This window comes from Kribbella sp. NPDC003557, from assembly GCF_040610805.1.
Taxonomy (GTDB): Bacteria; Actinomycetota; Actinomycetes; order Propionibacteriales; family Kribbellaceae; genus Kribbella.
In genome coordinates, this window is record NZ_JBEXMY010000018.1 from 1 (window position 1) to 48,528 (window position 48,528).

At 68.9% G+C, this 48,528-nt stretch carries 41 protein-coding genes; 15 read left to right on the forward strand and 26 right to left on the reverse strand.

The window, feature by feature from the left end; all coding sequences use genetic code 11:
• Positions 1-503 (forward strand): hypothetical protein (locus ABZW60_RS41110; RefSeq protein ID WP_355486105.1); only part of this gene is annotated, 503 nt, incomplete at its 5' end.
• 941 nt (positions 504-1,444) lie between these two features.
• Positions 1,445-2,350, forward strand: coding sequence for a phosphorothioated DNA-binding restriction endonuclease (locus ABZW60_RS41115; RefSeq protein ID WP_355486106.1), 906 nt, complete (start codon positions 1,445-1,447; stop codon positions 2,348-2,350).
• A 125-nt stretch (positions 2,351-2,475) separates the two neighbouring features.
• On the opposite strand, the gene ABZW60_RS41120 is transcribed toward ABZW60_RS41115, so the two are convergent.
• Complete coding sequence (locus ABZW60_RS41120) at positions 2,476-3,750, reverse strand: adenylate/guanylate cyclase domain-containing protein (protein WP_355486107.1); 1,275 nt, start codon at positions 3,748-3,750, stop codon at positions 2,476-2,478.
• A 98-nt stretch (positions 3,751-3,848) separates the two neighbouring features.
• Here ABZW60_RS41120 and ABZW60_RS41125 point away from each other — a divergent pair, with 98 nt between their 5' ends.
• Positions 3,849-4,385, forward strand: coding sequence for a DUF664 domain-containing protein (locus tag ABZW60_RS41125; protein ID WP_355486108.1), 537 nt, complete (start codon positions 3,849-3,851; stop codon positions 4,383-4,385).
• A gap of 45 nt (positions 4,386-4,430) precedes the next feature.
• Here ABZW60_RS41125 and dnaG read toward each other — a convergent pair whose 3' ends face one another.
• The gene (gene dnaG, locus ABZW60_RS41130; protein ID WP_355486109.1) at positions 4,431-6,320 is read right to left on the reverse strand and encodes a DNA primase; all 1,890 of its coding nucleotides are present in this window, start codon (positions 6,318-6,320) and stop codon (positions 4,431-4,433) included.
• A 56-nt stretch (positions 6,321-6,376) separates the two neighbouring features.
• Complete coding sequence (locus tag ABZW60_RS41135; RefSeq protein ID WP_355486110.1) at positions 6,377-7,486, reverse strand: alpha/beta fold hydrolase; 1,110 nt, start codon at positions 7,484-7,486, stop codon at positions 6,377-6,379.
• Between the two features lie 115 nt (positions 7,487-7,601).
• Between ABZW60_RS41135 and ABZW60_RS41140 the strand changes: the two genes are divergently transcribed.
• Positions 7,602-8,444 carry a biopolymer transporter Tol gene (locus ABZW60_RS41140; protein WP_355486111.1) on the forward strand — a complete coding sequence of 281 codons (843 nt, stop codon included), beginning with the start codon at positions 7,602-7,604 and terminating at the stop codon, positions 8,442-8,444.
• Here the strand turns inward: ABZW60_RS41140 and ABZW60_RS41145 are convergent.
• Positions 8,441-9,682, reverse strand: coding sequence for an FAD/NAD(P)-binding oxidoreductase (locus ABZW60_RS41145; protein WP_355486112.1), 1,242 nt, complete (start codon positions 9,680-9,682; stop codon positions 8,441-8,443). The genes ABZW60_RS41140 and ABZW60_RS41145 overlap by 4 nt on opposite strands.
• A 98-nt stretch (positions 9,683-9,780) precedes the next feature.
• Between ABZW60_RS41145 and ABZW60_RS41150 the strand changes: the two genes are divergently transcribed.
• Positions 9,781-11,652: a sialidase family protein gene (locus tag ABZW60_RS41150; RefSeq protein WP_355486113.1), complete on the forward strand. Its 1,872-nt coding sequence runs from the start codon at positions 9,781-9,783 to the stop codon at positions 11,650-11,652.
• Here the strand turns inward: ABZW60_RS41150 and ABZW60_RS41155 are convergent.
• The 3 genes from ABZW60_RS41155 to ABZW60_RS41165 all read right to left on the reverse strand — a co-directional run bounded on the left by ABZW60_RS41155 (position 11,614) and on the right by ABZW60_RS41165 (position 13,991).
• On the reverse strand, positions 11,614-12,843 hold the full coding sequence (locus ABZW60_RS41155) for a deoxyguanosinetriphosphate triphosphohydrolase (protein ID WP_355486114.1): 1,230 nt from the start codon (positions 12,841-12,843) through the stop codon (positions 11,614-11,616). The two genes, ABZW60_RS41150 and ABZW60_RS41155, sit on opposite strands and share 39 nt — an antisense overlap.
• A gap of 47 nt (positions 12,844-12,890) precedes the next feature.
• A complete protein-coding gene (locus tag ABZW60_RS41160; protein ID WP_355486115.1) occupies positions 12,891-13,313 on the reverse strand; it encodes a nuclear transport factor 2 family protein in 423 nt (140 codons plus the stop codon).
• Between the two features lie 75 nt (positions 13,314-13,388).
• Positions 13,389-13,991, reverse strand: coding sequence for a dihydrofolate reductase family protein (locus tag ABZW60_RS41165; RefSeq protein ID WP_355486116.1), 603 nt, complete (start codon positions 13,989-13,991; stop codon positions 13,389-13,391).
• A gap of 73 nt (positions 13,992-14,064) precedes the next feature.
• Between ABZW60_RS41165 and ABZW60_RS41170 the strand changes: the two genes are divergently transcribed.
• Together ABZW60_RS41170 and ABZW60_RS41175 are read left to right on the forward strand one after the other, a co-directional pair.
• Entirely contained in the window at positions 14,065-14,604 is a 540-nt protein-coding gene (locus tag ABZW60_RS41170) for a helix-turn-helix domain-containing protein (protein WP_355486117.1), read from the forward strand.
• Positions 14,601-15,854 carry an MFS transporter gene (locus ABZW60_RS41175; protein WP_355486118.1) on the forward strand — a complete coding sequence of 418 codons (1,254 nt, stop codon included), beginning with the start codon at positions 14,601-14,603 and terminating at the stop codon, positions 15,852-15,854. Before ABZW60_RS41170 ends, ABZW60_RS41175 begins: the two co-directional genes overlap by 4 nt.
• Here the strand turns inward: ABZW60_RS41175 and ABZW60_RS41180 are convergent.
• The gene (locus ABZW60_RS41180) at positions 15,794-16,420 is read right to left on the reverse strand and encodes a TetR/AcrR family transcriptional regulator (RefSeq protein WP_355486119.1); all 627 of its coding nucleotides are present in this window, start codon (positions 16,418-16,420) and stop codon (positions 15,794-15,796) included. The genes ABZW60_RS41175 and ABZW60_RS41180 overlap by 61 nt on opposite strands.
• A 122-nt stretch (positions 16,421-16,542) precedes the next feature.
• On the opposite strand from ABZW60_RS41180, the gene ABZW60_RS41185 reads away from it, so the two are divergent.
• The gene (locus tag ABZW60_RS41185) at positions 16,543-17,400 is read left to right on the forward strand and encodes an alpha/beta hydrolase (protein WP_355486145.1); all 858 of its coding nucleotides are present in this window, start codon (positions 16,543-16,545) and stop codon (positions 17,398-17,400) included.
• On the opposite strand, the gene ABZW60_RS41190 is transcribed toward ABZW60_RS41185, so the two are convergent.
• Positions 17,365-18,891, reverse strand: coding sequence for a UDP-N-acetylglucosamine 1-carboxyvinyltransferase (locus ABZW60_RS41190; protein ID WP_355486120.1), 1,527 nt, complete (start codon positions 18,889-18,891; stop codon positions 17,365-17,367). The genes ABZW60_RS41185 and ABZW60_RS41190 overlap by 36 nt on opposite strands.
• A gap of 163 nt (positions 18,892-19,054) precedes the next feature.
• Here ABZW60_RS41190 and ABZW60_RS41195 point away from each other — a divergent pair, with 163 nt between their 5' ends.
• Both ABZW60_RS41195 and ABZW60_RS41200 read left to right on the forward strand, forming a co-directional pair.
• Positions 19,055-20,275 carry a hypothetical protein gene (locus tag ABZW60_RS41195; RefSeq protein ID WP_355486121.1) on the forward strand — a complete coding sequence of 407 codons (1,221 nt, stop codon included), beginning with the start codon at positions 19,055-19,057 and terminating at the stop codon, positions 20,273-20,275.
• Positions 20,276-20,353: 78 nt separating this feature from the next.
• A complete protein-coding gene (locus ABZW60_RS41200; RefSeq protein ID WP_355486122.1) occupies positions 20,354-21,601 on the forward strand; it encodes an acyl-CoA thioesterase/bile acid-CoA:amino acid N-acyltransferase family protein in 1,248 nt (415 codons plus the stop codon).
• Here the strand turns inward: ABZW60_RS41200 and ABZW60_RS41205 are convergent.
• From ABZW60_RS41205 to ABZW60_RS41230, 6 genes are all read right to left on the reverse strand, one after another.
• Positions 21,598-21,876 carry a muconolactone Delta-isomerase family protein gene (locus tag ABZW60_RS41205; protein ID WP_355486123.1) on the reverse strand — a complete coding sequence of 93 codons (279 nt, stop codon included), beginning with the start codon at positions 21,874-21,876 and terminating at the stop codon, positions 21,598-21,600. The genes ABZW60_RS41200 and ABZW60_RS41205 overlap by 4 nt on opposite strands.
• A gap of 148 nt (positions 21,877-22,024) precedes the next feature.
• Positions 22,025-22,795, reverse strand: coding sequence for a class I SAM-dependent methyltransferase (locus ABZW60_RS41210; RefSeq protein ID WP_355486124.1), 771 nt, complete (start codon positions 22,793-22,795; stop codon positions 22,025-22,027).
• A 25-nt stretch (positions 22,796-22,820) separates the two neighbouring features.
• The gene (gene ppdK, locus ABZW60_RS41215; protein ID WP_355486125.1) at positions 22,821-25,475 is read right to left on the reverse strand and encodes a pyruvate, phosphate dikinase; all 2,655 of its coding nucleotides are present in this window, start codon (positions 25,473-25,475) and stop codon (positions 22,821-22,823) included.
• Positions 25,476-25,789: 314 nt separating this feature from the next.
• Positions 25,790-27,748, reverse strand: a complete 1,959-nt coding sequence (locus ABZW60_RS41220; protein WP_355486126.1) for a VWA domain-containing protein — start codon at positions 27,746-27,748, stop codon at positions 25,790-25,792.
• 1 nt (position 27,749) lies between these two features.
• Positions 27,750-29,147, reverse strand: a complete 1,398-nt coding sequence (locus ABZW60_RS41225) for a sigma 54-interacting transcriptional regulator (RefSeq protein WP_355486127.1) — start codon at positions 29,145-29,147, stop codon at positions 27,750-27,752.
• A gap of 44 nt (positions 29,148-29,191) precedes the next feature.
• The gene (locus tag ABZW60_RS41230) at positions 29,192-30,469 is read right to left on the reverse strand and encodes a serine hydrolase domain-containing protein (protein WP_355486128.1); all 1,278 of its coding nucleotides are present in this window, start codon (positions 30,467-30,469) and stop codon (positions 29,192-29,194) included.
• Positions 30,470-30,507: 38 nt separating this feature from the next.
• Between ABZW60_RS41230 and mug the strand changes: the two genes are divergently transcribed.
• Entirely contained in the window at positions 30,508-31,008 is a 501-nt protein-coding gene (gene mug / locus ABZW60_RS41235) for a G/U mismatch-specific DNA glycosylase (RefSeq protein WP_355486129.1), read from the forward strand.
• On the opposite strand, the gene ABZW60_RS41240 is transcribed toward mug, so the two are convergent.
• On the reverse strand, positions 31,001-31,930 hold the full coding sequence (locus tag ABZW60_RS41240; protein WP_355486130.1) for an alpha/beta hydrolase: 930 nt from the start codon (positions 31,928-31,930) through the stop codon (positions 31,001-31,003). The two genes, mug and ABZW60_RS41240, sit on opposite strands and share 8 nt — an antisense overlap.
• Positions 31,931-32,040: 110 nt before the next feature.
• On the opposite strand from ABZW60_RS41240, the gene ABZW60_RS41245 reads away from it, so the two are divergent.
• Positions 32,041-32,613 (forward strand): TetR/AcrR family transcriptional regulator, encoded by a 573-nt coding sequence (locus ABZW60_RS41245; protein WP_355486131.1) that lies wholly within the window; start codon positions 32,041-32,043, stop codon positions 32,611-32,613.
• A 26-nt stretch (positions 32,614-32,639) separates the two neighbouring features.
• A complete protein-coding gene (locus ABZW60_RS41250) occupies positions 32,640-35,942 on the forward strand; it encodes a hypothetical protein (protein ID WP_355486132.1) in 3,303 nt (1,100 codons plus the stop codon).
• Positions 35,943-36,018: 76 nt separating this feature from the next.
• Here ABZW60_RS41250 and ligD read toward each other — a convergent pair whose 3' ends face one another.
• From ligD to ABZW60_RS41295, 9 genes are all read right to left on the reverse strand, one after another.
• Positions 36,019-36,999 (reverse strand): non-homologous end-joining DNA ligase, encoded by a 981-nt coding sequence (gene ligD / locus ABZW60_RS41255; RefSeq protein WP_355486133.1) that lies wholly within the window; start codon positions 36,997-36,999, stop codon positions 36,019-36,021.
• Between the two features lie 96 nt (positions 37,000-37,095).
• A complete protein-coding gene (locus ABZW60_RS41260; RefSeq protein ID WP_355486134.1) occupies positions 37,096-38,334 on the reverse strand; it encodes a hypothetical protein in 1,239 nt (412 codons plus the stop codon).
• Positions 38,331-39,212 carry an acetylxylan esterase gene (locus ABZW60_RS41265; RefSeq protein ID WP_355486135.1) on the reverse strand — a complete coding sequence of 294 codons (882 nt, stop codon included), beginning with the start codon at positions 39,210-39,212 and terminating at the stop codon, positions 38,331-38,333. Before ABZW60_RS41265 ends, ABZW60_RS41260 begins: the two co-directional genes overlap by 4 nt.
• Positions 39,213-39,216: 4 nt before the next feature.
• The gene (locus tag ABZW60_RS41270) at positions 39,217-40,143 is read right to left on the reverse strand and encodes an acetylxylan esterase (protein WP_355486136.1); all 927 of its coding nucleotides are present in this window, start codon (positions 40,141-40,143) and stop codon (positions 39,217-39,219) included.
• Positions 40,140-41,243, reverse strand: a complete 1,104-nt coding sequence (locus tag ABZW60_RS41275) for an ABC transporter ATP-binding protein (protein ID WP_355486137.1) — start codon at positions 41,241-41,243, stop codon at positions 40,140-40,142. The genes ABZW60_RS41270 and ABZW60_RS41275 overlap by 4 nt, the downstream gene beginning before the upstream one ends.
• Before the next feature lie 4 nt (positions 41,244-41,247).
• Complete coding sequence (locus ABZW60_RS41280; RefSeq protein WP_355486138.1) at positions 41,248-42,141, reverse strand: carbohydrate ABC transporter permease; 894 nt, start codon at positions 42,139-42,141, stop codon at positions 41,248-41,250.
• On the reverse strand, positions 42,138-43,043 hold the full coding sequence (locus ABZW60_RS41285) for a sugar ABC transporter permease (protein WP_355486139.1): 906 nt from the start codon (positions 43,041-43,043) through the stop codon (positions 42,138-42,140). The genes ABZW60_RS41280 and ABZW60_RS41285 overlap by 4 nt, the downstream gene beginning before the upstream one ends.
• A gap of 2 nt (positions 43,044-43,045) precedes the next feature.
• Positions 43,046-44,374, reverse strand: a complete 1,329-nt coding sequence (locus tag ABZW60_RS41290) for an extracellular solute-binding protein (protein WP_355486140.1) — start codon at positions 44,372-44,374, stop codon at positions 43,046-43,048.
• Complete coding sequence (locus ABZW60_RS41295) at positions 44,341-45,672, reverse strand: hypothetical protein (RefSeq protein ID WP_355486141.1); 1,332 nt, start codon at positions 45,670-45,672, stop codon at positions 44,341-44,343. Before ABZW60_RS41295 ends, ABZW60_RS41290 begins: the two co-directional genes overlap by 34 nt.
• A gap of 141 nt (positions 45,673-45,813) precedes the next feature.
• Between ABZW60_RS41295 and ABZW60_RS41300 the strand changes: the two genes are divergently transcribed.
• Positions 45,814-46,701 carry an NAD(P)-dependent oxidoreductase gene (locus ABZW60_RS41300; RefSeq protein ID WP_355486142.1) on the forward strand — a complete coding sequence of 296 codons (888 nt, stop codon included), beginning with the start codon at positions 45,814-45,816 and terminating at the stop codon, positions 46,699-46,701.
• Between the two features lie 103 nt (positions 46,702-46,804).
• Positions 46,805-47,311, forward strand: coding sequence for an ATP-binding protein (locus ABZW60_RS41305; protein ID WP_355486143.1), 507 nt, complete (start codon positions 46,805-46,807; stop codon positions 47,309-47,311).
• On the opposite strand, the gene ABZW60_RS41310 is transcribed toward ABZW60_RS41305, so the two are convergent.
• Positions 47,287-47,868, reverse strand: coding sequence for a dihydrofolate reductase family protein (locus tag ABZW60_RS41310; protein ID WP_355486144.1), 582 nt, complete (start codon positions 47,866-47,868; stop codon positions 47,287-47,289). The genes ABZW60_RS41305 and ABZW60_RS41310 overlap by 25 nt on opposite strands.
• Positions 47,869-48,528 lie beyond the last annotated feature (660 nt).

Consider the following 48,528-nt stretch of genomic DNA (forward strand, 5'->3'; position numbering starts at 1 on the left):
TGAGAGATTCCTCGAAGAATCACGCGGTGACCGCACCCACGTCCACACCCGGGCCGGCCACCACCACGTCGTACACCACTCTGCTGGACGCAACTACCATCGAACGGATGATCTGCATGAGAGGGCTTCTCGCTCAGGTCGTTGCGACAAGGCAACTCCAGCCAGAGCCTGTTGCCACCGATGCATTGGTGCACCTTCTTGGATACTCACGGGGTGCGCGCGCCGCGCTGGGCAATCTCCTAAGTGAGCTATGCCCTGGCGCATCCATTGGCCCGTTAACCTATACGGGGCAAATGGTCGCCGAAGCCGACCCCGGCCGGCCAGACATTGTCGGTGAAGACGCCAGTAGCATCAGGATCGTTATCGAGGCCAAATTCGATGCGGAACTGACCGCAGCGCAACTCGGTCAGAGCTATCTCGACCGGCTCCCGGTCAATCAGCCTGGGCGCTCGTGTTCCTGGCACCGGGAGACCGACTGCCTGCGTTGTGGCCACGCCTGCTAGCTGGACCCGCGCAACTGTCGCACCACGAGATGCTCCAGGCGGCGAGTGAGAACGCCGCTGCCCTCAGACACCAACTCACAGATGGTCGGGTGCTCGCAGCAGTGTCATGGACGCGGCTCTTGGCTGCGGTCCGGCTTGCCATCGAAAACGACTCAGAGACTGATGCGCTTAGTGATCTCGCACAAATCGAAGGCTTGGTGGAGTGGCGTACCAGGACGGGGTGGACGCCACTGCTTCCAGGGGACCTGCCCGAAAGGGCCGGGCGCCAACTTACGGTTCTGCGCGACATCCTGCTGCGGTCGGCGGCATCGGCATCTGGCAACAAGGTCAGGAACGGCTCGGGAGACTTCGGCCCGGGGCGCTGGGTCCAGAGCGCCGGTGGTCGAACATTCTGGACAGGACTCTGGCTCAGGGGATGGAGCAGCTTTGGCATATCTCCGCTATGGGCGACGGTAGAGGCCACAGATTCTCTTGGCATCAACGGACTCGAGATTGCGCTCGGCCAACTCAAGGCACCAAACGGACCGGGTCTCTATCGATCCGACGCAAGGACTTATGCGGTTCCTCTGATCGTGCCGATGGGATCCGAACACGAGGAAACAGCAGCGGCTCTTGAGACGCAATTATGCCGCCTGTCCGGCCTGCTCGATGCGATGAATACTTCGACGGCGGTCTCGCCTGTCGACCATGAGGGGAACCGACCAGCGGACCTCTGACTGACGGCAGTCCTAATCCGCGTGAGACCACATTCGAGCCGCGCAACCACACGCGGCGGAATGAAGGGCGGCGCGATGCCATGGACTCAGTCGTCGCTCGGCGTCGGCGCGTGACAGGTCGGCCCACCATGGACGCGTGGGCCGGCGCGACTCATGACGCCAGTTTGCCTCATAAACCCTCTCACGCAAGGGCGTGCTGCTGCTGCGGTCTGGCAGGGTTGGGCTATGGCGAATGAGAGCCCAGTCGACGTTGTGCTGGAGCGTCTGTCAACGCTCCGTCAGGCTCGTAACGACGGCAGGCGCATGCCGCACAAACCTCTGCTCGTACTGCTAGCCCTGGCCCGTTTCGCCGAATTTGGCAGTAGCGCATTACCTTGGTCCGCTGCCCAGGAGGAACTCGGCGGACTGATCGCGGAGTTCGGTCCTCCAACGAGAACGGGTCGACGCCAGTCTGCCGCGTACCCGTTTACGCGACTGCGGTCGGATGGAATATGGAACCTTGATCGGGACGTGCCGATGGACAAGGTCGGGCCGCTTGATGCGGCACCGGTAACCGGCCGCCTGGACACTTCTATTGAGGATGCCCTGCGTGTGGCTGGCGTGATAGAGGCCGCCGCGAGAGCACTGGTCGAAAGTCAATTCCCTACGACAGTCGCGTCTGACGTTGTCGCCGCGGTTGGGCTGGATCCCGACGTGATCCTGGGCTCAGCGCTTGGCGTCTACGCGAATTCGCGGCCTCGGCGAAGTAGAGCGTGGCCGTCCCTGATTCTTGCAGCCTGGGACTACCAATGTGCCTTCTGCGGCTACGACGGACGGCTCGGCTCGTCATGTGTAGGCCTCGAGGCAGCGCACGTGCGTTGGTTCAATCTCGGTGGGCCAGATGCGGTGGATAACGGCCTATCGCTCTGCTCGCTCCACCACAAGTTGTTCGACCGGGGAGCTCTTGGCCTGGATTCAAACCAGCGGGTGATGGTGTCGGCCCAGTTCTCGGCTCGGGTTGAGGCTGCCCGGCGGGTCTACGATCTTCATGGTCACGAGCTCCGTCCTCGAAGGGGCACGCTCCTGCCTGCCGAGGCGTATACCGATTGGCATCGACACCAAGTTTTCAAGGGAGAGCCGCTAACAGACTGAGCAAGCTAGCAACTGCAGCCGTCGCGGAGTCCACATGCCGCACTCCGGGCAGGTGACCAGCCGAGCGCAAGCCAGATCGAGGAAGCTGGCAAGACGGATTTCGGCAGATGCACTACCAGGTGATGTCAGTGGTCCAGGAAGAAGGTCTGCATGGGGCCTTTGCCTTTGACGTCGATGGTGCCTCGGGGGTGAGTGGTGAAGTCAGGGCTCAGGGTGGCGGCTGCTCGGGCGGTTAGTTGGATGGTGCCTGGTTGGCCGTGGGATTCCATGCGGCTGGCGGTGTTGACGGTGTCGCCCCAGAGGTCGTAGATGAACTTGCGGCGGCCGATGACGCCGGCGACTACAGGGCCTGAGTCGATGCCGATGCGGATCGCCAGCCATTCTTGGCCTGGGAGGGTGGAGAGGCGGGCTACCTCGTCGCGGAGGGCGAGTGCCGTACGGGCGACGGCTGCCAGGTGGTCGGGCCGTGGGTTCGGTAGGCCGCCGACCAGCATGTACGCGTCGCCGATGGTTTTGATCTTCTCGACACCCTCGGCGTCGGCGATGCGGTCGAACGCGGAGAAGACCTGGTCCAGCAGGGTTACCACGTCGGCCGCTGCCATCACCGCTGAGTGGGTGGTGAAGTCGACCAGGTCGGCGAAGAGGACGCTGACCGAGTCGTAGTGTTCGGCGATGACTCCTGGCCCCGTTTTGAGGCGGTCGGCGATCGGCTGCGGGAGGACGTTCAGCAGGAGGTGTTCGGAGCGTTCGCGTTCGGCTTCGAGGGCTCGGTGGGCGCGTTCGCGCTGCTCGACGAAGTAGCCGAGCATGACGTACGCGCTCACCATCGTTCCCGCGACGTTCATCACCAGGAACGTGACGACGAAGCCGGACGGCAGTTCCGACGGCGACTCCGCGAGCCTGGAGTCGACGAGGCCGAGCACGAACAGTTCGAGCAGGAACGCGATCAGCCACGGTACGGAGCGCCGGATGCCGAGCAACGCCAGCGCGGCCAGCGGCGTGAACACCGCCCAGAGGATCATCGCGCTCGAGGCGACGAAACCGCCGAGTGAGACCTGCAGCAGCGCCGGCAGGATCAGGAACGCCAGCAGTTGCGTGGTGCGGAAGATCGCGAACCGTCGCGTGCGTGCCAGGACCGCCAGGCCGACGATCGTGACCAGCTGGTAGAAGGCGGGGATCGCGGCCGAGACCGGGTCGCCGTACGCGAGGTAGGTCGTCACCCAGATCGTGGAGATCACCGTGATCAGCAGCGACGAGAAGATGAGCGTGCCTTGGCGGAGGCGCTCGTCGTGGGTGTCCTCCGGTCGCGCGCCGAGGTCGGCCAGTCGCTCCAGCCAGCGGACACGGGACCGCCCGGCGCCACGCCCGCGGACGCCGGCCTGGAGCCAGGAACCGGTCACGTCAGCAGCGTAGGCTCGCAACCCGCCGCCGACATCCTCCAGAGCTGCGTTCAATCGGCTGATCAGGGCAGGCTTGGGGACTTGACGAGGGAGTGGATATGGAGTGGAGGGATTTGCCGTACGAGGCTTCTCCGCGGGGTGGGGAGGTGGAGATGTTGCAGTTCGCGCTGGATCGGGTGCGGCAGCAGTTCGCCTGGAAGACCGGCGGGTTGGGGGCTGAGGCGTTGCGGCGGACGCATCCGCCGTCGGCGATGACGTTGGCCGGGTTGATCAAGCACATGGCGTTCGTCGAGGACGGGTTCACGGCGCGGGCGTCGGCGCAGCCGCTCGCCGCGCCGTGGGATACGAGGAGTTGGGTCGAGAACGATCGGTGGGGGTGGGAGTCGGCGGTCGCTGATGCTCCGGAGGAGTTGTACGCGCTCTGGTACGGCGCGGCTGCGCGTTCTCGTACGGCTTGGCAGGCGCTGAGCGCGGACGGCGGGCTGGATGTGGTGATCGAGGACCCGGATCCGATGTGGTCGGCCAATCGGCGGATGATCGCGTTCGATCTGCTTGAGGAGTACTTGAAGCACACCGGACACGCGGACGTGCTGCGCGAAGCGGTCGATGGGGTGACGGGGAACGATCCTGACTGACCTCGAGCGATCTCTGCGCGATTCGTACAGAGTCCGGAAGGACGACTAGATCGCGCCGGAGATGGCTCGGTTGCGGAGTTCGGCCTTGTAGGCCTCGAGGGCGATGAGTTCGCCGAACATGCGGTTGTACTCGTCGGCGCGCTCGATCGGGTTCGTTCGCTGGAGTTTCGACTTCAGATCCTGGATGCGGCGCGCGCAGGTCAGCTCCTGCAGCCGCGCCAGCAGCGCGAGTGCGTACGGCTCGTCGGGCTCGCGACCCAGCCGCAGCGGGTCGACGGCGAGCGCGCCGACGACCGCGGCCGCGGGATCGTTGCCGACGGCGTCGCGAACGCCGACCACCCAGGCTTCGCCGGGCGGTGCGGTGGACGGGCCGCCGATCTTCGCCATCGCGGCCCGGACCGCCGCCAGCCACGGGTGCGTGAAGTCGTGGTCGTCGAGCTCGTCGAACGCGACCCCGACCAGCGCCGGATGCTGCATCGCGACCTTCAGCACGTCCCACTCGATCACGAACCGCTGGTCGCGCGGCGACGGCACGTCGTTCCTGACGACCTGCTGCGCGACGGCCTGCTGGTTGCCCGCCGGCTGGCCCTGTGCCCCGGCCCGGGAGGCCGCGCGATACACCTCCGCGCGGACCTGCTCCTCGTCCATGCCGAGTCGCCCGGCCAGCTCCAGCGAGAAGGACGTCACCTTCGACTTGTCGCGGATGCGGGCGACCAGCGGTGCGGCTTCGCGCAACGCGTCGATCCGGCTGTCGGCCCGGTCGAGGTCGTAGCGGGACAAGATGTTGGTGAGGACGAAGCGGTACAGCGGCACCCGGCGGCCGATCAGCTCGCGCACCGCGGCGTCGCCCTTCTCGAGGCGGAGGTCGCACGGGTCGAGACCGTCCGGCTCCACCGCGACGTACGTCTGGGCGGCGAACGCCTGGTCGCCCTCGAAGGCCTTGAGCGCGGCGCGCTGGCCGGCCGCGTCACCGTCGAAGGTGAAGATCACCTCGCCGCGGAACTGGTCGTGGTCCAGCAGCAGCTGCCGCAGCACCCGCGCGTGGTCGTCGCCGAACGACGTACCGCAGGTGGCGACCGCGGTCTGCACGCCCGCGAGGTGACACGCCATCACGTCGGTGTAGCCCTCGACGACGACGGCCTGGCGGCCCTTCGCGATCTCGCGGCGGGCCAGGTCCACGCCGTACAGGACCTTGGACTTCTTGTAGATCGGCGTCTCGGGGGTGTTCAGGTACTTCGCTTCGATCCGGTCGTCGTCGAACAACCGGCGCGCGCCGAACCCGATCACGTCGGACGACGCGTCCCGGATCGGCCACATCAGCCGGCCGCGGAACCGGTCGTACAGCCCGCGCTGCCCGTCGGCGGCCAGGCCGGACGCGACCAACTCGGCGTTCGTGAAACCGCGACCGCGCAGGTGGCTGACCAGCGCCTCGCCGCCGCGCGGCGAGAACCCGACCCCGAACTGCACCGCGGCGTCCTTGTCGAAGCCGCGCTTGTCCAGGAACTGCCGTCCGAGCGCGGCCTCGGGCGCGCCGAACAGCTGGTCGACGTAGAACTCGGCCGCGACCTTGTGCGCCTCGACGAGCCGCGGCCGCTGATTCCCCGGGCCGCGCTGCACCGGCGCGCCCGAGTCCTCGTACCGCAGCTGGATGCCGACCTTGGCGGCCAGCGTCTCGACCGCCTCGGAGAAGGTGATCTGGTCGACCTTCTGGATGAAGTCGATGACGTCGCCGCCCTCTTGGCAGCCGAAGCAGTAGAAGAAGCCACGCGACGGCGTGACGTTGAACGACGGCGACTTCTCGTCATGGAACGGGCAGAGGCCCTTCAGGTTGCCCCCGCCGGCGTTCTTCAAGGTCACGTACGAGCCGACGACGTCGTCGATCCGGGCCCGCTCGCGCACCAGCGCGATGTCCTCTTCCTTGATCCGGCCTGCCACCCCGTGAGTCTACGATCATCGGCAACCGAACTTGCCCGCGGGACGACGAACCGGGTCTAACCGAGCAGACCGGAGTCGAAGAAGGCGATCACCCGCTGCTCCCACTGCCCCGGCTCGACCCGGAGTCCTTGGGTGTGACCGGCGTCCGGTACGACCCACAGCTGGACGGAACGAGGCGAGCCGGACTGGATGTACCGGTCCGCATTTTCCTCGTCCGGCAGCGCACCCGCGGCGATGAGCAGTACCGGGCGCGGCGCGACCGCCGCGGCAGCGTTGCGCAACGAGGTCGGCTTGTGCGCCGGCGTGAGCAGGTCGGCGACGCCGTAGGTCAGCCTGTCGATGCCTTCCTGCAGCGCGCCCCTCCAGCCGTACTCGTCAGAGAGCCACTCGCGATCCGCAGGCGCGCGGCTGGTGGCGCCCTCCGCGACGACCGCGTGGATCCGCGGGTCTTGGGCGGCCGCGCCGAGCGCTTCCTCGCCGCCCATCGACAGGCCGAGCGCGCCGATGCCGGCGTGGACGTCCGGCCGGCTCTGCAGATACGACACGGCCGCGCTGACGTCCTCATCGCCGTACCAGCCGAAGTCCATCGCCCGGCCCGCGCTCCGCCCGTGTCCCCGGGCGTCGAAGACCAGTACGCCGTACCCGTGCCGTGCCAGGACGACGGCTTGATCGAGAGCGTCCGTCCGTGTCGATCCGGCGCCGTGGAGCACGACGACCGCGGCTCCGTTGGTCGAAGGGAGGTACCAGCCCGACAGCCTCACGCCGTCGCTGGTCTCGAACGCGGCGTCGGAGTAGGTCAATCCCCACCGGGCCGGCGCGCTCGATCCGATCGCTGTGCGGGGCACCTGTGTCGCCGCCACGGCCTGGCCGAGCGACAAGGCCGCGACGAGCACGAACACCACCAAAACCGGTACGACGAGGAGCCGCCACCAGCCACGCACCCGTCGTACGACAACGACCGCGGCGAACCCGGTCAACGTCAGGCCGGTCACCAGGGCCACCAACCCGAGGGCAGCACCACCGGCGGAGCCGGCCTTCAGATGCGGGAGCCCGAGCCCGATCCCGACGGACAGCGTGACCGCGCCGGCCACGAACGCGAGCACGGCGGACAGCGCGCCCTCGGGACGGGCGTCGACCGGCCGCGGCATCGACGTCTTCGTTGCCACCAGCATCCACCTCTCCGGATTCACCGTACGCAGCGGGCCGACGGCGGAGCAGGGCCAGAGGTCCCGCGGCGGACAGCCGTCCGGAACCGGCGTTCGGTGCCATAAGTTGGTGGTCATGCCACGCACACTGCGACCAGGTCAGCGCGCCGAGCTCTACGTCGTCGACGTCACCTCGGGCGAACACCGACTCGTCTTCAGCTCGGACACCGTGCTCTTCGAGGCCCCCAACTGGACGCCCGACGGGCAGCTCATCGTCAACGGCGACGGCGGGCTCTTCCGGGTCGGGGACGAGCTGGAGGAGATCGAACTCGGCGGTGTTCCTCCGATCAACAACGACCACGTGGTGAGTCCGGACGGGCGGACCGTGTACGTGTCCGCGAACGACGGGCACATCTACGCGGTGCCGATCGAAGGCGGAGCGGGCCGCCGCGTGACGAACGATCGCGGGCCGGGGTTCCACCACTACCTGCACGGGGTCTCGCCGGACGGTGCGACACTCGCGTACATCGGGCTCGAGTGGGTCGGCGAGCGGCGGATCACCAACGTGTGGACGATCCCGAGCGCCGGCGGGGCCGACGTCCAGGTGACCGACGACGAGTTCGCCGACGACGGGTCGGAGTACGGCCCGGACGGCGAGTGGATCTACTTCAACTCCGAGCGCGCCGGCCAGGCCCAGCTGTTCCGGATCCGGGACGGTCACGTCGAGCAACTGACCGACGACGAGCGGGTCAACTGGTTCCCGCACCCGGCGCCGGACGGGTCGGCGATCGCGTACGTGAGCTTCCCGCCCGGTACCGAAGGCCATCCCGCCGACGTCGACGACGTGCGCCTGCGTCTCCTCACCCAGGACGGCGAGGTCCGCGAGCTGACGAGCCTGTTCGGCGGCCAGGGCACGATGAACGTGCCGAGCTGGTCGCCGGACAGCGCGTCGTTCGCCTACGTCACCTACCCGCTCTAGACCTCGGCGAGGTCGACCGAGGTGTCGGCCAGGCGGGCCGGGTCGACCTGCTTGCCCGAGCGGATCAGGCTCTGCACCGCATCGATGGCGCCCCACGTGTTGACGTGCATGCCGGCCAGCACGTGGTGGTCGTCGGAGAGCCAGAACGCGACATAGGCGCCGGACTTCGGGTCACCACGCAGGACGACCTGGTACGACGTGCCGCGCGGGACGTCCCCGGCGTACTCCATCCCGAGGTCGAACTGGTCGGTGAAGAAGAACGGGATCGCGTCGTGCGCCACGTCCTCCCCGAGCATCGCCCTGGCGGCCGACGCGCCGGTGTCCTTCGCGTTCTGCCAGTGCTCGACGCGGACGAACCGGCCGAACAGCGGGTGGTCCCAGCGGACCACGTCGCCGGCCGCGTACACGTCGGCGACCGAGGTCTGCAGGTCCGCGCCGGTGACGATGCCCGACCCGTTGTCGCGGGTCGCGACCTCGATGCCGGCCTCCTCGGCGAGCTCGGTGTTCGGCTGGACGCCGACCCCGACCACCACCAGGTCCGCCGGAATCACCTCACCGCCGCTCACCCGGACCCCGGTGACCTTGTCGGTCCCCTCGAAGCCGTCCACGCCCGTCCCGAACCGGAACTGCACGCCGTGCTGCCGGTGGAACTCGGCGAACAGCTCACCGACCTCCTCGCCGAGCACGGACGCCAGCGCGGTGGACTGCGGCTCGACGACCGTGACCTCGCAGCCGCGTTCGCGGGCGGCCGATGCCGCCTCCAGGCCGATCCACCCCGCACCGACCACGACGACGCGCGGCTTCGCGGCGTACGCGTCGGTCAGCGTCTGCGCCTCCTCGGCCGTCCGCAGGTAGTGCACCCCGGGCAGGTCGGCGCCCGGTACGTCGAGCTTGCGCACGCGGCTACCCGTCGCGATCAGCAGCTTCGTGTACGGCACCTGTGAACCGTCGTCGAGCGTGACCGTGTGCGCGGCCGGGTCGATCGCGGTGACCGTGGTGCCGAGCCGCAGGTCGATGGAGTTGTCGTCGTACCACTGCTGGTCGTGCAGTTGTGCCGACGAGGTCTCGTCCTTGCCGAGCAGGACGCCCTTCGACAACGGAGGTCGCTCGTAGGGCAGCGACTGCTCGCTGCCGATCAGCACGACGGCGCCGCTCCAGCCGTCCTTCCGAAGGGTCTCGGCGGCGGTCGCCCCCGCAAGACTTGCACCGACGATCACGATCTGCTCTGCATCAGCCATGCAACGAACCTTAGTCCTCGCCGACCCCTTGCCGCGGGCGACGCGAGTCGCTACTTTTGCGCGGACATAATACGTCCTATGTCCTCTCCGGGAGAGCCATGCGCGTACGCACACCAGGCCGTCTCGCGGCCGCCGCCCTACTGGTGTTCACCAACCTCACCAGCGTCACCGCCCCGACCGCTCACGCCGGCGAAGCCGCTCCCTTCGTCGAGGACGGCGTGCTGTTCCAGCAGAAGACCGAGGGCTACTCGTGCTTCCGGATCCCGGCCGTCGTGCACGCGACGAACGGCGACGTGCTCGCGTTCGCCGAGGGCCGCGTCGCGGACTGCGGCGACGACGGCGACATCGACATCGTGCTGCGCCGGTCGACCGACGGCGGCAGGACGTGGGGACCGGTGCAGGTGGTGTCCGACGGCAACGGCGGCACGCACGGCAACCCGGTGCCGATTGTTGACAATCAGACTGGCCGGATTGTCCTCGTGACGACACACAACGGCCCGGAGCCCTGTACGAACGGCTGCGACCGCGATCCGTACGTCCAGACCAGCGACGACTTCGGCGCGACCTGGACCGCGCCTCGCGAGCTGACCGACGCGAAGCGGCCGAGCTGGAACTTCTGGTACGCCACCGGCCCCATGCACGGCATCCAGCTCGAGCACGGCCCGCACGCCGGCCGGCTGATCGTCGGCGCGAGCTTCGAGACGTACGACGGCGTAGGCCCGCATGTCTACGGCACACACCTGCTGTACTCCGATGACGCCGGCGAGACGTGGCACATCGGGGCGACGACGTCCCGCGACGACGGGACGGTGATCGCGCAGGAGGTCACCGTGGTCGAGCGCGAGAACGGGCAGATCTACGCCCTGGCGCGGGAACGTGGCACCGATCCCGGGAACCGCGCGTACGCGGTCAGCAGCGACGGCGGGGCCAGCTTCGACGCGCCGTTCCGGACGATCCCGAAGCTGGTGATGCCCGACGTCCAAGGGTCGTTGCTGCGGTTCGGCACGCACCGGATCCTGTTCTCGGCGCCGGCGCATCCGGCCGCGCGTGAGGTGATGACGGTGCGGTCGTCGTACGACGAGGCGCGGTCGTTCGGGACGTGGGAGCAGGGGAAGGTCTTCTACTGGGGGCCGTCGGCGTACTCCGACATGGTTCGGCTGGACGGGGATCAGGCCGGGCTGCTGTACGAGGCCGGGGTCGCGAATCCGTACGAGTCGATCCGGTGGGCGCGGTTCAACGAGGCATATCTGTCGACGCCGAACGGGACACCGCCGGGCATTCCTGGTCCGCCCGCGCCGGGGCCGTTGACGCCTGATGTGGGGCCGGCACGCAACCCGGCGTACGTGCGGGGAGGGGCGACTGTTGCCGCAGGCAAGTTCGGGAACGGGCTCGCGCTGGACGGTGTCGACGACTATGTGGAGGTGCCGTTCGACCGGTCGATCGATCTGGGGGCGGACGATTTCACGCTGATGACCTGGATCAAGTACGGGGCGACGACCGGGTCACACGCGATTCTGTGGGCGTATCGGACCGGGTCGGGCAGTACGCCGCAGGTGTGGTTGCGGGCGGAGCCGGAGAGTAAGCGGATCCGGGCGTTGCTGTCGGTCGATCGGTTCAACGTGACGGTGCAGTCGGCGGCGGCGTACAACGACGACCAGTGGCATCACGTCGTGCTGCAACGGGCCGGTGGGAAGCTCCGGCTGGTGATCGACGGCGCCGAGGTCGGCTCGGCGACCGCGCCGGCCGGATCTGTCACGGCGGGCAAGGAGTTCGGCGTACAGGGCATCCACCTGGGCCAACGTGTCGACGGCGCCAACCGCTTCCACGGCGCCCTGGACGAGGTCCGCATCTACCGCCGGGCACTGACCAACGCGGAACTGGAACAGATCCGCCAGACCAACAAACCAGTCATCAACAGACTGGGCCTCGACCTACCTCTCGACGAGGTTGGTGTGCCAGGTCTGGGCTGAGGGGTCGGTCAGGGAGGCGACCTGGTCTATTACTGCGCGGAGGCGGGTTTTGTCGTCGGGGGCTTGGGTGAAGTCGGCTTTGAAAGGGGCGTCGAGGTGTTGGGGGGCCGTCTTCCACAGTGCCTCGACGAGTTCGGTGAGGAGTTCGCGTTGGGTGGCTCGGCGGGCCTGGCGTTCGGGTGAGTTGAGGACGTGGAACATGCCGACGCCCTTCAGCAGCCCGATCTCGGTACGGATGCCGTCCGGGACCACCAGATCGGCCTCGTAGCGGATCAGCCGGGAGCGGCCGAAGACCGCATGCGTCGCCTGCTCGGCCGCGGTGGCGAACCGGCCGATGAGCTGGCTGGTGAGGTCCTTCAACCCGCCCAGCGCCCGCCGGCTGTCGTCGAACGCCGCGCCCGGCCAGTAGTGCAGCGCCTTCAGCCGCGCCCACCCCTCGTCCAGCTCCGCATCGGTTGCCTCCGGCAAATACATCTGCCGGACCGTCTCCCAGTACGGCGCCGGCTCGGCGTCGACCGTGGCGAGATCGATGTGGTGCGCGACGATCCCGTCCTCGACGTCGTGCACGGAATACGCCACGTCGTCGGCGAAGTCCATCACCTGCGCCTCCAGGCAACGCCGCTCCCCCACACCCGGACGCAACCAGGTGAACACCGCGAGATCGTCGTCGTACACCCCGAACTTTCGCTCGCCGGCCCGCCGCGGCCACGGATACTTCGTCGCGGCGTCGAGGGTCGCCCGGCTCAGGTTGAGCCCGACGCTGCGCCCTTCGGCGTCGAACGTCTTCGACTCCAGCCGGGTCAGCAGCCGCAGCGTCTGCGCGTTGCCCTCGAAGCCGCCGATGTCCGCGGCGACCTGATCCAGCGCCCGCTCACCGTTGTGCCCGAACGGCGGATGGCCCAGGTCGTGCGACAGGCAGGCAGCGTCCACGATGTCCGGATCGCAGCCGAGCGTCGCCGCCAACTCCCGGCCGATCTGCGCGACCTCGAGGCTGTGCGTCAACCGGTTCCGGACGAAGTCGTCGCTGCCTGCCGTCACGACCTGCGTCTTGGCCGCCAGCCGGCGGAGCGCCGCACTGTGCAGCACGCGCGCGCGATCACGAGCGAAGGCCGTCCGCCCCGGCCGCTTGACCGGCTCGGCGACCCACCGCTCGGCATCGTGCTCGTCGTACCCCTCATGCTGCTTCCTCATCACCGCTCACAGTAGCGGCGCCCACCGACAATTCGGGCCGGGCTCTGTCAGCCCCAGCCGCCCTGGACCATCGTCTGGAACTTCCACTCACCGGCGACCTTCACGAGCAGATCGCCGTACCGGATCGGCTGCACCTTGCCCTGGTACGTCATCGTGCCGTCGCTGATCACGAACACCAGGTCCGCGGACAGGAAATGCGGCGTCCGCGTGGTCTCGAGCTTCACGTCGGCGGCGCCGCTCATCACCTGCGCCATCTGCGCGACGTACCCCGCCCGGTCGAGTTGCTCGGCCCGTCCGTTGCCCTGCCCGTCGTCCGACACCTCGTTCAGCGGGAACAGCGCGACGTCGGCCATCCCCTCGTAGTCCTGCTCCGCGGCCAAGGCGTCGTACCGCTCGAACCACGCGAGCACGCTCGCCACGTCCGCCTGGCTCGGCACGAATCCACCTGTCGTCGGCACGTTCTCGGTCAATCCCGCTCCTCACTCGCTGCAACTTCGTACAGTGTACCCAGTTTAACGGCGCGACCCGGCGCGAAGTTCCCGAGGTCAGCGAGAAACGCAGTACCGGGTCCAGAGCACGCCGTCGCGGAACACCTCGGTGCCGGCGTGCCGCAGGTCGAGGCGGCCGGTGTCGTACCACCGGTCGCCGCCGATCAGCACCGGGTGGACGAGCAGGGCGAGCTCGTCGACCAGGTCGAGCGCGAGACACGCCCGGAGCAGCGCGCCGGAGGAGTCGACCCGGATGGTCCGCACGCCTCGCCGGCCGAGGATGTCGAGCGCCTCGGCGAGGTCGACCTGGTCATAGCCGGTGATCACCTCACGCGTCGTCGCGTCCGGCGGGCGCTCGGGCGTCTGATCGGCGTACAGCGCGAGGACGCCGGACCAGTACCCGAGCTCGCGCAACGACTCCCAGCTCCGGATCCGCGCCCGCTCGTCCACCACCGCGAGCAGCGGACCCTCCGCCCGCGGACCGCGCCGCGGCGCCGCGAGCACGGCATGCTCCTGGGCGAGGATCGTCTCGGCGTCGATCAGCGTCACTTCCTCCTGCCACAGCGTCGCCAGCGCATAGAACCGCGCGAGGTCGACGTCGAATCCCGACGTCACCCCGTCCAGCGAGACCGCCAGCTGAGCCACCACATGAGGCCGCATACCGCCCAACCTAGGGACGGCCACCGACAGATTCCTGTTGCAGAGACTTCTCTGCAGAGATTACTCTGCAACTATGCGACGGATCGATGCCCGGAGTCTGCGCGGACTCGCCCACCCACTGCGGATGCGCATCCTGGAGGCCATCGAGCTCGACGGGCCGGCCACGTCGAGCACGCTGGCGACCCGGCTCGGCGAGAACACCGGGACGATCAGCTGGCACCTGCGGCTGCTCGCCGAGCACGGCTATCTCGAGGAAGACCCCGACCGCGGCACCAAGCGCGAGCGCTGGTGGCGGATCCCCGGCCGCACTGCCCTCGACCCGTCCGAGTTCCTCGACGACCCGGAGACGCGGCGTGCACTCGACGTGTACCTGCGGGATCTGGTCGAGCGCTACTACGACCGCGTCAGGACGTACGTCGACGAGGACTGGCCGGCCGAATGGCAGCAGGCGGCCGGGCTGTCGGACTGGCGCGACCTTCGCCTGACGCCCGAGCAGCTGCACAACCTCAACGAGGAGATCGCCTCGGTCATCGAGCGCTACGCCGACGGCGAGCCGGGCGAAGGATCGGAACGCGTGATCGTCCAGCTGCAGTCGTTCCCGCGGCGCTCATGAGTCTGCTCCGGACGCACCGCGACTTCCGGCTGTTCTGGGTCGGCGAAACGATCAACCGCTTCGGCAGCGCAACATCCTCGGTCGCGCTGCCGCTGGTCGCGATTTCTAGGCTCGACGCAACGACCTTCGAGGTCGGTCTGCTGACTGCGGCGTCCTGGGCGCCGTGGCTGCTGATCGGTCTGCCCACCGGCGCCTGGGTCGATCGGGTGCGGCGGCGCCCGGTCATGCTCGTGTCCTCGGCGGTCTCGGGCCTCCTGCTCGCCGCGGTACCGCTGGCAGGTGGATTGTTGACAATCCAGTTGTTGTTGATCGTCGCCGCACTCGTCGGCGCGGCCGGGGTCGTGTTCCAGACGGCGTACACCGCTTATCTCCCGACGCTGCTGGACCCCGCGGATCATGCCGAGGGCAACGCGAAGCTGCACGGCAGCGCGTCGGCCGCGCAGATCGCGGGACTCGGGTGTGGCGGGCTGCTCGTCCAGTTCGCCGGCGCGGCGAACGCTCTGCTCGTCGACGCGGCGAGCTTCCTGGTCGCCCTCGCCTGTCTCGCGGCGATCCAGTTCCGTGAACGCCGTACGGACGTCCCTCGGCGGGCCGGCGCGATCCGGGAGGGCGTCAGACTTGTCGCGCACGACGTCTGGCTGCGGACGCTGACCATCTTCGGCGCGGTCTCGAACCTCGCGTTGATGGGGTACCAGGCGATCGTCGTCGTCTTCCTGGTCCGCGAGGCCGGGCTGACGGCGGCGACGGTCGGCACGCTGGTCGCGGCCGCCTCCAGCGGTGGCGTCGCCGGTGCGTTCGTCGGACGCCAGACCATACGGTTCGGTACGGCGCGGGCTCTGCTGCTCTGCGAGCTCGGGCTGCCGACGCTTGCGTTGCTCATCCCCCTGGGCGGGACGAGCCCGTGGTTCTATCTGGTCGGCGCGTTCGGCGTGAGCCTGGGCGTGGTCGGCGGCAACGTCGTGAAGGCCACCTTCCTACAGTCGTACTGCCCGCCGGAGCTGTTCGGCCGGCTCACCGCGACGACCGCGTTCGTCAACTACGGCACGATCCCGCTCGGCGCGCTGCTCGGCGGAACGCTCGGCCAGTACCTCGGCCTGACGACGGCGCTCTGGATCACGACGGCCGGCGTACCGCTGGCCGGTCTCGTCCTGCTCGCGTCACCGATCCGTCGGCGCCGCGATCTGCCGACTCACCAGGGCACCGGCGTACCGGGGACGACGGCCGACTCCAGCCGGATCCGGACTGCCTGACGCGCACGGTCGTACCCGTTCTCGTCGTTGTGCAGGATCGAGGCGAGGTTCGCGGCCTCGTAGTACGCGTTCAGGTCGAACGCGAGCTGCACCGGGTCGTCCGCGAGCTCACCGCGCTCCACCGCCTCAGCGACAGCGGTCTCGATCAGGTCCATCCACTCCTGATGCACGGCGGCAAGGTACTCGTGCACGGCACCGTCTCGCGCGGAGAACTCGTGCGACACCTTCTGGAAGAAGCAGCCGCCCGGGAACACCCGGCTGCGCGAGTAGTCCAGCCAATGCCGGCTCAGCGCCCAGACCCGCCCGAGACCGGGCTCGATCTCGTACGCCGGGACGACGACGCTGTCCGCGTAGATCCGGCGCGCGGCCCGGACGGTCGCCAGTTGCAGCTCCTCCTTGGAGCCGAAGTGCGCGAACAGACCGCTCTTGCTGATCCCGAGCTCGGTCGCGAGCCGTCCGATCGACAGCCCCTCCAGCCCGTCCACCGATGCGATGTCGACCGCACGACGCAGCACGGCACGGCGGGTCTGGTCACCCCGCGCCAACCGTCCGTCGACTTTCTCCACGAGTCCCGATCCTAAGTGCATTGACTGCTACGCTGTTGGAAACTAATAATACGACCGTTCGTATAGTTTCCGGGAGGGTCTTCATGCAGAAGCTGGTCAGCGTCGGATTGCAGACAATCGGAGTGTTGTCACCACGACTTGGTGGGCAGCTCGCCTTCAAGCTCTGGCGTCGCCCGCTCGCCCGCGGCCGGGTCCGCCCGGACGAGCAGCTGATCCACGATGCCGCGCGTGTGGAGATTGTCGACAATGTGAAGACGTATGCGTGGGGCGACGGGCAGCGCCCGGTGCTTCTCGTCCACGGCTGGCGCTCCCGCGCCTCGCGGTACGCCGCGTTCGTCACGCGCCTGCTCGAGCTCGGCTACAGCCCGGTGTCGTACGACGCTCCCGCGCACGGCGACTCGGACGGCGACGTGGTGTCGATCCTCGGCCACCAGCGGATCATCCGCGCGCTGGAGGAACGCCACGGTCCGTTCGAGGGCGTGATCGCGCATTCCCTCGGCGTACCGTTCGCGCTCTACGCCGTCCGGGAGGGTGTCGCGGCGAAGCGGCTGGTGATGATCAGCGGCGTCGCGGACTTCGGCTACCTGGCGGACGCGTTCTGCCGCGAGCTCGGACTGGGCCCGAAGGTGAACCGCGAGCTGCGGCGGTCGATCGAGCGCGGCTACTTCGATGGCGACGACGACATCTGGACCCGGTTCTCGGTCACGACCGGGAAGGCCGAGCTCCTGGTGATCCACAACGACGAGGATGACGTCGTGGACCCGGCGCAGGCCCGGCTGCTGCTGCGCAACTACGGCGAGCGCGCGCACTTCCTGCCGACGACCGGCCTCGGCCACCGCAAGATCCTCGCGGACCCCGCGGTGATCGCCGAGGCGGTCGCCTTCCTGCAGGACGCCGACGCCCCGCAGGACCGCGCCCCGCAGGACCGCGCCCTGCAGGCCCGCTCAGATGTCCCGGAAGGTCTCGATCTGAGCGCCTAGCGAGTTCAGCCGGGTGGCGAGGTCCTCGTAGCCACGGTTGATCACGTACACGCTGCGCAGCACCGACGTCCCCTTCGCGGCCATCATCGCGATCAGCGTGACGACGGCCGGCCGGAGCGCCGGCGGGCACATGATCTCGGCGCCGGAGAAGTGCGTCGGCCCCTCGACCATCACCCGGTGCGGGTCGAGCAGCTTGACCCGGCCGCCGAGCTTGTTCAGGTCCGTCAGGTAGATCGCGCGGTTCTCGTACACCCAGTCGTGGATCAGCGTCTGCCCGGTGGCGGTCGCCGCGATCACCGCGAAGAACGGCAGGTTGTCGATGTTCAGGCCCGGGAACGGCATCGGGTGGATCTTGTCGATCGGCGCGTGCAGCTTCGACGGCCGGGTGGTCAGGTCGACGAGCCGGGTGCGGCCGTTCTCGGCCAGGTACTCGGCGCTGCGCTGGTAGTCGAGCCCCATCTCCTCCAGCAGCGCGAGCTCGATCTCGAGGAACTCCACCGGCGCCCGCCGGATGGTGATCTCGGACTTCGTGACGATCGCGGCGGTGAGCAGGCTCATCGCCTCGATCGGGTCCTCCGACGGCGCGTAGTCGACGTCCACGTCGATGTCGGGCTTGCCGTGCACGGTCAGCGTGGTGGTGCCGATCCCGTCGATCTTCACGCCGAGCAGATCGAGGTAGAAGCACAGGTCCTGGACCATGTAGTTCGGGCTGGCGTTGCGGATCACGGTGACGCCGTCGTGCCGGGCGGCGGCCATCACCGCGTTCTCGGTCACGGTGTCGCCGCGCTCGGTCAGCACGATCGGCTTGCCCGGCGCGATCGCCCGGTTCACCAGCGCGTGGTACTGCCCGCCGGTCGCCTTCACCTCGAGGCCGAACGGGCGCAGCGCGGTCAGGTGCGGCTCGACGGTGCGGGTGCCGAGGTCGCAGCCCCCGGCGTACGGCAACTCGAACGCGTCCTCGCGGTGCAGCAGCGGGCCGAGGAACATGATGATCGACCGGGTCCGGCGGGCCGCGTCGGCGTCCATCGACCCGAGGTCGAGGTGCGCCGGCGGCACGATCTCCAGGTCGCCGGCGTCGTTCAGCCAGGTGGTCCGCACGCCGATCGAGTTCAGCACCTCGAGCAGCCGGTTGACCTCTTCGATGCGGGCGACCTTGCGCAGCGTCGTCCGCCCCTTGTTCAGCAGCGAGGCACAGAGCAGCGCGACACCGGCGTTCTTGCTCGACTTGACGTCGATCGCGCCGGACAGCCGCCGGCCACCGGCGACGCGGAGGTGGACCGGACCGCCGCCGAGAGAGACAATTTCGGAGTCGAGTGCTTCGCCGATCCGGGCGAGCATCTCGAGGGTGAGGTTCTGATGACCCTTCTCGATCCTGTTCACCGCACTCTGGCTGGTGTTCAGCACTTCCGCGAGCTGCGTCTGCGTCCAGCCGCGATGCTTGCGGGCGTCCCGGATGAGATTTCCGATCCGGCTCAGGTAGTCATCGGTCATGCCCCGGACCATATCTCACATGTGAGATATCACTGCATCGACCCGCCGGTGCCAGCGTAGCGAACGTCACTCGAGGACCGGACAGGACCCATATGACCTGGTGAAACGCCCGCAGCCTACAGTTACCCCCAACTCCCGCCGCCACCCGGAGAGGACCCACCAGATGCCCGACGACACCTCCGCCGCGGTGGTCAACGAGTTCGAGGCGGAGTCCTGGCCGCTGGAGGCAGCCGCGGACAGCCTGCACCAGGTCATCGACGGGTTCCACAACGGCGACACCCGGCCGCTGGTGATCGGCGACGGCGACCAGCCGGTGCTGGTGGTGCTCGCGATCGCCGACCTGGCCGACTTCCGGGCCCGGATCGCGGAGCTGCTCGGCAACCCGGTCGACGCCGGCTGGCTGCGCTACTACCTGCGCTCGAACTTCGACATGAGCTCGGAGCGTCTCGTCGAGCTGCTCGGCGTCGACGCGGATCACGGCCTGTCGTCGCTGGCCAGCCAGGTGAACGTCGAGCAGGCGGCGACGCTGATGCCCGACCACCTGCGCCGTACCGAAGCCGGCGCGAACCCGCTGATGCTGATCGGCGACGGGACGATGGCGACCGCGGCGCTGCTGTCCTTCCAGGCGTTCCAGGTGCTGCTGGCGATGGACGGCGACAACAAGACCGAGGACGACTCCTGCGCGCACGACGACGAGGAGAAGCCGACGACACCGCTGGAGGTGCTCGCCGAGCGGATCGGTCCGGTGTCGACCCAGCTCGTCGCGCAGATCAACGCCGGCCGCGAGCCGGGCATCCCGCGGTACGAGCTGCATTTCGAGGACGAGCTGATCGTGCACCTGCGCGACCTGGAGGCACGCGCGCAGAAGACGCCGGGCGGCGGGGCGTACGACGAGCTGAACACCCTGCTGCACCAGTTCGACCAGATGCGCAGCGGGCTGGTCGAGGCGGAGGCGACGGAGGAGCCGGACGAGGCGCCGTACCTGGAGGCGACCGATCTCCGGGCGGCGATGCCGGGCATCCGGGACGCGTTCCGCGAAGGCGCCGACGACCCGTACCTGGTCGGCCTGGACGGACGGCCGGTCGCCGGGCTGATCTCGTTCGACCTGTACGAGGAGCTGCAGAAGGTCTCGGTGGACCTGGGCGGCACGGACGAGGCGCCGGTGCTCCCGCTGCCGGAGCCGCGCTGGGAGAACGGGCCGCGGCTGCTGCCGTTCGAGATCGCGCTCGAGATGTGCGAGGCGGTCATCGAGGACCTCACCAACGGCGAGGCGTCGATGCTGTTCATCGCCGACGAGGACGACGAGCCCGAGCTGGTCCTCGCTCCCCTGGCCTGGCTGTGGGCCTACGTCGACCACCTCGACCTGGAAGGCGCCGAAGCCTGACAGCAGTGACTCGACAGTGACTCGACAGTGACTCGACAGTGACTCCAGAGTGACTCCGCAGAGTGCCACTCTGGATCCATGAGGCGATCCCGGCTGACTCTGACCGCGGCCGCCTGCCTGCTGGCCGCCGGCTGCACGCCTGGCACAGCCCATGTCACCCTCACCGTCGACGAGGCGGTGACGCTCGCCGACCAGCAAGTGCACGTCAAGGTGACCGGAGCTCCGGCGGGCAAACCGCTGGACGTCGGCGCGGAGGCCGTGGATCGGGACGGGCGGAAGTGGCACGGTCAGGCGACGTTCACCGCCGACGACCACGGCACCGTGGACCTCGACACCGCGAAGCCGTCGGCCGGGAGCTACCACGACACCGACGGCATGGGCCTGTTCTGGTCGATGAACCCACCCGACGGATCACCGGACGACCAGTCGTTCCTCCCGCCCGTCGAGAACGGTCAGGCGACGGAACACCTCGACCTCTTCGTCGACCGCGACGGCAAGCGTCTCGCGAGTACGACGATCACGCGGCGCTGGGTGGCGCCCGGTGTGACGGCGAAGCCACTCACGACGGCCAAGGACAAGCTGACCGGCCTGTACGTCGCCCCGGAGCCGGACGGCGCCAAGCATCCCGCGGTCCTGCTGCTCGGGGGTTCCGAAGGTGGCCTGCCGCCGCCGTCGAGCACGTATCTGCTGGCGTCGCACGGATACCCGGTGCTGGATCTGGCGTACTTCCACGCGCCGGGTGTGCCACAGGACCTGCGCGAGATTCCGCTCGAGTACTTCGCCGCGGCGGCACAGTGGCTGAGCAAGCAGCCGCAGGTCGACCCGGCGCACGTCGTGGTGCTGGGCACGTCGTTCGGCAGTGAGCCCGCGCTCCTGGTCGCCGACCACTTCCCACGGCTCGTCCACGGGGCAGTGCTGATCGCACCAGGCGCCTCGGTGACAGGCTCCTTCCCGCATCCGGGTGGCGCAGCCTGGACGTATCGGGGCAAGGCGCTGCCGGTGAACGATCCGATCCCTGTCGACGGTGTGAGCGGACCGGTCCTCGCGGTGGCCGGCGGCAGCGATCTCACGTGGGACTCGAAGCAGTCCGCGGAGTTGATCATGCTGCGCCTCGACGAAGCGCACAGCACCTTCCCCCACGAGGCGGTGATCGTGGACGCCGCAGGCCACGGTGTCGGCGGCGCGCCGTACCTGCCGCACGGCACGAAGATCAACCACCCGATCATCGGCCCGTACGACCTGGGCGGGAGCCGGCCCGCCAACGAAGCCGCGCTACGCCAGGGCTGGGCGAAGACTCTGGCGCTGCTCGCCTCCCTCCAGCGTTAGCTGAACGGGAACAGCGGCTGCCACTCGGCGAGGGTCGCGATCTCGTAGACGTTGGCCGGCGTGTACGGGTCCTTGGCGAGGATGTCGCGGAGCTCGGCCTCGTCCGCGACGTCGTACACGAGCAGCGCGCCGGTCTGGTCGGTGAACGGGCCGGCGGCGACGAGCTTGCCGGCCGCCTTCAGCTCGGCGAGGTACTCGCGGTGGGCCGGACGGACCTCCATCCGGCGGTCGGTCTCGGCGACGTCGAAGCGCAACTGCACGACATATTGGGCCATGCCCAGAACTCTACAATGGCCTTGAACACAAAGGATTTGGTGCGGGAAAGGGAGTCACGAGCCGCCACAGCGGCTGGTTCAGGTCAGACCCGAAAGTCGACGAGTGATCTCCCTTCCCGCCCGGATATTCTCACCAGCCGACCGGCCGCTACGCAAGGGTTTGGTTAAGGGAATTTCCTACGGACAGTTGATTCAGGTAACGCTTCGTGACCGATCCCCCGGCCGCGTCGATGCGAGCGCCGATGCAGTCGTACAGTCCGTCACGCCGCTCGGTTGTCAAGGCCCGGTGACCCGAATACGAGGACAGAAGTTCGAGATATTCGGCCGTCGAATAGTCCGCATTCCAGACAAACCTGTGGAACTCGACAGACCCGAAAAGCCCTGTTTTCGCAAGGTTTGCCGGATCCTCCGGTACGTCGTCCGCGTCCGGCAGCCCGTCCGCCGTCGCGTCGTCGGTGAACCGTTCGTAGCAGGACTGCACGTCGGCGAAGAACTGCTCGGACCCGCCCGCGACATGATGCGTCGACACGACCGCCAACGCCCCACCCGGCCGCAGCAGCTCCACGCAGCGCCGGACACGCGTCTGCGGGTCGAGCCAATGGAACGCGGTCGCCGAGATGACCAGGTCGTACGACGGCGGCGGGAGCGGCCAGGTGTCGAAGTCCGCGACGATCACCTCGATCGCGGGGAGCTTGTGCCGCAGAACTCCCGCGAGGCCGGGGCTGAGTTCGACGGCCGTGACCTGCCAGCCGCGTTCGACCATCGCCGCGGTCGCCTGGCCGGTGCCGGGGCCGATCTCCAGGACCTTCGGGCGGTCACCGACTATCCGCGCGAGCTCGTCGAAGAGCTCGCGCGGGTACGTCGGCCGGACGCGGTCGTACAGCTCTGGATCCTCACCGAACGTCGTGCGTAGGCTCACCGCCGCACGGTAGCGCGCCCCGGCGTCAGTCCAGCGTCGCCCGGCCTGCCTCCAGCCGGGCTACCGGGATGCGGAACGGGGAGCAGGAGACGTAGTCGAGGCCCGCCTCGTGGAAGAAGTGGATGCTGTCGGGGTCGCCGCCGTGCTCGCCGCAGACGCCGAGCTTCAGGTCCGGCTTGGTCGCCCGGCCGCGGTCCACGCCGGTGCGGACCAGCGCGCCGACGCCCTCGCGGTCGATCGACTCGAACGGCGACACCGCGAAGATGCCCTTCTCCAGGTACCGGGAGAAGAACGCGCCCTCGACGTCGTCGCGGCTGAAGCCCCAGGTGGTCTGTGTCAGGTCGTTGGTGCCGAACGAGAAGAAGTCGGCCGCCTCCGCGATCTGGTCCGCGATCACCGCGGCCCGCGGCAGCTCGATCATCGTGCCGATCGGGATCTCCCCGGCGGTGCCGGCCTCGGCGAGGACGCGTTCGACCTCGTCGCGGGCCAGGTGCAACTCCTGGATGGCGCCGACCAGCGGGATCATGATCTCCGGCTGCGGGTCCTTGCCCCGCCCGCGCAGCTCGACGGCCGCTTCCGCGATCGCCCGGACCTGCATCGCGAACAGACCCGGGATCACCAGCCCGAGCCGCACCCCGCGCAGCCCGAGCATCGGGTTCTGCTCGTGCAGCCGCTCGACCGCGGCCAGCAACTTCTCGTCGTGGTCCGAAGCCGAACCCCGCTCGCGCGCCACCGCGACCTTCACCGCCAGCTCCTCCATCGACGGCAGGAACTCGTGCAGCGGCGGGTCGATCAGCCGGATCGTCACCGGCAGCCCGTCCATCGCCTCCAGCAGCTCCAGGAAGTCCCCGCGCTGCAGGGGCTCGAGCTCGGCCAGCGCGGCCTCGCGGTCGGCGTCGTTGTCGGCCAGGATCAGCCGCTCGACGGATTCCCGCCGCTCCCCCAGGAACATGTGCTCGGTCCGGCACAGCCCGATCCCCTCGGCCCCGAACCGCCGCGCCCGGGCCGCGTCGTCGGCGGTGTCCGCGTTGGTCCGGACGCCGAGCCGCCGGACCTCGTCCGCGTGCGTGATCAGGCGGTGCACCGACGCGACCAGCTCGTCGCCGGCGTCCGGCGCCAGCGTGCCCTCGAAGTACTGCACGACCGGCGACGGGACGACCGGGACCTCGCCGCGGAACACCTCACCGGTGGTGCCGTCGATCGAGATCAGCTCCCCCGCCTCGATCACGGTGCCGTTCACCTTGATCGTGCCCTGGGCAACGTTCACGTCGAGTTCCTCGGCGCCGCAGACACAGGTCTTGCCCATGCCGCGGGCGACCACGGCCGCGTGCGAGGTCTTGCCGCCGCGGCTGGTCAGGATGCCCTGCGCCGCGATCATGCCGTGCAGGTCGTCCGGGTTGGTCTCGCGTCGGACCAGGATCACCTTGTCGCCGTTGTCCGCGGCCTCGACGGCGGCGGCCGACGTGAACACGACCTTGCCCGACGCCGCGCCCGGCGAGGCGCCGATCGCCTTGGTGATCCGGTCCTTGCCGGCGTCGGCGTCGAACCGCGGGAACATCAGCTGCGCGAGCTGCGCGCCCTTCACCCGGCGCAGCGCCTCGTCGGTGTCGATCACGCCCTCGTCGACCAGGCTGGTCGCGATCCGGAACGCGGCCGCCGCGGTCCGCTTGCCGACCCGGGTCTGCAGCATCCACAGCTTGCCGCGCTCGACGGTGAACTCGATGTCGCACAGGTCCCGGTAGTGGCCCTCGAGCGTGGCCATGATGCCCATCAGGTCGTCGTACGACGTCTTGTCGATCTGCTCGAGGTCGGCGAGCGGGACCGTGTTGCGGATGCCCGCCACCACGTCCTCGCCCTGCGCGTTCTGCAGGTAGTCGCCGTACACGCCCTGCTGGCCGCTCGCCGGGTCGCGGGTGAACGCGACGCCGGTGCCGGAGTCCATGCCGAGGTTGCCGAACACCATCGAGCAGATGTTCACCGCCGTGCCGAGGTCGGCGGGGATCCGCTCCTGGCGGCGGTAGAGGATCGCGCGCTCGGAGTTCCAGGAACCGAAGACGGCCTCGATCGCGAGGTCCATCTGGGTCCGCGGGTCCTGCGGGAACTCGCGGCCGGTGTGGTCGTGGACAGCCTGCTTGAAGGTCTCGACGAGCGCCTTCAGGTCGTCGGCGTCCAGGTCGAGGTCGGTCCGCGCGCCCTTCGCGTCCTTGGCGGCGTCGAGCGCCTGCTCGAACACCTCGCCGTCCATGTCCAGCACGGTCTTGCCGAACATCTGGATCAGCCGCCGGTACGCGTCCCAGGCGAACCGCGGGTTGCCGGAGTGGTGGGCCAGCCCGTTCACCGAGTCGTCGTTGAGCCCGACGTTCAGGACCGTCTCCATCATCCCGGGCATCGACGCGGCCGCGCCGGAGCGCACCGAGACCAGCAACGGGTCGTCGGCCTGGCCGAGCTTCTTGCCCATCTTCTGCTGCAGCAGGTCGACGTGCCGGTCGATCTCCTCGGCCAGCTCGGCCGGCACCGCGCCGGTCTCCAGGTACGCACGGCAGGCGTCGGTGGTGATGGTGAACCCCGGCGGCACCGGCAGGCCGAGGTTGGTCATCTCGGCGAGATTCGCGCCCTTTCCGCCGAGCAGCTCCTTCATGTCCTTGTTGCCTTCGGCGAAGTCGTAGACGAGTTTCGGCACGGTCACTCCCTGGGTTGCAGGCGGGTGTTTGTTGCGTGTTTCAGGCACGGGAAGATGGCCCGCTGGCCCGTCGACTCCGGCGGCGGGGGCGTGCTTTCAGGGTAAGCCCAAAAATCAGTCCAGTTGAACACTGGTCTCACTATCGCGACGTGACGCTTCCCACAGCTCGAAGGCCGGAAAACCCTTACAGCGTTGACAACGCAGGACAACCGACCCTGTTTCCAACGATTCCCAGCCAACCAGCGATCCGCCCACAACGCAGCGGACCTTGGACCGGGATGTCCCGGGTCCAAGGTCCGCTTTCGCTGTCCGGTTTACAGCTTCCGGCGCGTCCGGAGGTAGTCGCCGACCACCGCGGCGCCCAGGCCGTCGGCGTCCGGCGCGAGGACCCGGCCGCCGCTGCGGCGGGCGAGCAGGTCGACGAACGCGTTCAGCCGCGGGTCGTCGCCGAGCCGGAAGACGGTCAGCGAGGCGCCGAGCTTGGCCAGCCGGTCGACCTCGAAGATCGTCTTGCGGAGCGTCGCCGGCTCGGGTGGGTAGGAGAACTCCGCCGTACCGTCGGGCTCCAGGTGCGCGGTCGGCTCCCCGTCCGTCACCATCAGCACGACCGGCTGCGCGTCGGGGTGCCGCCGCAGGTGCCGGCCGGCGAGGAGCAGCGCGTGGTGCGCGTTCGTGCCCTGCTCCCAGGTGCCCTCCATACCGATCAGCTGCGGCAGCTCCACCACCCCGGCGTACCGGCCGAAGGTGATCAGCTGCAGCGCGTCGTTGCGGTAGCGCGTCGAGATGAGCTGGTGCAACGCGAGCGCCGTCCGCTTCATCGGCAGCCAGCGGCCCTCCTGCACCATCGACCACGACGTGTCGACCAGCAGCGCCACCGCGGCCCGCGCCCGGTGCTCCGTCTCGGCGATCTCCACGTCCGCGACGTCGAGCTTCACCGAACCGCTGCGCGAGGCCGTGCGCAGTACGGCGTTCCGCACGGTGCGCGGCACGTCCCACGGCTGGGTGTCGCCGAACTCCCACGGACGCGTCGATCCGCTCAACTCACCCGCCGCGCCCGCGTTGGCCGCGTCCCGCTCACCGGAGCCGCGCGCCGTCCGCAGTACGTCGGCCAGCGCCGTCTGCCCTAGCTGACGCAACGCCTTCGGCGACAACCGCAGCGAGCCATCGGGCGCCCGCTCGATCAGACCCTGATCCCGCAGTTGCCGTTCCAGCTCGCTCAGCCGGCGCGCGTCGACCGTCGCCTCGTCGCCCAACTGACGGGTGAGCGCGTCGAGATCGATGTCCTCCAGCCGCGCCCCCGGGTACGACTGGGCCAACTGCTCGGCGAGCGCGTCCAGCTCCGCGAGATCGGACATCGCGCGGGCGCCGTCGGCGAGGCCGAGCGGATCGTCACCGCTCATCTGCTCGGATCCGTACCAGTCCTCCCCCGGCCGCAGCGCCTGCAGCTGGGCGTCCAGCTGCGACAACTGCTGCGCGAGCTGCGGACTGCCGAACGCCTGCTGCGACAGCTCCATCAGCTCCGCCCGCTGCTCGGGCGTCATCGAGTTCAGCATCCGTTGCGCCGCGGCCGCCCGCTGCGCGAGCACGTCGATCAGCTCGTCGACATTGCGCGGGTTCTCCGGGAAGAACTCGCCGTGCTTGGCCATGAACTCGTCGAACAGCTGGGGTACGTCGGGACGCCCCTGGGCGTGCGCCGCGAGCAGCGCATTCAGGTCCGAGAGCATCTCGTTGATCCGCTCGACGTCCTCGGGCGTCGTCTGCTGCAGAGCCTCCTTCATGCCCTCGAACCGCGAGCCGAGCAACTCCTTGCCGAGCAGCTCGCGGATCTGCTCGTACTTCTGTCGGGCCTCCGACGACTCCCATTGGTAGTTCGCCAGCTCCCGGACCGCGGCCGCCGTGCCGGACGGGAGTGCGTCGAGCTCGGCCTCCTTGAACCGCGCGTCGTCGGACGGGTTCGGGAACAGCTCGCGCCGCTCCGCCTCGAGCGCCTCGTTCAGCAGCCGCTGGACGTCCCGCAGGGTGCCGTCGAGGTTGTGCCGCTGCTGGATCTCGCGGCGGCGCTCCCACAGCCGGCGGGTCAGGTCGTCGAGGCCCTGGGTGTTCCGGGTGCCACGCCGGAGCATCTCCTCCAGCGCGGACCGCGGCGACGAGCCGTTCATCACGTCCCGGCCGATCTCGTCCAGCGCGTCCCGCAGGTCCGCGGGCGCCTGGAGCGGATCCGGCCCGTCGTGCCACGGTCCGTAGGACCAGCCTTCCGGGATCGATGCCGACATGTCAGGCCCCGTAGATCGTGGTGTCGTTGTCGGCGTCCTTCGCCACCCGTTTCGACAGGTACAGCATCTCCAGGGCCAGCTCGACCGCGGCGGCGATCCGGCCGGACGAGTCGTCCGGCTCCACCCCGGCGCGCGCGGCGACGTCGTGCAGCACCGGCAGCTCGGGCAGCGCGGCCAGCACCTCCCGGCCGGGCACCCGCTCGCCGGTCGTCACGAGGTTGCCGTCGGCAACGGCATGGGCCAGCGGGGTGAGGTCGAGGCCCGCGAACCGCTCGCGCGCGGTGTCGGCCACCGAGCGGCGCAGCAGGTACTCGAGCAGCTCGATCTCGCGCCCTTCCTCACCCGGCTCGAACTCGAGCTTGCCCCGCAGTACGGCGGGCACCGCTTCGAGGTCGACCGGCCGGGCCACCGCGGGCTCCTCACCCGTGATCGCGGACCGGCGCAGCGCGGCGGCGGCGATCGTCTCGGCCGCGGCGACCGCGAACCGGGCGGACACCCCGGACCGCTGGTCGATCGACGTCGACTCGCGCAGGTGCCGGACGAACCGGGCCAGCACCTCCAGCAGCGGCTCGCCGACCTCGGCGGTGAACTCGGCCTCCTGCCGGATCACGTCCACCTCGGCGTCGATGTCGAGCGGGTAGTGGGTCCGGACCTCGGCGCCGAAGCGGTCCTTCAGCGGCGTGATGATCCGGCCGCGGTTGGTGTAGTCCTCGGGGTTGGCCGTTGCCACCAGCAACACGTCGAGCGGCAGCCGCAGCGTGTACCCGCGGACCTGGATGTCGCGCTCCTCCATCACGTTCAGCAGCGCGACCTGGATCCGCTCGGCGAGGTCGGGCAGCTCGTTGATCGCGACGATGCCGCGGTGCGAGCGCGGCACCAGCCCGAAGTGGATGGTCTCCGGGTCGCCGAGGCTGCGGCCCTCGGCAACCTTCACCGGGTCCACGTCGCCGATCAGGTCACCGACGCTCGTGTCCGGCGTGGCCAGCTTCTCGGCGTACCGCAGCGAGCGGTGCAGCCAGGCGACCGGCAGGTCGTCGCCGAGCTCGGCGGCGCGGCGGCGGGAGGCCGGCGTGATCGGGTCGAGCGGGTGCTCGGGGAGCTCCGCGCCCTCGATCACCGGGGTCCACTCGTCGAGCAGGCCGACCAGCGTGCGCAGCAGCCGGGTCTTGCCCTGGCCGCGCTCGCCGAGCAGGACGACGTCGTGCCCCGCGAGCAGGGCACGTTCGAGTTGCGGGATCACCGTGCGGGTGAAACCGACGATGCCGGGCCAGGGATCACGCCCGGCCCGGAGTTCTTTCAGCAGGTTGTCACGGATCTCGGCCTTGATCGACCGGGGAAGATATCCGGCGGCCCGGAGGTCACCGGCCTTACGAGGAAGTTCAGCAGGTGCACTAGTCACCCTGATGACGTTAGCTCGCTCACCCCAAATCGCTAAGGGATATCTCATCGCCGGGGCGTGACCCGGCCGGACGTGAACACGTGCGCCGGCGTGAACGTGACCGGCACCCACGGGTGCGCCGCGGACTCGCGGGTGACGAAATGGTCGCCGTCGGCGGGTTCGGTCGGTCGCAGCTCGTACTCGTGCACCGGGTCCTCGGAGAACAGCAGCCGGTCGCCGGTCGCGGTGTAGACCATCACCAGTCCGTCGTCACGCTTCGCGACATCGAGCCGTACGCTGGCGCGCTCGTACCGTCCGGCGTGCCGGTCGTCGACGGGTCCGTCGATCGGCTGCGGCGCGGGCGGATGCGGGACCCCGGCGTACTCCGTGAACACCTCGGACGCGAGCGGCTCGAACAGGCGGGTGCCGTTGCCGGAGTTGGTCAGCAGGCACATCACCAGTCGCGCCTCCGGATCGACCCGCAGGAACGCCAGCTGGGAAATCGTCGACCCGTCGTGCCCGAACAGCCGGCGGCCGCCCCAGTCGTAGATCCGCCAGGTCAGGCCGAGGTCGACGAAGCCGCCGATGCCGGCCGCGTACGGGACCTGCGGCTCCTGCATGGCCGCGTACCGCTCGTCGGTCAGATGCGTCCGGGCGAACTCGAGCAGGTCGGCGGCGCTCGCGCTGATCGTCCCGGCCGGTCCGATGCTGCGCGGCAGCTGCCACGTCTTCACCCGCGAGCCGTCCGTGGCCAGGTGACCGACCGCGGCGCGTTCCAGGATCGCCTCCTCCGGCAGCGTCACCGTGTGGGTGAGGCCGAGCGGCTCGACCAGGCGTGCCTTGAGCGCCGCGTCCCAGGTCCGGCCGTCGAGGACCTCGATCAGCCGGCCGAGCAGGACGAATCCGGCGTTGCAGTACGAGTACGCCGTACCGGGCTCGAAGAGCTGGTCGACGCCGGTGAGCAGGGCGACGTACCGCTGCAGGCAGTCGTCGCCGCGGCCGGTGTCGGTGAACAGGTCGCCGTCGATCCCGCTGGTGTGGGTCAGCAGGTGACGGACCGTGATCCGTGGATCGACAGGTGCCTCGGGCAACAGTTTGACGATCGGGTCGTCCAGCCGCAGCCGCTCCTCGGCGGCCAGCTGGACGATCATCGACGCGGTCCACGGCTTGCTGATCGAGCCGATCTGGAACAGCGAGTCGGCGGTGGTCTCCACGCCGGTCGCTGCGTTCAGGACGCCGTACGGCACGATCGTCGTCTCGCCGTCGTGCCAGATGCCGAGCACCGCACCGGTGACCTCGGCCGCCACCGCCAACTCGTTCAACCGCGCAGACCAATCAGGCATGCGCCCAACCTACGTCGGTACCACCTAGGCTGTGCGGAGTGGACGGGATTCCGGATGTGATCGCCCCCGGGTTGCGGGTGCTGTTCTGTGGGATCAACCCCGGCCTGATGTCGGCGGCGACAGGGCATCACTTCGCCCGGCCGGGCAACCGGTTCTGGCCGGCGCTGCACCTCAGCGGGTTCACGCCGCGGCAGCTGCACCCGAGTGACCAGCAGGAGTTGCTGACCTACCGGCTCGGGATCACCAACGTGGTCGACCGGCCGTCGGCGAAGGCGGCCGAGCTGACGCGCACCGAGCTCGTCGCGGGCGGGGAGAGCCTGGTTCGGAAGGTGCTCGACGTACGGCCCGAGTGGCTGGCCGTCCTCGGCGTCACGGCGTACCGGGACGCGTTCGGGGACCGGACGGCGGCAGTGGGCAAGCAGGACCGGACGATCGGCACGACCAGAGTCTGGATCCTGCCGAATCCGAGCGGCCTGAATGCCCACTACACCTTGCCGAAGCTCGCCGACGCGTTCGCGGAGCTCGAACGGGTCAGTTGAGCGCCTTGCGCAGGGTCGAGATCGCCAGCTCGATCGCGGCGTTCGCGGCGTAGGTGTCGCGGAGCGCGTCCAGCATCACGAAGTCGTGGATGATCGCCGCGAACCGGACCGCGGTGGTCGGCACGCCGGCCTCGAGCAGCTTCGCGGCGTACGCCTCGCCCTCGTCGCGCAGGACGTCGGCCTCACCCGTGATGACGAGCGCCGGCGGCAGGCCCTTCAGCTGCTCGGTCGTCGCCCGCAGCGGTGACGCGGTGATCTGGTTCCGCTCGTTCTCGTCGGTCGTGTACTGGTCCCAGAACCACTTCATCCCGTCCAGCTGCAGGAAGTACCCCTCGGCGAACTCCTTGTACGACGCGGTGTCGAACGACGCGTCGGTCACCGGGTAGAACAGCACCTGCTGGACGAACTTCACGTCGCCGCGCTCCTTCGCGAGCAGCGTGACGGCCGCCGTCATGTTGCCGCCGACGGAGTCGCCCGCGATCGCCAGCCGCTGCGCGTCCAGGCCGTGCTCCTTGCCGGAGGCAATGATCCAGCGGGCGACCGCGTAGCTCTGCTCGAGCGCGTGCGGGTAGCGCACCTCGGGCGACCGGTCGTACTCCGGGAACACCACCGCGGCGCCCGCGCCGACGGCGAGTTCGCGCACCAGCCGGTCGTGGGTGTGCGCGTCGCCGAACACCCAGCCGGCGCCGTGGATGTAGAGGATGACGGGCAGTACGCCGGTCGCGCCCTGCGGCCTGACGATCCGTGCCTTGGTGCCGTCCGCGGCGGTCACCCACTCCTCGTCGACCGGGAGCTTCGGGTAGTCGGTGGTCTGCGCCTCGTCGACGGCCTTGCGGCCCTCCTCGGGCGACAACTGGAACAGGAACGGGGGCTTGGAAGTCGCCTCGGCGAAGGCCTGCGCGGCGGGTTCGAGAACGGTCATGGTCATCCTCCTGTCGATCGCGGAGAACGCTCGTTCTCCGGTGCGTTTGCTACTGTAGGAGAACGATGGTTCTCCGCGCAAGGTGGCGCGGGTCACCCCGGGAGGCGGCAATGGTTCTGGACACGGCGACCGCGCAGCAGCAGGTGCTGGACGCGGCCGACGCGCTGTTCTACGAGCGCGGCGTGCAGTCGGTCGGGATGGACGCGATCCGGGCGGCGTCCGGGGTGTCGCTGAAGCGGCTGTACCAGCTCTTCCCGTCGAAGGACGCGCTGATCGAGGCATACCTGGACCGCCGGGACGCGCTCTGGCAGTCGATGCTCGCCGAACACGTGGAGGCGCAGACCGATCCGCGCGAGCGCATCCTCGCGGTGTTCGACTTCCTCTACGCGTGGTCGAGCCAGCGCGACTACCGCGGCTGTGCGTTCATCAATGCGTTCGGTGAGCTCGGCGCGGTGTCGCCGCAGGTCGCGGAGATGGCGTCGCGGCACAAGGAAGGGTTCCGGCAGGCGCTCACCCAGCTCGCCCGGGAGGCCGGCGCGGACGATGCCGACCGGCTCGCGGACCACCTGATCCTGCTCAGCGAAGGGGCGATCACCCGGGCCGCGATCTCCGGCTCGGCCGATCCCGCGCTGCGTGCCCGGGAGGCCGCGACGATGATCCTGGACGCGTCGGCGAAACGCTGACACCACCCATTGGGCAGGATGGGCGCATGCGTCTGCCCGAGCTGCTGCGATCGATCGACGGACTCTCGCGCGGACAGCGCGTACGCCTGCTCGCCGACCGGGCGCCGGAACTGATCGGACTCCTCGACGAGTTGGCGCGGGGCACCGCGTTCGAGCGCGTCCTCGGCCTGCAGATCGCCGAGGTCGCACGGCAGGCGCCGTACGTCAGCCGGATGCTTCGCGACCCGGATCCGGCCGTGCAGAGCCGGGCCCTCGCGGCGGTCGCGCGCGGGGTGCCGGTCGCGGACGACGACCTGCGGATCGTGTACGACGACGCGCCCGCGGCGCTGCGGTCGAGGCTGGTGGCCCTGGTACGGCGACAGCGGCGCGAGCACCTCGCCGTACGGCTGATCGACGAGCACCGGGCGCGGTGGGGTGACGTAGCGGCGACCGGGCTGCTCGCCGCGACGGACCGGGAGACCGTGGCGCGGCTCCTGCCCGAGCTGGCGTACTGCGTGACGCCAGGTGGTTGGCGTCAGCTCGCGAAGCATCACCCGGAGGAAGTACTGGTCTTCGCACGCCAGACGCTCCCGGCTGACGACGAGTGGTGGCAGGGCGTCGGCCACGGTGTCACCGCGGCTCTCGGGCATGCGCCTGACGCAGTCCTGGAGCTGATCAAGGAGGCGGTGCCGGCTCACGACCTCCCGGTCGCAGTGCTCGACATTCTCGGCCCGCTGACCGATCGGGACCCGACAGGTGTGCTGGAGCTGCTGCTGGCGCCTGATCGCCGCCGGGTGGTGACACGGGCGCTGACCCCGGCGTTCCGGCGTCGCCTGCACAGGTACTCCGACGAGGAGCTGATCAGTCTCGGCAGGGTCCTGTGGCCGCGACTCGGGGGCTCCCTGGACGCGCTACCACCGTCGCGGCGAGGAGCGGTCTTTGCCGCCGTGACGCAGCACGTCGACTTGGGGCAGGCGCAGCTGAGTGCCGAGCTGTTGGCGGCGTTGCCGCATGCGGTGCGCACTGAGCAGACACGCCGGATGCTGACGCTGCCGGCCAGTGAAGACGGGTCGTGGCGGCGCGGTGTCGCCGGTCATCTGCCGTTCGACGAGGCCTTTGCGCTGCTGGAGCCGGAGGTGCGTGATCCGGACGCGGCGGTCCGCAGCTCGGTGTACCAGGCAGTGATCCGCTCGGCCGGGTACGGCAGGCGACCCGAGCAGGTCATGCAGGCCGTGGCGTGGGCAGCCGGCCGGGTGCGCAACGATCAGGACACAGTGCGGCTCAACGCCGTACAGGCTGTCGTGGAGTTGCCACCATCGCTGTTGACGGATGCGCTGGTCGGGTCGCTGGACTTGTTGCTCAGCGATGCGCTGGCCGCACGAGACGTCTCGTGGGCGACGCGGCGGGCGCTGACGCAACTGGCCGAGCATGCTGTCGTCCGCGGCGCGGTCGATGACCGGCCCGGCGTACTGGAGTGGGGGCTCCAGGCGCACGCGCGGCTGTCCGAGAACACGGGCTCGCTCAGTCTGTACGGGCTGGTCGACGGTTTGCCGCGCGGGCATGACGTCCAGGTGTACGACGCGCTGCGGCCTTCGATCGAGGCGGCGGCGAAGCGGAACGAGTTCGGGCTGGCGCTTGCGGTGGCTGGTGCCTTCGGCCGTCGGGCCTGGTCGTTGGAGCCGTTGCAGGAGGTGCTGTCGCAGGCGGTCTGGTCGAACCAGGAGTACACCGTTCAGTCGGCCTGCCGGTACTGGCTGGACGCACCGGCGACCCGCTCTCACCGCGTCGAGGAGATCATCGCCCGGGACGTGCGGATGGCTCGCTGGCATCCGGTGTGGTGGGTCGTTACCGAACTACGCACCGATCTGCTCGATGTTGTGTTCGCCGCGGCGGACCGGATCCGTCGGTTCGATCGGAACAGCGCTGCGTGGGAGGTGCCCAGCTATGCGCTGCGGCAGTGGCTGCCACGACAGCAGGCACGGTACGCCGAGTTGCTCGTCGGCGTCGCACGGGACGAGCGGATGCCGGAGTGGTACCGGGCGTTGGCGGTGAAGACGCTGGGTCGCGTACCGGTGGCGGGGCGGGCTGCGTTGGACGAGTTCCTCGCGAGTGAAGACGTACTGCTGCAGGAGGCTGCGCTGGCAGCGCTGGCGTGGACGGAACGGCCTGACCTGGCTATGCCTTTGCTGCTCGCGCACGCCGGCGACGATCGCGCGCGGGTCGCGGTGTACGCGGCTGCGCGGGCGGCGCGGTTCGTGCGGCCGAGTCTGCTGCCCGGGCTGCTTCAGCCTGTGCTTTCTGGCGACGGTGTGAAGGTGACGTCGCGGAAGGAGGCAGTGCGGCTGCTCGGTGAGCTACGGGCGCCGGGGGCCGGTGCCGTGCTGACGGAGACGTGGTCCGGTGCGCACCGGGATGTGCGGGCGGCTATTGCGCGGACTGTGTCGCAGTACCTGCTGTACGACCCGGCAGCGTGGGCGGTGCTTGAGCAGGCTGTCCACGACTCGCCGGCTACCGCCACGGCGTTGACACTGCGGCGTGCTTACGACGTACCTGTGGCGTATAGGTCGCGGTACGCCGATCTGTTGATCGCTGTGACGACTCGTAGCGAGCCTGAGGTCGTTGGGGCGGCGTTGCTCGCGCTGCGAGGGTGGGCACGGTACAACTCCGCTGCTGCGCGGGTCTGCGCGGACTTCATCAGCCGGCTGGATCTGCGGGGTCGGGTGTGGCGGGATGCCGTTTCGACGCTCGTCTCGTTCTTTGCGACGGATGCGCCTTCCGGTTCGGACGAGGTGGTGGAGGTTGTCCGGCTGTTGGTGCGGATGGAGGGGGATCCTGCGCTACCCGATGCGCTGCCGGATCGGGATCATCCGGCGCGCCAGCGGCTGACGTATTTGGTGGGTCAGCTGTCCGTTGAGTTCAGCAACCGCTCCGGCGACGTCCGCAGTCATCTGCGAGCAGTAGCTGACGAGCTGTCCGGGGACTTCCTTGAACTGCGCCTGCAACTCCTGGTCCTCTCACATGCTGTTGACGACCTGAGCGGACTGGTTGACTCGGTGCGCGAACTGGTCGCCGACGACCCGCTCGCCGCAGTCACGGCCGCCGACCTGGTCCGCGTTCGCCTCTCGGCAACGGAATCAACGTGGACACCCGCCGTCCTGCTACCCGTTGCCGAAACGCTCCTCGAGTCCCCCGACCTGGCGTCCGGCCTCCTGACCCACGCCCTCCTGAAGGCCGCAGGCCCACGCGGCGGCTGGTCCCCCGACTGGCGCCGCCTCCTAGTTGCCCTCCGCAACCACCCCTCCCCCACCGTCCGCCGCCAAGCCCTGACCCTCACCACAGCCACCGAGTAGCACACCAGGCTCCACCGGCCGGGCTCCGCCTCTCGGGTTCAGCTTCGGGGTTCAGCTTCGGGGTTCAGCTTCGGTTTCAGTCGGTGGGGTTTTGCTGTTGCTCGGCCTCGCGGGCACGTTTGCGGCGTTTGCCTTCGTGCATGGCGGCGACTCGGGCTACCGGGATGGCGCGGCCTTCCTCGAGGACGTCCTCGGGGATGGCTTGTTGCGCGGGGAGTTGTTCGGCCCAGGGGTCGCGGTCGGCGAGCAGGGCGGGAGCGGTGCGGACGGTGAAGTCGCGCGGAGCGACGCTCTCCAGGTCGTCCCAGCCGACCGGGTACGAAACCGTCGTGCCAGGCCGGACGCGCGGGCTGTACGCCGCGACGACCGTCGCACCGCCGGACCGTGTCGAGTCGACGAACACCTTCCCGTGCCGGTCCTCCTTGATGTACGCCGTGGTCGCGATCGACGGGTCGATCTTCTCGGCGCGCGCCGCGATCGCCCGGGTGGCCGCGGCGGCGTCCTCGATCGTCACCGTGTCGACGATCGGCACGATCACGTGCACGCCCTTCGCGCCGCTCGTCTTCACCGCGCCCGACAGCCCGGAGTCGGTCAGCGCCTGCCGCACCAGCAACGCGGCCTGAACCGCCATCGCGAACGTTTCCCCCTCCGGCGGGTCCAGGTCGAGCACCAGATGCGTGACGCGGTCCCAGCGATCGGCGCGCATCAGCGTCGGGTGGTACTCCACGGCGCGCTGGTTCGCGAACCACAGCAGCGTCCGGCGGTCGTCGCACAGCGCGTACGACACCTGGCGCTTCGACGCCTCCGCCCACACCTGCACGGTCTTCACCCAGTCGGGCGTGTACTTCGGGACGTTCTTCTGCATGAACTTGGGCTGTCCCGGCCGGATCCGCACGACCGACAGCGGCCGCCCGCGCAGCTCCGGCAGGATCCGTTCGTGCACAGCGTCGAGGTAGTCGACCAGGTCCCGCTTGGTGGCTTCAGCCCCGTCGAACAGCGGCTGATCCAGGTTGGTCAGGTCGACCCCGTCCCGCGTCTCATCCGGCTTGCTGGCCATCCCCCGAGCTTAGACCGGCGTCTCCGTCGATGGCGGGTTGTTTGACCGATAACGCGCTGCAGCCCGGCAGCGGTGACGAAACCCGCCAGTCGGGCATCACTGCCGGCCGGGGCTCAGGATGCGCAGGAGGGCGTCGAGGACGAGTTTGTGCTCTCCGGGCTGGAGGGTCTGCGGGTTGAGGGCGATCGCGTCGTCCGGCAGGCGGAACGTTCCGACCGCGATCCGGGGGTCGCCGTCCCACAACTCCTGGACAACCTCGTCGCGGTCGCGGGTCAGGCGCAGGACGGCGCGACTGTGCGGCTGCCCGGCCTCGCTCGGGTACCCGCGCTCGACCGACACGCCCGGGATCCCCTGCAAGCCGACGATCCAACTGTCGACAATCCGCTCGTAGGACGCCAGCAGTGCCTCCTCGTCCTGGGCGAGCGTCCACTCGACGGCGGCGAGCAAACCCATCAGCTCCTCCTTCCCGACCTTCATCCCCCGCCCGAGCTCCTGGTTCGGCGAGGTGTGCGCCCTGACCCGGTCCACCAGCCACCGCTTCCCCAGCACGAGCCCGCTCGCCTGCGGTCCACGAAGCCCCTTCCCGCCGCTGACGAGCACCGCATCCGCGCCGATGTCCCGGGTGAATCGCCACAGCGACGCGACCGGTGGAATCTGCGCGGCCGCGTCGACGATCACCGGTACGCCGAACTCGCGCGCGCATCGCACCACGTCCTCCACCGGCAACGCACCGGCCGCGTAGTGCGCGCCCGCGAACCACAACACGCACGCCGGCTTCCGCGCGAGCGCCGTACGCAACTCGTCCTCCGACGGGCCTACCTCGACGATGCGCGCGCCGGTGATGCGGGCCGAGTAGTCGTAGCCGTTGCGCTGGCTCGCGAACATCACCACCTCGGCGTCGACGGGGAACGCCTGCGAGTCGGTGGTGATGCACGCGGCGACCGTGAGCGTGATCGCGGCGGCGGCGCCGGATGTCACATAGGCCGCCTCGTTGTGGGTGAGTTCGGCCAGCCGCTCCCCTACCCGGAGGTTCAGTTCGGGCAGGTCGACGAACTGCGCCGCCGCCTCGCTCATCGCGGTCACGACCGGGGCCGGCATCAACGATCCGCCGAGCACGGTGACCGTCGCGTTCGCGTTGATGACGGGCCGAACACCCAGCAAATTCGCCGCCGGGCTCAGCACGCGGTCCACCGACTCGGTGACCGACGGGTGGCTCGACGGGTTCGTCAGCAGGCTGGTCGGCGGCTTCGGCGACGGGCTCACCTGCGGGTTCGTCGACGGGTCCACCCGCGGGTTCGTCGGAGGGTTCACCCGCGGGTTCGGTGGCGGGGTCATGCGACGAACTTCGACATCGCGGGGACGCCGAACCGCTCGGCCAGCCAGGCGTCGAGGAAGTCGTTGTCGGTGCCGTCGAGGTGCGTGACCGGGTAGACCTCGGGATCGGGCAACGCCTCGAGCAGTGACGCGCACCAGTCAGCGTCGTCGACCGCCAGCAATGTCCGGCCGGCGACCGCGGGCGCGTGCCGCGAAGGATCGTAGTACGACAGGGTTGTCGACAATGCGTCAGTCGACGATCCGGCGCGCAGGTGATCGTTCAGCTCCTCCAGCGGATACAGGCACGACCTCAGCCGGGCCTCCATCGCGCGGTAGAACAGCAGATCCGTCACTCGCACCGCGCTGAAGCCAGGCCTGCGCGCCGCCGTCAGCACCGCGAGATCGTCACCAGTGACTGCGACCCGCATTGGATCCACCTCGGTCAGACCGAGCAGGAACTCCGCCGCGCGGAGGCAATCGGCCGCGATCCCCCGGTAGATGTAGGTCTGCGGATCGTCGATGTGCATTGTCAACAATCCTGGATAGGACGCGGCGAATCCCTCGTCCGCGAGCCGCTGACCGCGGTGCATCAGGCTGAGGACGACGTACCGGCTCCGGTCGTTCGGGTGCGGGATGTTGTTGACACTGCCGTACCGCGGGGTGATGAGCAGCCCGGGGAACGGCCCGTCGCCGGTGGGGATGCTGAGGTTGCCGTACACGCGATACGGCCCGGTGCTCGTGATCCGCACCGAGTAGAACGTGGCCTCCTCGGTCGTCCGCGCCGGCACCACGTCCAGCACCGGCCGGCCGGGGATCGCCGCGAGTTCGTCGTCGACCGCGGCCCAGTAGGCGGCGAAGTCGGACGCGGAACTCACGGCAGAGGTTGCAGCGGTAGTCATCACGTCACCGTCCCGGAGTGAGGTGCTCGGCAAGGAAGTCCTCCACGACGCGCATCACATCCGGGAGACCGGCATGATGCGCGCAGTGCGGATAGGTGTGCAGCGTCTTCTCGCACGTCAGCGTCCGGTGCAGCGCGAATCCGGTCTCCGGCGGGCAGACGTCGTCCTCGAGCCCGAGGTAGAGCAAGGTCGGCGCCTGGACCTTCGGGGCGAAGTTCAGCCCGTCGTAGTAGGCGACCGTCTCCCGGACCCGGTCCACATCCTTCGGGTGGATCCGCAGGTACTCGTTGATCTCCTCGTACGGGTACGACCGGGTCAGCGTCGGCGCGGTCATGATCGCGCACAGGTACGGCGCGCCGGCCGCGACGCAGCGGATCGCGTCCGGGCGCAACGCCGCCGTGGAGATCCCGAGCCCGCCGCCCTGGCTCGAGCCCTGCAATCCGATCCGCTGATTGTCGACAGTCGACTGGGCGAGCAGGACGTCGACCGCGCGCACCACGTCGAGGTAGAACCCGCGGTACCCGTAGGTGTTGGGGTCGACGATGTTGTGCGTCAACAGGCCCGGGTACCCGGGGTTGAACACGTCGTTCGAGCGGAGCTTCCCGCGCGGCGCGACCGCGAGCGCGGCGTACCCGAGCTCGGCCCACTCCTTCGGGATGGTGGGTTCGGAGATGTAGCCCGGGATCGTCACCAGACCCGGGTACGGCGCGCTGCCCGCGCGCGGCACGGCGTACCAGGCCGCGATCCGCAGACCGCCGTAGCTGGTGTAGCGGACGTCGTAGACGATCACCTTCTCCGTGGACAGCGCGGGCATCTCGGTCAGCACCGGGTCGAGCGGGTAGGACGCGCAGTCCGCCAGGCCGGCCGCCCAGAAGTCGTCGAAGTCGGCAGGCAGTTCGACCTCGACGGTGGCGTTCGCGGGGTCTCTCAAGAGCGTTCCTCTCGTTGCGGGGCATGGAGTGCGGTGCCGTCGGCGGCGTCGAACAGGTGTAGGCGGTCGGGGTTCAGGCCGACGTACACGGTGCTGTCGTGGCCGAGGCGGAACGGGGTCGGGACGCGGGCCTTGATCAGCTCGCCCTCGACGTTCACGGTCACCAGGACGTCCGGGCCTAGTGGTTCGGAGACGAAGACCTTGCCCGGGTGATGGCCCTGAACCGGGGTGCTGGAGAGGACGACATCCTCGGGCCGGATGCCGAGCACCACCCCACCGCCGAGTTCACCGGGCCGGGCGGGGAGGGTGAGGGGCTGGGTGAGTGCCGGTGAGCGGAACAGGCGCACGCCGTCGACGTCGGCCAGGTCCCCGGTGACGAAGTTCATCGGCGGCGAGCCCATGAACGAGGCGACGAAGCGGTTCGCCGGGCGCTCGTAGATCTCCTCCGGCGTCGCGCACTGCTGGACGACGCCGTCACGCATCACCGCGATCCGGTCCGACATCGTCATCGCCTCGACCTGGTCGTGCGTGACGTAGATGAACGTCCGGGCCACGTCGACGTGCAGCCGCTTGATCTCGGCGCGCATCAGGACCCGCAGCTGTGCGTCCAGGTTCGACAGCGGCTCGTCGAGCAGGTACGCCCCCGCGTCCCGGACGATCGCCCGCCCGAGCGCGACCCGCTGCCGTTGCCCGCCGGACAGCTCGCGCGGCTTGCGGTCCAGCAGGTCCTCGATGTCCAGCGTCCGCGCCGCCTGCAGCACCTGCTCGGAGATCGTTGCCTTTGGCACCCGCATCATCTTCAGTGCGAAGCCGATGTTCTGCCGGACGGTCTTGTGCGGGTAGAGCGCGTAGCTCTGGAACACCATCGACACGTCCCGCTTGTTCGCCGGCAGCCAGCTGACCGGCTTGCCGTCGAAGAAGATGTGCCCCTCGGTGGCGCGTTCCAGCCCACAGATCATTCGTAGGGTTGTCGACTTTCCACAACCGGACGGTCCGACCAGAGTCAGGAACTCCTGGTCCTTGACGGTCAGGTCCAGGTCGCGGACCGCGGTCTTGCCGCCGAACGACTTGGTGACGCCTTCCAAACGCACTTCGGCCATCTGCTCAGCCCTTCACTGATCCGGCGGCCATGCCCTGCACCAGCTTGCGCTGGAAGAGCAGAGCCAGCACCAGGGGTGGAACGACCGCGAGCACACCGGCTGCGGCCATCACGGTGAACTGGGTGTTGAAGTCGGTGGCGAAGTTCGCCGCCACCACCGGGATCGTCTTCGCCGCCTTGGTGCTGGTCAGGAACAGCGCGAACATGAACTCGTTCCACGCGGTCATGAACGCGAACACCGCGGCGGCGACCAGCCCGGGCGCCGCGACCGGCAGGAACACCGTCCACATCGTCCGGAACCATCCGCACCGGTCGACCCGGGCCGCTTCCTCCAGCTCCCGCGGCACCGACCGGAAGAAGTCCTTCAGGATCCAGATCGTGATCGGCAGCGCGAACGTGGTGTACGACAGGATCAGCGCGAGGTACGTGTCCAGCAGCCCGAACGACCGCATCAGCAGGTAGAACGGGATGATGATCGCGATCCCCGGCACCATCCGGGTCAGCAGGTACAGCACGAGCAGCACCTGACTCCCGCGGAACTTCAACCGCGAGAACGAGTACGCCGCCAACGTGGCCAGCACGAGATTCAGTACGGCGGTCGCGGTCGCCACGACCAGGCTGTTCCGCAACGAGTACGGCGTCTCCGACACCGCCCGGCCGCCGACCAACTCCTGCGCCGCGTTCGGCCGGACGAACCCGAGATAGTTCTCCAGCGTCGGATGCACCGGAGCCCAGTGCGGCGGCACCGCGATCGCGTCCACCTCGTGCATGAAACTCATCGCGACGATCCAGTAGAACGGCAGCACCAGATACACCGCGAATCCGGCCGCGAGCACGTAGAGCACGATCTTCTTCCACGGGATCCGGTAGCGGACCGGCACTTTCACGACGGTGCTCATACGTCGAAATTCCCCTTCCGGTACAGGAGGCCGATGTAGCCGACCGAGATGAGGAGGGTGATCGCGGTGATCACCCAGGCGTACGCGCTGCCGAGGCCGACGTCGGTGAAGGTGAGGACGGTCTGGACGTCGAGCAGGGCGATGGTGGTGGTCGCGTCGCCGGGGCCGCCGCCGGTCAGGACGTAGATGGTGTCGAACGCGCGGAACGCGTTCATCGTCTCCAGGATCAGCACGATCAGCAGCGGGTGCAGCAGCCACGGCACGGTGACCTGGCCGAAGCGCTGCAGCGCGCCGGCGCGGTCGACGGTCGCGGCGTCGTACAGCTCCGCGGGGATTGTCGACAATCCGGCGAGCAGAATGATGACCGAGAACGGCAGCGTGTTCCAGACCTGGGCGAGCGCCGTGAACAGGAACGCGCCGGAGCCGGACGTCAGCCAGGCGTGGTAGCTGTCGATCAGCCCGAGTTGCTGCAGCAGACCGTTCAGCGCGCCGGTCTTCGCGTCGAAGATCGTCCGCCACATCAGGCCGTTCACCACCCCGGGCATTGCCCAGGGCAACAAGGCGAGACTGAGCAGCAGACCGCGGCCCCGGAACCGTTCGTTCAGCACGAGCGCCAAGACCAGCGCGAGGACGACAGTGAGCCCGAGCACGACCACCACGAACAGCGCCGACACCTTGAGCGCGTTGAGGAACGCGTGGTCGCTGAACAGCGACGTGTAGTTGTCGAACCCGATGAACCGCTTGGCGCGCGGCCGTTTCAGGTTGTTCTTCTGCAGGCTGACGTAGAAGGAGTAGGCGATCGGGTACGCGACCAGCAGGGCGATCACCGCCAGGGCCGGGGCATTCAGCGCCCAGGCCTTGGCGTTGTCGCCCAGCGGCCGGCGTTCGGCGAGAGCGGCCATGCTCAGGAGTACTTCTTCTTCAGCGTCTCCGCGGTCTGCGCCAGCGAATCCATCGCCGCCGAGGGCTGCGTCTGGTTGCTCAGCACGCCCTGCACGACCTTGTGCATCTCGGTCTCGAACTCGGTGTACCAGGGCACACCGAGCACGTTGCGCGGCTTCGCGATCTCGGCCAGGTGCGCGTAGATCTTCGGGTCGGCGAACTTCTTCAGCGCCGCGGTGATCTCCGGATCGTCGACAATCGACTTGTAGGCAAAACCCAGTCCACGCTGCAGGAACCAGAACTTCGCCGTGTACGGCTGCTTGTCCGCGTCGTACCCGCCGAGGTACGTGAGCAGCTTGAACGCGTTGTCCTTGACCTCGGTGTCCTTCGCGAGCCCGTACATCCGGGTGTTGCTGACCGTCCCGTGCTCCTTGCCGTCCAGGCTCGGCACGAGCGCCATCTTGATCTTGCCCGCGGCCTTGGACTTGGCCGGGTCGTTGTAGTCACGGCTCGCGTAGCGCGCGCCGATCGTGTACGCGTACCGGTTGGCCTTCATCGCATTGTCGACCGGCACCGGCAGCAGCTGCAGCGACGCCGGGTCGATCACCTTGGACTTCGTCGCCGCCTGCTGCAACCAGGCGAAGACGTCCTTCGTGACGGTGTCGGACTTGTTCATGACCGGGTTCTGCTGGTCGTCGAACATGTTGCCGCCGCTGCCGAAGACGAGCGCCCACACCCAGGACCACCAGGTGTCGGACAACTGCGCGGGCAGGCCGATCGGATACTCCAGCAGGCCGGCGTTCTTGATCTTGAGCGCCTGCGCCTCGAGCTCCTCGAGACTGGCCGGCGGCTTCGAGATCCCTGCCTGGGCGAGGATTCCGGCGTTGTAGGTGAGGCAGTTCGCGTCGGTGTAGTACGGCAGGCCGTACCGCTTGCCGCCGTACGTCATCGCCTCGGCGTTGCCCGGATAGATCGCGTTGTAGACCTCGTCAACGCCCTCCATGCCGTCGAGAGGTTGCAGGTAGTCGCCCTCGACCCAGGCCGCGAGCGAGTCGTCGTACACGTAGAGCGCGTCCGGACCGCCGCCGCCGGTGAACTCGGCGACCACCTTCTGGACGTACTGCGCACTCGTGATCGGGGTGTAGTCGACCTTGACGTTGCTGGTCTTGGTGAAGCGGTCGAGGTTCTGCTGGACCAGTGCGGCTTCGTAGTCCCAGCCTTCGAACTTCACGCTGCCGTCGCCGGAGCCGCCTCCTCCGGAGGACGAGTCGTTCGAGCAGGCGGACAGCAGGGCGGGGCCGGCCAGTCCGAGACCGGTCAGCTTGAGGATGTGGCGGCGGGTGAGCTCCATGGTTGTGCCTCCAACGCTTGGGCGATGCGCAGTCGGTACAGACGCGTCGGGCGTCCTTTGGCGTGGTGCTGTGCGGTGCCCTCGACGCTCACCAGGCCGCCTGCGTCGAGGGTGCGGATCAGCCGGCGTCCGCTCTGATCCGTGATGCCGAGATGGCCGGCCAGCTCTCCAGGCGAGAGCGTGCGGCCGTGCAGTTCGTGATCCAGCGCGGCCAGCCGGGAGACGGTGGTCGCGCTCAGGCCGACGTACTTCGCGAGTTGTTCGACCTCGTCGCCGTGCTCGCGGTACGAGTACCGCAGCGCCTCGCCGACCGGGCCCATCGGGCCGATCACGACGCCGCTGTCCTCGAACAGGTACGCGCACGGTTCGTCGGCGAGCTCGGCACGCGCCGCCGCCTGCTCCGCGAGCAGGACGCAGTTGCGCGCCGACACGCCGACACCGAAGCCGGCCGAGATCCGCGCGCCGAGCGCCGCGGCGGCCTCGGCGAGTGCCGGTACGGCGACCCAGTTGCGGGTGATGCGCTCGAACAACGCCTTGTGGGCGAAGACGACGACACCGCGGCGCCCGCGGTTCTCGATCCAGGCGCCGGCGAACTCGGGGGTGTTGAGCAGGTGGTTCATCAGACCGATCCGGGCCCGTTCCTCGTCGGGCGCGTCCGAGATCAGGAAGACGCCCGCCGCGAACCGCTGCGCGCTGGCGCGGTCGGACTCGATCCGGAGCGCGAGCTCGTGCAGCTCGGTGCGGATCGTGGCCGGCACCGGCATACCGCTCATGATCTGGATCTGCCCGGCGAGCTGTTCGCGGACGGCGGCGCGGACGCTGATCACGTAGCTGCGTTCGCCGAACCGCCGGAACGCGTCCTGGTGGAAGGCGACGATCTCGTCGACGGTCTGGGTCGGTGCGTACGGCAAGCAGTCGATCTGGTCCTGATCGAGGTCCAGCGCGGCGGCGACCGCTTCGACCGCTTCAGCGGGGAACGTGTCGATGCTCACCGGGGTACGCCCGAGGCCGCGCTCACGGGCGCGGTATAGCGCGAGCGTCAGGTCGAGCGCCGACGAGCGGATCACGCCGACCGGCAGGCCGGGCGGGAGGAGTTCCTGGCTCGCCGTGTACGGCACCGGGCCGGCCAGGAAGCCGTCGAGGCGCGTCGTACTCAGGAACTCGGCGACCCGGTCGCGGATCTCGTCCTCGTGGTCGTAGCTGACCCACTCGAGATCCACGCCGCTCAACGTGCGCGCGGCGTCGTGGAACAACTCGTGGTGGGTCACGTGGGTGACGACCCCGATCACGATGTCCACGGCACTCCTTTAACGAACCATGTTCGGAAGTGACTCGTAAATCAATGTCGTCCAAGGTCTCGTGATTTCAGGCGCCAGGTCAAGGGATCGTGCGGGATTCGTTCAAGACGCGGCCGGCGTACGGCTCATAGCGTCACGGGCATGATTCTTGTGACCGGCGGGCTCGGGATGATCGGTGCCCACACTGCTCGCGCGCTGCTCGATCTCGGCCAGGACGTCGTCGTCACGTCGCACCGTCGGGGTGCGGTGCCGTCGTTCCTCGACGGCAAGGTCGCGGTCGAGTCGCTGGACGTGACGGACCGGGACGCGTTCCTCGCGCTCGGGCAGCGGTACGACGTCAGCGACATCGTGCACCTCGCCGGCAGCATCCCGGCCGACGATCCGGTCGCGTACTTCCGCACCGACATGACCGGACTGTTCAACGCACTCGACGCGGCGCGGGCTTGGGGTGTCCGCCGATTCGCGGTCGCGAGCAGCCTCGGCGTGTACATCGGGCAAGGCGAAAGCCCTTGGCACGAAGGGCTCGCGCTACCCGACGCGCAGCTGCCGCACCTCATCATCGCGTTCAAGAAGGCGGTCGAACCGATCACCACTCACGCGTTGCAGGGCACCGGCGTGCACCCGGTCGTGCTGCGGATCGGGTCGACGTGGGGACCGCTGATGGATCCGGAGTCGCCGTTCAACTTCATCCCGCCGTACGTCAGCGCCGTGCTGCGGGGCGAGACGCCGGCGCCGCTGTACGCCGACGACGGCGGTGACTCCTGCTACGCCCCCGACGCCGGGCGTGCGATCGCGCTCCTCGTCACGGCTGACCAGCTGAACCACACGACGTACAACGTCTCCAGCGGACAACCGCTTCGCAACGGCGACCTGGCTGACGCTCTCAACGTTCCGGCGCAGCCCGGCGGGCGGTTGAGCCCGCACCTCGACATCACCCGCCTCACGACAGACACCGGCTTCACCCCGCAGTACGACACCGCCGAGGCCGTCGCCCACTACGTCGCCTGGCGCTCCGAGAACCCACGCTGACCGATGCCCTCACCACCCAACGGTGAGCTTGGACAAGCTATTGCTTGTGCAAGCTCACCGGGACCTGTGCGAGTTGCTCGCCGGATGCGGTTGGATAGCGGGTGTGGCGGACAGCAGATTGGTGCTGATGTGCGGCAAGTCGTTCTCGGGCAAGAGCACGGTGGCGCGCGCACTGGCGCCACGGCTGCGGGCGCGGGTCGTCAGCCTCGACGAGATCAACGAGCGGCGCGGGCTGTGGGGCGGCGACGGGATCGCGGTCGCGGAATGGGTTCGCACGCACGAACTCGCGAGCGCCGAGGTCCGTGAGTTGCTGAGCTCGGGCTCGTCCGTGGTCGTCGACGACACCAGTTCGCCGCGGTTCCTGCGGGACAGGTGGCGGTCGCTGGCGGTCGGCGTTGGCGCCGGATTCACCTTGCTGTACGTCGATGTGGACGACGCGACCGTACGGCGGCGGCGTGCCGCGAACCGGCTCGATCCGCGGCGGCAGGATGTGGCGGACGACGTACTGGAGGAGCACCTCGCCGGGTTCGAGCCGCCCGGCGACGACGAGGACGCCGTACGGGTGAGGTCTGTCGAGGACCTGGATCAGCGGTGGAGGGTCGGGCGGTAGACGAGCTCCTGGGTGTTGCCGTCGAGGATCCGGGACTCGAGGATCTCGAGGTCGAAATCGGCGGCGCCGCCGAAGATCGGGTCGGAGCCGGTGCGGCCGGAGATCACCGGGAAGATCGTCACCTGGACGCGGTCGACGAGCCCGGCGGCCATCAGGGCACGATTCATCGCGAGGCTCCCGTGGGAGCGGAGCGGCAGGTCGGATTCCTGCTTCAGCTTGGCGACGACGTCGACCGCGTCGCCGTGCACGAGCGTCGCGTTCGCCCAGTCGAGCGGCCCGTCGAGCGTGGTCGAGACAACCGTCGACGGCATCGCCATCATCCGGTTGTTCACCGGGTCATCCACCTTCGGCGCGTCACTCGAGCCGAGAATCTCGCGGAACAGGCGGAACGTGTTCGCACCGAGCACGAGCCGCTGGTCCGAGCTGTAGGAATCCAGCCGCCGCTCGAGAAACTCCGGCCCGGCCTTGCCCCAGTACCCACCCCAGTCACCGTTCTCGTCGTACGACCCGAAGCCGTCGAGCGTGCAGAAGATGTCGAAGGTGTAGGTCGCGGTCATGATGCTCTCCTCAAGTAGGTCGGATGCGCCGTCAGTTACCCAACGAACGCCGAACCCGAGATCCGACAGCTAGTCCCGCGTTCGGCAAGCCGCACGACCGCGTTGCTCGCCGGAGCCGCCTTGTGGCGCTGTTTCAATTGGTTGACTGGGGCGCCGATGCCTCTACCCTGTAGGGGTCCGGTCCTGCTGCAACAGGCCGGACCCCTGCAGGTGGGTCGTTGGCTTAGCAGTCGTTGCGCCAGTGACTCAACACTGCAACCAGGGCCAGGATCGTCCGCAGCGCGTCCCAAGTGCCTCTGAGGATCCTGGCCCACCTCCTCTTGGACTTGGGCTCCTCTGGCGGGTCAGCCATCTCGTGCCTCCTTCGGGTTCGGTTTCTACAGAGCAAGGGTCGTCGATCGGCTCGATCTCCGGGAAACTCTGCTGCTCACTTTGCAAAGAATTGACGCTCGGAACCGGCAAATCCTCCTAGACTTTGTCCGAGGACAAATGCCTGGTGAAGATCTGTTGTCGACCCGAAGCGAGTTCGTTGATGCCGAATCAGAATTACGCCGTGGTGGTCGAGCTCGCCACCGCCCGGCATCCGCAGGTCCATCAGGATCACGTCCGGGTCCAGGTCGGCGGCCAGGTCGACGGCTTCGACGCCGTTGGCGGCCTCCG

Excerpts from the sequence above, each read along its gene's own strand:
- ABZW60_RS41290 (WP_355486140.1), bottom strand. The coding sequence starts at position 44,374 with ATGGAGCTCACCCGCCGCCACATCCTCAAGCTGACCGGTCTCGGACTG.
- ABZW60_RS41230 (WP_355486128.1), bottom strand. The coding sequence starts at position 30,469 with ATGCCTGATTGGTCTGCGCGGTTGAACGAGTTGGCGGTGGCGGCCGAG.
- ABZW60_RS41240 (WP_355486130.1), bottom strand. The coding sequence starts at position 31,930 with ATGACCGTTCTCGAACCCGCCGCGCAGGCCTTCGCCGAGGCGACTTCC.
- ABZW60_RS41300 (WP_355486142.1), top strand. The coding sequence starts at position 45,814 with ATGATTCTTGTGACCGGCGGGCTCGGGATGATCGGTGCCCACACTGCT.
- ABZW60_RS41245 (WP_355486131.1), top strand. The coding sequence starts at position 32,041 with ATGGTTCTGGACACGGCGACCGCGCAGCAGCAGGTGCTGGACGCGGCC.
- ABZW60_RS41220 (WP_355486126.1), bottom strand. The coding sequence starts at position 27,748 with ATGTCGGCATCGATCCCGGAAGGCTGGTCCTACGGACCGTGGCACGAC.
- ABZW60_RS41115 (WP_355486106.1), top strand. The coding sequence starts at position 1,445 with ATGGCGAATGAGAGCCCAGTCGACGTTGTGCTGGAGCGTCTGTCAACG.
- ABZW60_RS41190 (WP_355486120.1), bottom strand. The coding sequence starts at position 18,891 with ATGACCGATGACTACCTGAGCCGGATCGGAAATCTCATCCGGGACGCC.
- ABZW60_RS41280 (WP_355486138.1), bottom strand. The coding sequence starts at position 42,141 with ATGAGCACCGTCGTGAAAGTGCCGGTCCGCTACCGGATCCCGTGGAAG.
- ABZW60_RS41310 (WP_355486144.1), bottom strand. The coding sequence starts at position 47,868 with ATGACCGCGACCTACACCTTCGACATCTTCTGCACGCTCGACGGCTTC.
- ABZW60_RS41275 (WP_355486137.1), bottom strand. The coding sequence starts at position 41,243 with ATGGCCGAAGTGCGTTTGGAAGGCGTCACCAAGTCGTTCGGCGGCAAG.
- ABZW60_RS41260 (WP_355486134.1), bottom strand. The coding sequence starts at position 38,334 with ATGACCCCGCCACCGAACCCGCGGGTGAACCCTCCGACGAACCCGCGG.
- ABZW60_RS41175 (WP_355486118.1), top strand. The coding sequence starts at position 14,601 with ATGAGTCTGCTCCGGACGCACCGCGACTTCCGGCTGTTCTGGGTCGGC.
- ABZW60_RS41165 (WP_355486116.1), bottom strand. The coding sequence starts at position 13,991 with ATGCGGCCTCATGTGGTGGCTCAGCTGGCGGTCTCGCTGGACGGGGTG.
- ABZW60_RS41250 (WP_355486132.1), top strand. The coding sequence starts at position 32,640 with ATGCGTCTGCCCGAGCTGCTGCGATCGATCGACGGACTCTCGCGCGGA.
- ABZW60_RS41205 (WP_355486123.1), bottom strand. The coding sequence starts at position 21,876 with ATGGCCCAATATGTCGTGCAGTTGCGCTTCGACGTCGCCGAGACCGAC.
- ABZW60_RS41155 (WP_355486114.1), bottom strand. The coding sequence starts at position 12,843 with ATGAGGAAGCAGCATGAGGGGTACGACGAGCACGATGCCGAGCGGTGG.
- ABZW60_RS41150 (WP_355486113.1), top strand. The coding sequence starts at position 9,781 with ATGCGCGTACGCACACCAGGCCGTCTCGCGGCCGCCGCCCTACTGGTG.
- ABZW60_RS41140 (WP_355486111.1), top strand. The coding sequence starts at position 7,602 with ATGCCACGCACACTGCGACCAGGTCAGCGCGCCGAGCTCTACGTCGTC.
- ABZW60_RS41125 (WP_355486108.1), top strand. The coding sequence starts at position 3,849 with ATGGAGTGGAGGGATTTGCCGTACGAGGCTTCTCCGCGGGGTGGGGAG.
- ABZW60_RS41285 (WP_355486139.1), bottom strand. The coding sequence starts at position 43,043 with ATGGCCGCTCTCGCCGAACGCCGGCCGCTGGGCGACAACGCCAAGGCC.
- ABZW60_RS41265 (WP_355486135.1), bottom strand. The coding sequence starts at position 39,212 with ATGACTACCGCTGCAACCTCTGCCGTGAGTTCCGCGTCCGACTTCGCC.
- ABZW60_RS41145 (WP_355486112.1), bottom strand. The coding sequence starts at position 9,682 with ATGGCTGATGCAGAGCAGATCGTGATCGTCGGTGCAAGTCTTGCGGGG.
- ABZW60_RS41200 (WP_355486122.1), top strand. The coding sequence starts at position 20,354 with ATGAGGCGATCCCGGCTGACTCTGACCGCGGCCGCCTGCCTGCTGGCC.
- ABZW60_RS41170 (WP_355486117.1), top strand. The coding sequence starts at position 14,065 with ATGCGACGGATCGATGCCCGGAGTCTGCGCGGACTCGCCCACCCACTG.
- ligD (WP_355486133.1), bottom strand. The coding sequence starts at position 36,999 with ATGGCCAGCAAGCCGGATGAGACGCGGGACGGGGTCGACCTGACCAAC.
- ABZW60_RS41195 (WP_355486121.1), top strand. The coding sequence starts at position 19,055 with ATGCCCGACGACACCTCCGCCGCGGTGGTCAACGAGTTCGAGGCGGAG.